The 57671-nt window shown below is 37.8% G+C and carries 48 protein-coding genes (1 of these 48 running past the window's edge); 30 read left to right on the forward strand and 18 right to left on the reverse strand.

Going from position 1 to position 57671, the window contains the following annotated elements; translation table 11 throughout:
- The 4 genes from CRS_RS24805 to CRS_RS07220 all read right to left on the reverse strand — a co-directional run.
- Window positions 1-190, reverse strand: a 190-nt coding sequence (locus CRS_RS24805) for a helix-turn-helix domain-containing protein (RefSeq protein ID WP_142722049.1), incomplete at its 3' end; no start/stop codon positions are given.
- 84 nt (window positions 191-274) lie between these two features.
- The gene (locus tag CRS_RS07210) at window positions 275-2113 is read right to left on the reverse strand and encodes a M1 family metallopeptidase (RefSeq protein ID WP_142723394.1); all 1839 of its coding nucleotides are present in this window, start codon (window positions 2111-2113) and stop codon (window positions 275-277) included.
- A gap of 213 nt (window positions 2114-2326) precedes the next feature.
- Window positions 2327-2797, reverse strand: coding sequence for a DinB family protein (locus tag CRS_RS07215; RefSeq protein ID WP_142723395.1), 471 nt, complete (start codon window positions 2795-2797; stop codon window positions 2327-2329).
- Between the two features lie 88 nt (window positions 2798-2885).
- Window positions 2886-4577, reverse strand: coding sequence for a hypothetical protein (locus CRS_RS07220; RefSeq protein WP_142723396.1), 1692 nt, complete (start codon window positions 4575-4577; stop codon window positions 2886-2888).
- A 305-nt stretch (window positions 4578-4882) separates the two neighbouring features.
- On the opposite strand from CRS_RS07220, the gene CRS_RS07225 reads away from it, so the two are divergent.
- The 7 genes from CRS_RS07225 (at window position 4883) to CRS_RS07255 (ending at window position 16180) form a co-directional block, all read left to right on the forward strand.
- Entirely contained in the window at window positions 4883-7078 is a 2196-nt protein-coding gene (locus tag CRS_RS07225) for a glutamine synthetase III (RefSeq protein ID WP_142723397.1), read from the forward strand.
- Window positions 7079-7212: 134 nt separating this feature from the next.
- Complete coding sequence (locus CRS_RS07230) at window positions 7213-7905, forward strand: response regulator transcription factor (protein WP_142723398.1); 693 nt, start codon at window positions 7213-7215, stop codon at window positions 7903-7905.
- Window positions 7902-9254, forward strand: coding sequence for a HAMP domain-containing sensor histidine kinase (locus CRS_RS07235; RefSeq protein WP_142723399.1), 1353 nt, complete (start codon window positions 7902-7904; stop codon window positions 9252-9254). Before CRS_RS07230 ends, CRS_RS07235 begins: the two co-directional genes overlap by 4 nt.
- An 80-nt stretch (window positions 9255-9334) precedes the next feature.
- Window positions 9335-10726 carry a TolC family protein gene (locus CRS_RS07240; RefSeq protein WP_142723400.1) on the forward strand — a complete coding sequence of 464 codons (1392 nt, stop codon included), beginning with the start codon at window positions 9335-9337 and terminating at the stop codon, window positions 10724-10726.
- A gap of 32 nt (window positions 10727-10758) precedes the next feature.
- Window positions 10759-14028, forward strand: a complete 3270-nt coding sequence (locus CRS_RS07245; protein ID WP_142723401.1) for an efflux RND transporter permease subunit — start codon at window positions 10759-10761, stop codon at window positions 14026-14028.
- Between the two features lie 27 nt (window positions 14029-14055).
- Entirely contained in the window at window positions 14056-15162 is a 1107-nt protein-coding gene (locus CRS_RS07250) for an efflux RND transporter periplasmic adaptor subunit (protein WP_142723402.1), read from the forward strand.
- A 307-nt stretch (window positions 15163-15469) separates the two neighbouring features.
- Complete coding sequence (locus tag CRS_RS07255; protein ID WP_142723403.1) at window positions 15470-16180, forward strand: C40 family peptidase; 711 nt, start codon at window positions 15470-15472, stop codon at window positions 16178-16180.
- A gap of 185 nt (window positions 16181-16365) precedes the next feature.
- On the opposite strand, the gene CRS_RS07260 is transcribed toward CRS_RS07255, so the two are convergent.
- The 6 genes from CRS_RS07260 to CRS_RS07285 all read right to left on the reverse strand — a co-directional run bounded on the left by CRS_RS07260 (window position 16366) and on the right by CRS_RS07285 (window position 22711).
- The gene (locus tag CRS_RS07260) at window positions 16366-16947 is read right to left on the reverse strand and encodes a pentapeptide repeat-containing protein (RefSeq protein ID WP_142723404.1); all 582 of its coding nucleotides are present in this window, start codon (window positions 16945-16947) and stop codon (window positions 16366-16368) included.
- Window positions 16948-17036: 89 nt separating this feature from the next.
- Window positions 17037-18266: a rod shape-determining protein RodA gene (gene rodA, locus CRS_RS07265; RefSeq protein WP_142723405.1), complete on the reverse strand. Its 1230-nt coding sequence runs from the start codon at window positions 18264-18266 to the stop codon at window positions 17037-17039.
- Window positions 18263-20308 (reverse strand): penicillin-binding protein 2, encoded by a 2046-nt coding sequence (locus tag CRS_RS07270; protein ID WP_142723406.1) that lies wholly within the window; start codon window positions 20306-20308, stop codon window positions 18263-18265. Before CRS_RS07270 ends, rodA begins: the two co-directional genes overlap by 4 nt.
- Window positions 20305-20811, reverse strand: a complete 507-nt coding sequence (locus tag CRS_RS07275) for a rod shape-determining protein MreD (RefSeq protein ID WP_142723407.1) — start codon at window positions 20809-20811, stop codon at window positions 20305-20307. Before CRS_RS07275 ends, CRS_RS07270 begins: the two co-directional genes overlap by 4 nt.
- A complete protein-coding gene (mreC, locus tag CRS_RS07280) occupies window positions 20804-21658 on the reverse strand; it encodes a rod shape-determining protein MreC (protein ID WP_142723408.1) in 855 nt (284 codons plus the stop codon). The genes CRS_RS07275 and mreC overlap by 8 nt, the downstream gene beginning before the upstream one ends.
- A 27-nt stretch (window positions 21659-21685) precedes the next feature.
- On the reverse strand, window positions 21686-22711 hold the full coding sequence (locus CRS_RS07285) for a rod shape-determining protein (protein ID WP_002982450.1): 1026 nt from the start codon (window positions 22709-22711) through the stop codon (window positions 21686-21688).
- Window positions 22712-23100: 389 nt separating this feature from the next.
- On the opposite strand from CRS_RS07285, the gene hemA reads away from it, so the two are divergent.
- The 4 genes from hemA to hemE are packed head-to-tail and all read left to right on the forward strand — an operon-like array spanning window position 23101 to window position 27073.
- Entirely contained in the window at window positions 23101-24375 is a 1275-nt protein-coding gene (gene hemA, locus CRS_RS07290) for a glutamyl-tRNA reductase (RefSeq protein ID WP_142723409.1), read from the forward strand.
- Window positions 24362-25270 carry a hydroxymethylbilane synthase gene (gene hemC / locus CRS_RS07295; RefSeq protein WP_142723410.1) on the forward strand — a complete coding sequence of 303 codons (909 nt, stop codon included), beginning with the start codon at window positions 24362-24364 and terminating at the stop codon, window positions 25268-25270. Before hemA ends, hemC begins: the two co-directional genes overlap by 14 nt.
- Before the next feature lie 56 nt (window positions 25271-25326).
- Window positions 25327-26010, forward strand: a complete 684-nt coding sequence (locus tag CRS_RS07300; RefSeq protein ID WP_142723411.1) for a uroporphyrinogen-III synthase — start codon at window positions 25327-25329, stop codon at window positions 26008-26010.
- Window positions 26011-26041: 31 nt separating this feature from the next.
- Complete coding sequence (gene hemE, locus CRS_RS07305) at window positions 26042-27073, forward strand: uroporphyrinogen decarboxylase (protein ID WP_142723412.1); 1032 nt, start codon at window positions 26042-26044, stop codon at window positions 27071-27073.
- 63 nt (window positions 27074-27136) lie between these two features.
- On the opposite strand, the gene CRS_RS07310 is transcribed toward hemE, so the two are convergent.
- The gene (locus tag CRS_RS07310) at window positions 27137-27958 is read right to left on the reverse strand and encodes a T9SS-dependent choice-of-anchor J family protein (RefSeq protein ID WP_142723413.1); all 822 of its coding nucleotides are present in this window, start codon (window positions 27956-27958) and stop codon (window positions 27137-27139) included.
- Window positions 27959-28111: 153 nt separating this feature from the next.
- Between CRS_RS07310 and CRS_RS07315 the strand changes: the two genes are divergently transcribed.
- Window positions 28112-28234, forward strand: a complete 123-nt coding sequence (locus CRS_RS07315; protein WP_142723414.1) for a GNAT family acetyltransferase — start codon at window positions 28112-28114, stop codon at window positions 28232-28234.
- A gap of 54 nt (window positions 28235-28288) precedes the next feature.
- On the opposite strand, the gene CRS_RS07320 is transcribed toward CRS_RS07315, so the two are convergent.
- The 6 genes from CRS_RS07320 to CRS_RS07345 all read right to left on the reverse strand — a co-directional run bounded on the left by CRS_RS07320 (window position 28289) and on the right by CRS_RS07345 (window position 34499).
- Window positions 28289-29509 carry a cysteine desulfurase gene (locus CRS_RS07320; protein WP_142723415.1) on the reverse strand — a complete coding sequence of 407 codons (1221 nt, stop codon included), beginning with the start codon at window positions 29507-29509 and terminating at the stop codon, window positions 28289-28291.
- Between the two features lie 114 nt (window positions 29510-29623).
- A complete protein-coding gene (locus tag CRS_RS07325; protein WP_142723416.1) occupies window positions 29624-29851 on the reverse strand; it encodes a DUF5808 domain-containing protein in 228 nt (75 codons plus the stop codon).
- Between the two features lie 100 nt (window positions 29852-29951).
- Window positions 29952-30605, reverse strand: coding sequence for a 50S ribosomal protein L25/general stress protein Ctc (locus tag CRS_RS07330; RefSeq protein ID WP_142723417.1), 654 nt, complete (start codon window positions 30603-30605; stop codon window positions 29952-29954).
- Window positions 30606-30661: 56 nt separating this feature from the next.
- Window positions 30662-31600 carry a ribose-phosphate pyrophosphokinase gene (locus CRS_RS07335; RefSeq protein WP_110009120.1) on the reverse strand — a complete coding sequence of 313 codons (939 nt, stop codon included), beginning with the start codon at window positions 31598-31600 and terminating at the stop codon, window positions 30662-30664.
- 85 nt (window positions 31601-31685) lie between these two features.
- Window positions 31686-33248, reverse strand: a complete 1563-nt coding sequence (locus CRS_RS07340; RefSeq protein ID WP_142723418.1) for a G-D-S-L family lipolytic protein — start codon at window positions 33246-33248, stop codon at window positions 31686-31688.
- A gap of 12 nt (window positions 33249-33260) precedes the next feature.
- On the reverse strand, window positions 33261-34499 hold the full coding sequence (locus CRS_RS07345; protein ID WP_142723419.1) for an OmpP1/FadL family transporter: 1239 nt from the start codon (window positions 34497-34499) through the stop codon (window positions 33261-33263).
- A 459-nt stretch (window positions 34500-34958) separates the two neighbouring features.
- On the opposite strand from CRS_RS07345, the gene CRS_RS07350 reads away from it, so the two are divergent.
- The 6 genes from CRS_RS07350 to CRS_RS07375 all read left to right on the forward strand — a co-directional run bounded on the left by CRS_RS07350 (window position 34959) and on the right by CRS_RS07375 (window position 43089).
- Window positions 34959-36335, forward strand: coding sequence for a regulatory iron-sulfur-containing complex subunit RicT (locus CRS_RS07350; RefSeq protein ID WP_142723420.1), 1377 nt, complete (start codon window positions 34959-34961; stop codon window positions 36333-36335).
- Window positions 36328-36792, forward strand: a complete 465-nt coding sequence (locus tag CRS_RS07355; protein ID WP_142723421.1) for a gliding motility lipoprotein GldH — start codon at window positions 36328-36330, stop codon at window positions 36790-36792. Before CRS_RS07350 ends, CRS_RS07355 begins: the two co-directional genes overlap by 8 nt.
- Window positions 36793-36798: 6 nt before the next feature.
- Window positions 36799-39177, forward strand: a complete 2379-nt coding sequence (locus CRS_RS07360) for a transglycosylase domain-containing protein (protein ID WP_142723422.1) — start codon at window positions 36799-36801, stop codon at window positions 39175-39177.
- Window positions 39178-39252: 75 nt separating this feature from the next.
- On the forward strand, window positions 39253-40794 hold the full coding sequence (locus CRS_RS07365) for a YdiU family protein (protein ID WP_142723423.1): 1542 nt from the start codon (window positions 39253-39255) through the stop codon (window positions 40792-40794).
- A gap of 82 nt (window positions 40795-40876) precedes the next feature.
- Window positions 40877-41737, forward strand: coding sequence for a T9SS type A sorting domain-containing protein (locus tag CRS_RS07370; protein WP_142723424.1), 861 nt, complete (start codon window positions 40877-40879; stop codon window positions 41735-41737).
- 74 nt (window positions 41738-41811) lie between these two features.
- Window positions 41812-43089, forward strand: a complete 1278-nt coding sequence (locus CRS_RS07375) for a DUF6080 domain-containing protein (RefSeq protein ID WP_228451201.1) — start codon at window positions 41812-41814, stop codon at window positions 43087-43089.
- Between the two features lie 55 nt (window positions 43090-43144).
- On the opposite strand, the gene CRS_RS07380 is transcribed toward CRS_RS07375, so the two are convergent.
- The gene (locus CRS_RS07380; protein WP_142723425.1) at window positions 43145-43702 is read right to left on the reverse strand and encodes an SPOR domain-containing protein; all 558 of its coding nucleotides are present in this window, start codon (window positions 43700-43702) and stop codon (window positions 43145-43147) included.
- A gap of 184 nt (window positions 43703-43886) precedes the next feature.
- Between CRS_RS07380 and CRS_RS07385 the strand changes: the two genes are divergently transcribed.
- The 12 genes from CRS_RS07385 to CRS_RS07440 all read left to right on the forward strand — a co-directional run.
- A complete protein-coding gene (locus CRS_RS07385; protein ID WP_142723426.1) occupies window positions 43887-45245 on the forward strand; it encodes a c-type cytochrome in 1359 nt (452 codons plus the stop codon).
- Window positions 45246-45268: 23 nt separating this feature from the next.
- Complete coding sequence (locus CRS_RS07390) at window positions 45269-48331, forward strand: TAT-variant-translocated molybdopterin oxidoreductase (RefSeq protein ID WP_142723427.1); 3063 nt, start codon at window positions 45269-45271, stop codon at window positions 48329-48331.
- A gap of 25 nt (window positions 48332-48356) precedes the next feature.
- Window positions 48357-49754 (forward strand): NrfD/PsrC family molybdoenzyme membrane anchor subunit, encoded by a 1398-nt coding sequence (gene nrfD / locus CRS_RS07395; RefSeq protein WP_002982402.1) that lies wholly within the window; start codon window positions 48357-48359, stop codon window positions 49752-49754.
- Window positions 49741-50262, forward strand: a complete 522-nt coding sequence (locus CRS_RS07400) for a DUF3341 domain-containing protein (RefSeq protein WP_027371993.1) — start codon at window positions 49741-49743, stop codon at window positions 50260-50262. The genes nrfD and CRS_RS07400 overlap by 14 nt, the downstream gene beginning before the upstream one ends.
- Window position 50263: 1 nt before the next feature.
- Entirely contained in the window at window positions 50264-50953 is a 690-nt protein-coding gene (locus CRS_RS07405) for a cytochrome c (RefSeq protein ID WP_142723428.1), read from the forward strand.
- Between the two features lie 8 nt (window positions 50954-50961).
- Window positions 50962-52293: a quinol:cytochrome C oxidoreductase gene (locus CRS_RS07410; RefSeq protein WP_142723429.1), complete on the forward strand. Its 1332-nt coding sequence runs from the start codon at window positions 50962-50964 to the stop codon at window positions 52291-52293.
- Window positions 52294-52430: 137 nt separating this feature from the next.
- Window positions 52431-53447, forward strand: a complete 1017-nt coding sequence (locus CRS_RS07415; RefSeq protein ID WP_142723430.1) for a hypothetical protein — start codon at window positions 52431-52433, stop codon at window positions 53445-53447.
- 11 nt (window positions 53448-53458) lie between these two features.
- Window positions 53459-54331, forward strand: coding sequence for a GLPGLI family protein (locus CRS_RS07420; RefSeq protein WP_142723431.1), 873 nt, complete (start codon window positions 53459-53461; stop codon window positions 54329-54331).
- 83 nt (window positions 54332-54414) lie between these two features.
- Window positions 54415-55617, forward strand: a complete 1203-nt coding sequence (locus CRS_RS07425) for a hypothetical protein (RefSeq protein ID WP_142723432.1) — start codon at window positions 54415-54417, stop codon at window positions 55615-55617.
- A complete protein-coding gene (locus CRS_RS07430; RefSeq protein WP_142723433.1) occupies window positions 55618-56154 on the forward strand; it encodes an adenine phosphoribosyltransferase in 537 nt (178 codons plus the stop codon).
- A 30-nt stretch (window positions 56155-56184) separates the two neighbouring features.
- A complete protein-coding gene (locus CRS_RS07435; protein WP_142723434.1) occupies window positions 56185-56748 on the forward strand; it encodes a Crp/Fnr family transcriptional regulator in 564 nt (187 codons plus the stop codon).
- A gap of 130 nt (window positions 56749-56878) precedes the next feature.
- Window positions 56879-57671, forward strand: the 5' portion of a protein-coding gene (locus CRS_RS07440; RefSeq protein ID WP_172617020.1) for an SMP-30/gluconolactonase/LRE family protein. The gene runs 218 nt beyond the window's last position; only the first 793 of its 1011 coding nucleotides appear in the window; it begins with the start codon at window positions 56879-56881; the stop codon falls past the right edge of the window.

A 57671-nucleotide genomic window follows, 5' to 3' on the forward strand; every position in this document is an offset into this window, starting at 1 on the left:
AATAACTCATGTTTTTTCGAGGGTATAGTCCCGAGATTCCGTACTTGTTATAAAAACCAATCCACTTGCGCAGATTGCTTTCATTAAATCCTTTCTCTGTTGCTATAGATTTAATTGAACAATGAGAATTTTTGTGAAGATTAATACATTCTAGCTTGAAAGCAACGCTAAATTTTTCTTTTCTATACATAAAAAAATGCCCCTAAAAAGTGTCTAACTTTTTGGGGGCAGTCCACAATCTGTGGGATTTTTTATATTTTATGCATTATGCGGCTTATTTCACCTCAACAAAATTGTCTGTCATATTTATATCTGCAATTCTCTGGCTGAAATCTATTCCCAGAACAGATAGCTGAGATTTTGTGTAAGGAATGGTAAGTGTGTATTCTTTCTGAGTCCATGGCCAGTAAGGCATTGTTTTGAAATCACCGTAAATATCCTTTTCTTTCCATGTATGAGTCATATTCAATGGGATCTGATACGTAACAATTTTCTTATCTGCTGTCATCACTCCAAAATCAATTGGCATTGGCACCTGACCATTATTAACTAAGGTAATGGTTGTAGACTTGGCATCATATTTTACATCCTTAATACCGTAATCGATGGTTTTTGTCGTATTGATCCAGTAATTGTGGAACCATTTCAGATCCATCCCGGAAACTTTCTGTGCAATATGAAGAAAATCTCTGTCTGAAGGATGTTTCATACTCCACTGGTCATAATATTGCTTTAGGGTTTCTGCAAGATTCTGCTCTCCCATAATATATCCAAGCTGCACCAGGTATAACTCTCCTTTCACATATGATGCATACGTATAGGATGTACCGTTATCGTGGTGATCTCCCAACCAGACAGCCGGCTCTTCAATTCCTTTTTTGACAAATTTTCTGTAGGCATCTAATCTTTCAACAAAAGGATTCGGCAGATCTTCCGGGAATAACTGATACATGGTATATCCTTCTGCATAGCTTGTAAAACCTTCATCCATCCATGGGCGTACAGATTCGTTAGTAGCAAGCATCTGCTGATACCATGAGTGGGATCCTTCATGAGCCATCAAGCCCATTAAATCCTTAACGTTTTTAGCTTCCCCTAAAATCATGGTACACATTCCGTACTCCATGCCGCCGTCTCCTCCCTGAATAAATGCGTAGGTTGGATATACATATTTTCCAAAGTGAGCATTCATGATCTGGAAATACTTCGTGATATAAGGCTGCGCCTCACCCCAGGCTTTCGTTTTATCATTTTTCTGATAAACGAGATATACTTTTGGACCTTCCGGAACATTGAAGCTTTCCACAGAATAATCTCTGTCTGCACTCCATGCAAAATCAAGAATGTTTTTTGCCGTCCATTTCCAGACTGCCTTTTTGTCTTTTTCTGTTTTTATCTTAGCATTAGCATCATAGCCTTTTACTTCTTCCGGATTCTCAAGAATACCTCCTGCACCCACTACATAATCCTTATTGATTTTAATGGTAACATCAAAATCTGAGAATGGTGCATGAAATTCTCTCCCGATATAATCAAAAGTGGCCCAGCCGTCATAATCGTATTCTGCAATTTTCGGATACCATTGCGTCATCGTCATATCCACTCCTTCCTTATTATTTCTTCCGCTTCTTCTGATCTGCTGAGGAATCACCGAATCCCAATCCATTGTAAACGTAGTCGTAGAATTCGGTTTGATAGGTTCAGCCAGATACACTTTCATAATGGTTTCCTGAACTTCAAATTTCAGATCTTTCCCATTCTGTTTAATCCAGTGGATATTCTGAGCGCCTTCCTGATCTTTTGGAATAGAAGCAAGTCTTGAAATACCATCTTTCTGCAGTCTTGAGTCTCCATTTTTCCCCTGGGAAGCCACTCTCTGATCCATCATGGAATTAGGTTTGTAAGCATTCCAGTATAGGTGAAAATAAACCACATTCAGCTCATCCGGTGAGTTGTTGGTATATTCTATTGTTTGTTTTCCCTGATAGGTAAATTTTTCAGCATTGACATCAATATCCATCTTGTACTTCGCAGCCTGCTGATAATAAGCTCCTTGCTGAGCCTGAAATTGTGAAATGATAAACGCAAAAATGATTGCAGCCGATTTTCTCATTTAAAATTTTATTTTTTCTAAAGGTAGGTAATTTAAATAAGAACCTCAAATAGGAGTTATTTTGAGATTTCATTCTGTTTATAATGGTTTTAGATAGATTTTAACCTGGATTGTTAAATTCTTTTTTGAGTTTTCTTGAAATATCCTTGTCAAGGTTTTGAACCTTGACAAGGATAAACGATTCCCTGCTTTTCAAAGATGTTATACCTATTTTCAGCCATTTTTTAACAGCTTTTTGATCAGAGTAATCTGCCCCAGGTGATAATAGCTGTGTTCGATCATTCCATCAATATTTCTCCGGTAGGTTCCATACTTTTCATCAACAAAAACCTCATCGAGTTTAGAATCAGGTATCTGTTCCAGCAATGTTGCAAATTTTTCGGAATCTGTCCAGAGTTTATTCAACAGACCCTCCCATTGTTCCTGTGATTCTATGGGTGGAAGATCAAAACTGAATTTATCTTTAATCTCAAGAGCTCCTCCTTCAAAGACATTAATAATCCCTGCAATATAATAATCAATATGAAAAGTAAGCATTGCGATCGTATTCAGAGAATCAATTTTTGCTACTGCCTGTTCCCAGCTTACATCTGAAAGCTGATCTTTAAAATTGGTATTGGCGATCCAGAGACCATCCAGCAGAACTTCTCTGAATCTTTTTGATAATTGTGATACTGAACTCATAAGTTAATATTTTTATTTTCTAAGATACACAATAAAAAGCCTCAGGTACAAAATGTACTGAGGCTGATATTATACTATTGAATTACAATTATTTTTTAGTCGAAGCTTCTTTTTTTCCGCTTCTTAAAATCTTCTCAAGGATTCTTAAAGTAATCAGATAGGTTGGTTTCACACCTGTAAGACCCAAACCGCCTGAAGATAATGTACTTCCTGTTTCCAGCGGGTTATCTGATGCATAATAAGCATAACATACGAACAGATCCGGTGAAATATGATGCCTGATCTTGGAAGCTACCTGAATGGCTTTCTGATAATGCGCTCCTTCCATTTCAAGACCGATTGCCTTCCAAGAAGTGTTCATAAAGTAAGAAAGAATGTCCTTGTTCTGAAGGGAAGTTCCCAGAACCGTAATCATTGGTCCTTCGAAAGCTTTCAGTTCATCATCGATGAAATCTTCCAGCTTTAATGCATTTTCAAAAGGATAGTTGTCTGCAGTTCCTTCAAAAATATGAGAAGTAGGGATCATGATATCTCCTTTCGCTCCGGTAAGAATACCTGCTTTTCCCATGATGGAAACGGATTTTACATGCATCATGTATACTTCACCTTTGTGTTCAAAAGGTCTCAGCAGTTCATCCATCACCTCGAAAGCCTGTTCTCCGAAAGCATAATCAAAAACCATGACCACATCATCTCCTGAGAACTTGATATCTGCAAACGGAGTATTCTTCAGATCTGTTTTGCTGAGGTCTATGATCTGAACGTCAATATTACTTCCACTCTTGTCCGCAATATGGATCATTCCTTCATCCAAAGCATATTTTAAAACTTTATCACGAAGTTCTTTCTTGTTTGAAATCTCTTCATACAGTTTATAATCAACTTCATGATGCTGTTTCTTTTTAAGTGCATGATTCGCATACAGCATATTTTTCACTGAATGCATATTGGCAGAAATAATATGCAGGGGACGCATGTGAAGGTTATTTTCAAACAAAACCTCTTTCACTTTGTTGGCCCATTTCTCACCAAAATAATGGTGACCCACTCTCTCTTTCAATATAGAGCTGAAATAAATTTCTCTTTCTCTGCTTCCTTTTGCATCTTCAAGACTTACTTTTCCAAGATTGTAAATGATTTTAAACAGACGGTCAGGATTATGGTCATCACCGAAAGTATTATAAGCTCTTAAAGTTTCATCAAAAGATCTTCCTATTAAAGAAGAAAGATGAATAAGTGCCACCTCTTTTTCCTTTCTGCTGAATTTCTTTTCACCCTTCACCACTTCTTCAATTATTTTGAAAGCACGGGTCGGTTTCCAGTTTTCATCCTGGATGAATGCCAGGTTACGGATTTTATCAGCTTCTATAAACAGGAATGTCAGGTGGGTAAGAATGTCATAAATTTCAGAACGGCCCAAAAGAACCTCAATATTCATCTGGTGTTCGTCTATTCTATAACAGTTTCTTCTTCTTTTCTTTGGAACAATAGGTTCGAAACTTCCTTTATCAAACCCTTCATCAGATGTAAGATGAATAAAAGCACATTCCTCAATCCCTTCCGGAAGCCTGTCCAAAACATACATCAAACCGTCCAATTCCAATTTGCTTGGGATATTCATGGTTCCATAAATCTCCGGATTGATGGTTTTCAACAAACTTCTGATACTCTCTCCTGAAACTCCTCCCGGCTTGAAAAACCCTCTATAAAATAAATGTCTCATAGAAATGTATAGTCTTTCAATAGCCTCTGTTGTTTCTCTTGCTCTAGAATTTGTCATAAAATAAATTTCACACAAATATACAAAATCTTTGCCCACTTTATTTTAACTGTCTTTTAATAAGTAGCTTAATGCATCAGCATTATTGTTAATGGTACAGTAAGACGTATTTTTACTTTACACCGTATAAAAACAGGCTGGGGATCTCATGTCTCAAACATTAAATCACAAAATACCCCTGTTAAAAAACACCAAACAATTGTTTAAATTGTATAAAATTTCAAACCACCCCTTAAATTTTTAGGGTTAAAATATTTTGAATTCATTTTTTTTGTAAATTTGCCCTGTAAAAAATCAACCCATTTATGTCAACCTTAAGATTCAAAGCGTTAGAAACCCTACCATTTAAGGATTTCAGAAGAGATAACTCTATTGAAGTTCCTGTAAAGTTATCAGAATTATTCTGCCAAAATGTTTTCTCAGAAGAAACAATGAGAGAATATTTAACGAAAGAAGCATTCCAGTCTATTATGGATGCGGTAAAAAAAGGGACTAAAATCCAGAGACACATTGCAGACCAGGTAGCTGTAGCAATGAAAGACTGGGCAATGAGCAAAGGAGTAACTCATTATACACACTGGTTTCAGCCTTTGACAGGGACAACTGCAGAAAAGCACGATTCTTTCTTCACTCCTATCGAAGGAGGCAGAGCTATTGAAAGATTCAGCGGAAACTTATTGATTCAGCAGGAACCGGATGCATCTTCTTTCCCGAACGGAGGAATCAGAAACACTTTCGAAGCCAGAGGTTATACCGCATGGGATCCTACATCTCCGGCTTTCATCATGGGAACTACATTATGTATCCCATCTATCTTCATCTCTTATACCGGAGAAACTTTAGATTATAAAGCTCCTCTTTTAAGAGCTTTGAATGCTGTAGATGAAGCGGCGACCAATGTAATGCAGTATTTTGACAAAAACGTAACAAAAGTAACTCCTACTTTAGGTTGGGAGCAAGAATATTTCCTGGTAGATTCAGCATTATACCAGTCTCGTCCGGATCTTGTATTAACAGGTAAAACTTTGCTTGGACATTCTCCTGCAAAAGGACAGCAGCTGGATGACCACTATTTCGGTTCAATTCCTACAAGAGTAATGAACTTTATGAAAGAGTTGGAAATAGAATGTATGAAATTGGGTATTCCTGTAACCACAAGACACAACGAGGTAGCTCCAAACCAATTTGAGCTGGCTCCAATGTTCGAGGAAGTAAACGTTGCTGTAGACCACAACTCTTTGTTGATGGACATCATGGCAAGAATTGCTCACAGACACCATTTCCACATTTTGTTCCACGAAAAACCATTCGCAGGAGTAAACGGAAGCGGAAAACACAACAACTGGTCTCTAGCTACTGATACTGGTGAAAACCTTTTAAGCCCAGGAAAAAATCCTAAGAAAAACCTACAGTTCTTAACATTCTTCGTGAATACAATTAAGGCTGTTCATGAATATGCTGATCTTTTAAGAGCAAGTATCGCTTCTGCAAGCAATGACCACAGATTGGGTGCCAACGAAGCTCCACCGGCAATTATTTCCGTATTCATCGGAAGCCAGCTGTTCAGCGTGTTGGAAGAACTTGAAAAAGTAACTGAAGGGAAACTTTCACCGGACGAAAAAACAGATTTAAAATTAAATGTTGTTGGAAAAATCCCTGAAATCCTGTTGGATAATACTGACAGAAACAGGACTTCTCCATTTGCATTTACAGGAAATAAATTCGAGATCAGAGCGGTAGGTTCTGCTGCGAACTGTGCAGAATCTATGACGGTAATGAATACGATCGCAGCAAAACAATTAAATGATTTCAAAAAAGAAGTAGATGCTTTAATTGAAACGGGGCTTAAGAAAGACGAAGCTATCTTTAATGTATTGAGAGAATACATCAAGCAGTGTAAAAACATTATGTTTGAAGGAGACGGATATTCTGATGACTGGGCGAAAGAGGCTAAGAAAAGAGGATTGAACAACCTTAAAACAACTCCTGAAGCATTAAAGCAGGAAATGGACAAAAAATTCCTTGCCCTTTATGAAGAAATGGGAATTTTCAACCACAGAGAAGTAGAGGCAAGAAACGAAATCAAATTAGAAAAATATTCTACTGTTATTGATATTGAAGCAAGAGTTTTAAGTGATATTGCAAGAAACCATATCATTCCATCTGCTTTAAACTATCAGAACAGATTAATTGAAAACGTAAAAGGCCTTAAAGATATCTTTGGCGATAAAGAATTCAAACCATTGGCAAAAGAGCAGATGAGTTTAATTACAAGCATTTCTGAAAATGTTTCTAAAATTAAGCTTGGTGTTGAAGATCTTATCAAAGCCAGAGAAGCAGCAAAAGGTATAACCAACAGCCAAAAACAGGCAGAAAGCTACTGCAATAAAGTAAAGCCATTATTTGATCCGATCAGAGAAGCTTCTGATGCGTTGGAAATGATGGTTGACGATGAGCTTTGGCCAATGACAAAATACAGAGAAATGTTGTTCACAAAATAACACCTGTAAAGTTCCATATTAGTTTAAATTCCCCGTAAATCGGGGAATTTTTTATTTAGATTAAAATACTAATAGACAAAGACTTCCAGAACTTCAAAATTCATACAGAATTTAATTTTACCTTTGCTTTCATTATGAAAATCCTGATCATAGAAGACAACAAAGAACTTGCCCAAAGTATGAGATATTATCTTGAAGGCGAGAACTACATCTGTGAATGCGCTTACCACTACCACGAAGCCCTGGAAAAACTCAGCTTCAATTCGTATGACTGTATTCTATTGGATATCATGTTGCCCGACGGAAACGGATTAAACATTTTGAATTATATTAAAACCGAAAAAATCGGCAGTGGAATTCTCATTATTTCTGCAAAAAATGCCTTAGATGATAAAATCAACGGGCTGGAACGCGGCGCAGACGATTATATCACAAAACCCTTCCATTTACCGGAATTACACGCCAGATTAAGAGCCGTCTACCGAAGGAAAAAAATGGATGGCTATAGTGAAGTCAAATTCAATGAAATCATTTTAAACACTGATACCTACGAAGTTGTTATTAACGAAACAAGGTTAGAAGTCACCCAAAAAGAATTTGAACTGTTGCTGTATTTTCTCGTCAACAAAAACCGTGTATTATCAAAACAGTCTATTGCCAATCATCTCTGGGGTGATTATACTGATAATTTAGCTAATTTTGACTTTGTTTATCAGCATGTTAAAAATCTCAGAAAAAAAATTGGCGCTGCTCAGGGAAAAGACTATATCGAAACCATTTACGGGTTAGGCTACAAGTTTAATGCTTTAAAATATAACGGTTCATGAATTTATTGAATAAAATATCTGTCTGGTTTATCGCCATTGTATTGCTGGTCACCCCCGTAAGCATGTATATATCATATACCGGCATCAAAAAAAGACTTGATAATGTTGAGATAGAAAGACTGAAATCCGTTAACAGTTATGTTATCAGCCAGCTCCGGAAAGGAGAAACTCCGGCAAAAACCTCACAGGGACTGCCTATTACCATAAGCCCCTTTCAAGGAAAAAATATTCCTTCAGAACCGCAAATTATTCACACATGTCTTGAAGATCAGGGAGTTTCCAGAAATGAATGTAAAATCCAGATCAACTCTTTCGCAGACATTGACAGCAAAATCTATAAAATTTCTTCATACGCCTACATCACAGCCACAAAAGAAATCATGGGAGGCATGCTGATTGCCCTTTTCTGGAAACTTTTATTAATCACAGCCGTTGTTTTTATTACCGCTCGTATTTTGTCTAAATTTATATTAAAACCTTTTCATCACGCAATTGACCGACTTCAGAAATTCAGCATCCAGAAAAAAGAAAGGCTTGACCTTTTACCCACAAGCACAAAAGAGTTTAAAAAATTAAATGAATTTCTGAAAACAATGACAGACAAAGCCCTGGAGGACTATGCTTCTGTGAAAGAATTTTCCGAAAATGCCTCGCATGAAGTCCAGACGCCTTTGGCCATCATCCAAAGTAAAATTGAGTTACTGGCAGAAACAGAGATCAATGAAAACCAAGCAGTTTTATTAACCGACATTCAAAACTCCATCGATAAATTAAGCAGAATAAACCGCTCATTAATCCTGCTGACAAAACTCAACAACAACGAATTCCCCACCCATGAGGAACTAAAATTCTGCCGTGTGGAAAGAGAAGCTTTATGCATGTATTCCGATCATTTAGCCTTAAAGAACATTACTTTAAACAGAAATTGCGAAAAGAATGTTTACATTAAAATCCACCCTACTTTAGCAGAAATTCTATTGAGCAATCTTCTCTCCAATGCCATTCGCCACAATCTTGAGGGTGGAAAAATTGAAATTAATTTAACCCGGAATTATTTTCAGATCAACAACACCGGTCTGCCTCCCCACGTTCCCACCCAGGAACTATTTAAAAGATTCAAGAAAAGCAATCAGGCACAGGAAAGCATTGGGCTCGGACTTTCCATTGTCAAACAGATCTGCGAGGTAAATGATTTTGCAGTTCATTATGATTTTGCAGATGGATGGCACAGTATCACGGTATATTTTGACGGCAACAATATGCATGCAGCTTCAATTTCTGAAAAAACATCAGCCGAAAATACCACCGCTTTTGAACCCATAGAACAGATGGTAAATTTTGCTAAATAATTAGGTATCGATATCAATTTTTCAACTTCAAATTTGCTTCAAAATGTATTTTTTACTTTGAAAAAAGAAAAATACGTTAGATGCTTTCAAGAATTTTTATTCTCGCCTTATCATCCGTTTTTTTTGTCAACACAGCAAAAGCACAGGAAGTCCTCACATTGCAATCTGCACTGGAAACTGCTGTTCAAAATTACGGAACCATCAAAGCCAAAGAATCTTACCGGCTGTCATCACAGGAATCGATAGAACTGGCAAAACGGCAATATTTGCCTAATCTTAACATCAGTCTGCAGCAGGATTACGGAACCGTCAACGGACAAAACGGTCCTTTGTATGGATTCGGAGGATATGGAGTCGCTTCATCCGGACTCCCGCTTCCGGATCAAAACTGGAACGCTTCTTTTGGAGCTTTATATTTAGCGAATATCAATTGGGAATTTTTCTCTTTCGGAAAAGCAAAACAAAGAGTAAAAGTCGCAGAATCCAAGAATCAGAGAGATACCCGGGACTTATCCGATGAAATCTTTCAGCATAAAGTCAAAGTTGCTGCCGCATACCTGAATGTTTTAGCGGCAAAAAAATTGAAGCAGTCTTATGCCCGCAATCTCGGAAGGACCGATACCATCAGAAGAATTGTTGAAGTAAAAGAAAGAAACGGTCTCGTTGCCGGGGTTGATCTATCCCTAGCAAAGGCAGATTATGCCAATGCTATGATTACGTATACCAAAGCAAAAGACAACGAACAGGAACAGGAAAATAAACTGGCTCAGCTGCTGGGAATCCCGGCACAGGAATTCGTTTTGGACAGTACCTTACTGAAAAGGATTCCGACCGATTTTCCCAATCAAAATATTTCTTCTTTGGAAAGCCATCCATTGCTGGCTTTATATAAAAGCAGAATCAACGTAAGCGAACAGGAAAAGCAATTTCTGAAAACACAGTACTATCCGTCATTTTCCATGGTGGGCATTTTCCAGACAAGAGGTTCCGGGTTTGGAAGCGGCTATGCTCAAAATCAAAGTGATTATTCCACCTCGTACTGGGACGGAATTCATCCTACAAGAAGCAATTACCTGTTGGGGCTAGGCGTTTCATGGAATTTTACCCAGACATACAGGTTGTCAAAGGAAATCAGTGCTCAGGATTATATAAGCCAGGGGCTGAAACACGAATATGATCTTGCTGAGCAGCAATTAAAAGCCCAATTGGATTTATCTGAAAACAAATGGAAAAACGCCATAACGGTCTATGATCAGGTTCCCATTCAGCTTAAATCCGCAAATGACGCATACATCCAAAGGTCTGTTTTATATAAAAACGGACTGACTGATCTTGTGGATCTGTCTCAGGCCATTTATGCTTTGGTAAGAGCAGAAACCGACAGAGATATTGCCATCAGTAATGTATGGAATGCTTTATTATTGAAAGCAGCAGCACTCGGTGATTTCACTGTTTTTGAAAACGAACTGTAAGGTTAACATCAATTAAAATCAATAGTATTTCAATGAACTTAATAAGATTTGCATTAAGAAAACCCATTACGATTTTAGTGATCGTTGCCGGATTGTTTTTCTTCGGAATACGGTCTGTAAACTCCATTAAAGTCGACATTTTCCCCAAACTGGATCTACCGGTAATCTATGTTTCTCACCCTTTCAGCGGCTATACTCCGCAGCAGATGGAAGCATTCTTTGCCAAACAATACATCAATATTTTCCTTTTTGTAAATGGAATTAAAAGTATTGAAACCAAAAACATTCAGGGACTGACTTTAATGAAAATTAATTTCTATCCCGGAACCAACATGGCCCAGGCCGCAGCTGAGCTAAACTCATTCTCCACCAGGATTCAGGCAGCTTTCCCCCCGGGTTCCAACCCTCCTTTTATCATACGTTTTGATGCCTCCACACTTCCGGTCGGGCAGCTTGTTTTAAGCAGTGATAAAAGATCAAACAATGAACTGCTCGATCTTGCTAACGTATATGTCCGTTCTACATTTACTTCAATTCCGGGAATTGTTTCTTCACCCCCTTTTGGAGGAAATATCCGTACAGTTGTCATTAATGCCAATCCGGAATTACTTCGCCAGCATAATATGACACCGGATCAGCTTGTGGAAGCGTTGCGGCTGAACAACCAAACTGCACCTTCCGGAAATGTAAGAATAGGAGACAAATACTATATTACTCCTACCAACACGATGATTAAAAATGTAAAAGATTTCGAAAACATTCCTCTCTACAAAGGCAGTGTTCAGAATCTTTATTTAAAAGATGTTGCGACAGTAACAGATGGAGCAGACATGACCTCGGGTTATGCCTTGGTAAATGGCAGACGTTCAGTTTACCTGAGTATTGCCAAAAGCGCTGATGCTTCTACCTGGGACGTGGTTCAGAATCTTAAAAAACAATTGCCACAAATTCAGTCTAATCTTCCGGATGATGTGAAAGTAAGTTTTGAATTTGACCAATCCACTTATGTTATCAATTCCGTTAAAAGTTTATTGAGTGAAGGAACCATTGGAGCTGTTCTTACCGGATTGATGGTCATTTTATTCCTTGGGGATATCCGGGGGGCACTGATTGTGATTCTCACCATTCCCACATCCATCATTTCAGCGGTTTTATTTTTAAATCTTTTTGGGCAGACCATTAATATTATGACCTTAAGCGGACTTGCCCTCGCCATTGGAATTCTTGTCGATGAAAGTACCGTTACCATAGAAAACATTCACCAGCATCTGGATATGGGAAAACCAAAGTCCCTCGCCATCTGGGATGCGTGTAAAGAAATTGCCTTTCCCAAATTATTGATCTTATTCTGTATTCTTGCTGTTTTTGCACCTGCATTTACAATGGGAGGAATTCCCGGATCATTATTTCTACCTCTTGCCCTGGCGATTGGTTTCAGTATGATTGTTTCTTATTTTCTTGCCCAGACATTTGTTCCCATCATGGCCAACTGGATCATGAAAGTAAAGCATCATAAAGCAAAAGACGGCCATATTCTGACAGACTCTGAAGAGCTTCAGAAAGCAGAATTGAGTGATGAAAGTGATACTTGGAGTCAGAAAGAAATTCTATTGCAAAATGAAGACAGCAACCGCGACGGAAAAGTAAGTATGTTTGAAAAAATCAGGTTCCGTTACCTGAAGTTCTTAGACAGGATCATGCCCTACCGAAAAATATTAGTCTCAGCTTATATTATATTAATGATGGGAATGGTGGCTTTATTTTTAAACAGTATCGGACGGGATGTTTTACCTCAGGTGAACGGAAGCCAGTTTCAGGTAAGAATGCGTATTCCTGATGGAACAAGGATTGAAAAAACTGAGCTGCAGACATTGAAACTACTGGATGGCATTAAGGAAATTGTCGGAAAAGATAATGTTTCTATCACCTCTGCGTATGTAGGGACCCATCCCACTCTTTTCTCGGTAAGCCCTATTTACCTATGGATGGCAGGTTCACATGAAACCGTTTTACAGGTTGGTTTAAATGAAGAGTATCATACCAATATGGATGACCTGAAAGATAAAATCCGAGAGAAGGCTAAAAGCATTAATCCTGATATGAAATTATCTTTCGAACCGATTGAATTGACAGAAAAAATTCTAAGCCAGGGATCCCCTACTCCCATTGAAGTAAGACTATCAGGAAGGGATAAAAGTGTCAATGAAGCGTATGCAAAGAAAATCGAGGCTGAGCTTAAAAAAATCCCCTATCTGAGAGACGTTCAGATCGGGCAGTCCATAAAATACCCGGCGTTGGATATAACCGTTGATCGTATTCGCGCAGCTCAGCTGGGAATCGATATGTCTGATATTTCCCGCTCACTGGTAGCTTCCACCTCATCATCCCGATTTACTGAAAAAAATATCTGGACAGATGAAAAAGCAGGTTACAGCTACAATGTTCAGGTTCAGATCCCTGAAAACAAAATGAACAGCAAAGAAGAGATTGCAGGGATTCCTTTACAGAAAAACTCCAACAGACCTAACCTGGGTGATGTTGCAACGATTAAAAACAGTTATACATATGGAGAAACTGATAATCTGGGCGCAATGCCAACCCTTACTGTGACAGCAAATCTTAATCACACTGACTTAGGAACAGCTTCGGGAGATGTGCAAAAAGTCATTGATAATATGGGAGAACTTCCAAGAGGTCTTAACATTCAGCTGATAGGCTTAAGCCAGACTTTACATGAAACCTTAAGCAGCCTACAAAGCAGCCTGATTATAGCCATTGTAGTCATTTTTCTAATGCTGGCAGCCAACTTCCAGTCCTTCAAGGTATCAGGAGTGGTTTTGGTAACAGCTCCGGCAGTCTTGGTTGGATCTCTTGCTTTATTGATCATCAGCGGATCAACACTTAATCTTCAATCTTATATGGGAATTATTATGTCCGTCGGAGTTTCAATATCCAATGCGGTTTTATTAATTACCAATGCAGAGCAATTAAGAAAACACAACGGAGATGCTCTCCTGTCTGCAAGAGAAGCCGCTGCCCTGAGACTAAGACCAATCGTAATGACAGCCTTGGCCATGGTGGTGGGAATGATCCCAATGGCATTAGGACTGGGAGAAGCCGGAGATCAGGTTTCACCGTTGGGCAGAGCTGTAATCGGCGGTTTGGTTGCCTCTACATTTGCTGCTCTTTTCATCCTTCCACTAGCCTTTGCATGGGGACAGGGAAAAGCAACAACGCAAAGCGTTTCTCTTGATCCTGAAGATGAAGAAAGCATTCACTTTATGCCTGAAATTGTAAAATAAATTACCTTAAGCTATTAAAAATAAAATATGAACCCATTATATAAATATTTAATTCCGGCAATACTGATTTTCAGTCTTCACAGTTGTGGCCATGAGGAGAAAAAAGAAACTAAAAAATCTGCAGAACCTTCTTCACCAGATATTGAATCCGTACATCCTACACAAGCAGATTTTTCATCTTCAACGACAATTCCGGGAGAATTACAACCCTATCAGAAAGTGGATATCTATGCCAAGATAAGCAGCTTTGTTAAAAAACTGTATGTAGATGTAGGAAACGAGGTAAAAGCAGGTCAGTTGCTGGCGACCTTAGAAGCTCCCGAAATTAATTCTCAGCAAAGTGCTGCATCATCAGCTTTAAAATCAAAAGAAGCCCTGTATATTGCCAGCAAAGCAAAGTATGACCGTCTAAAAGAGACAAGCAGGACTCCAGGTACAATTTCAGCGCTGGATCTGGAACAGGCTTTAGCTGCCCAAAAATCAGATCTGGCACAGCTTGAAGCCGCACGGGCTTCATACCGTGAAGTTGCAGATGTTAAAAATTACCTACAGATAAGAGCTCCTTTCAGTGGAAATATTGCAATGAGAAATGTGAGTGCCGGAGCTTATGTAGGACCATCAGGAAAAGGTTCGGATCTGCCGATGTTCAGTCTTGTACAACAGGACAGACTGCGTTTGGTCGTAAATGTTCCGGAATCTTACACCGGGTTGTTAAACAGAAACGGAGAAATTAAATTTTCAATTCAGTCAATTCCCGGAGAAACATTCACAGCCAGGGTATCAAGATTTGCCGGAGCTCTCGATAACAAACTACGCTCCCAATGGGTAGAGATGGACGTTTACAATAAAGAAAAAAGACTGCTTCCCGGAATGGTAGCCAATGTAATTCTCCCTTTAAATGAAAATAATAAATCGTTATCTGTTCCCTCTTCCGCTGTATTGAATTCAACCCTAGGAGTATTCGTCATCAGAGTAGATAAAAATAAAGCCCACTGGATACCGGTTACTTCGGGAATTGCTAATGGAGAAATGACAACAATCATTGGCCAGATATCTCCAAAAGATATAATTGTTAAGAATGCATCAGAAGAAATTCGTGATGGGCAGAATATTAGAGTTAAACTGCCAAAATAAGCTTATAATCATTGATTTATTAACAAAAATTATAATCCTTCCTTTTGATACAAAAATTAAAAAAATACCGTTACTCAGGATAAAATGAAATGATTTTGTTAAAGAGTCTTAATAAAAAAAACCGCACACTGACCAAAAATAGGCTGTTGCGGTTTATTTTTCTTTAACATATGTAAATAATATGTTAAATAGTGTTAAAATAAGATCCTGATAATTATCATAACAGGGGTCTTTTGCTCGGAATCTCTACTTTTGTAATGCTTTTGAAAATAAATATTCCTTTTTTAACACGGTTAATCAAATATATATGAAGAAAAGAGTTTTGTTTTATTTAGTTGCTATAGTTACTACAGTTTCAATGCAATCGTGTGCTACTAATTATGTGGTTTCAAAACCAGCAACTTACACAAAAGAATACAAAACAGATGCCAAACTAGCTTCTATAGATAACAAAAAAATGGAGCAGGATAAGCAGAGACTTATTGACTCTTTCCTTGCAGAAAAGGCAGCATCTATAGCCAATGCTAAAAAAGCAATTAAGAATTCTGAGATTGCCAAAGCAATCAAACATAATAAAACCATTGATGGTATCCTTGAAGAAGCTGAAACATACCTTGGAACTCCTTACAGATATGGAGGGACTACAAGAAACGGTATAGATTGTTCAGCTTTTGTTCTTTCTGTATTCGGAGCAGCAGCAGGTCTTAGCTTACCAAGAGTAGCCGCATCTCAGGCTCAGGAAGGAGAAAGAGTAGAAAGAGGAGAACTACAGAAGGGAGATCTTATTTTCTTTTCTCATGGAAGAAGAATTTCTCACGTAGGTATTGTAGAAAGTGTTTCTGAAGATGGTGAGATCAAATTTATTCACGCAGCAACATCAAAAGGAGTAATGATTTCTTCACTGAATGATTCTTATTGGGGACCTAAATTCAGATTTGCCAAAAGAGTAATCAACGAAGAAGGAGAAGCTTACAATAACTTAGCCGCTGTTACTCCAGCTACACCAGCAAATTTTTAATTTTATAAATAATTGATTTAAATAATGAAGCCATCAGAATTCCTGATGGCTTTTTTATGTGATATTTACGATAAATGCAGACTAAAGCCAATGGAATATGCATTTAAAAGAAAACACGTGAAAACTCCGCTCCTATTGATTCAATATTATATTTGTATATCAACGCACCGAATAGCCATTAGTTCTCAACTGTTCTTATCAATTTCAATATCCAGTTTATACAAGAGTCCATAGATTTCGGAAAGCGAAAATTTAGCTTTTTTAAGCCTGTTTAAAGCCGGATCTATTGAATAGTTAACAGAAGTCCTGAAATCTGTTTTTTCAAGGTTTGTACCCTCGAAAACAGCACCCGACAGATCACAGTTACTGAAGACAGCACTTGATACATCACATTCAGTGAAATCCACTTCAATTAATTTAGAATCTTTGAAAACCGTTTTCTTAATGGATGTCTGGTAGAAAACGGAATTATTTAAAGCACTTCCTTCAAATCTGAAGGATAATCCAAACGCATTACAGTCACTGAACTGAAGCCCGAACATTTTACATTCTCTGAAAATCACCTCACGAAAAGCAGTTTTTACAATTTTTGCCATGCTGAGGTTACAGCCAATAAATTCACAATCTGTAAAGCTAAAGCCAGACAGGTCTGCATACTCAAAATTACAGTTACTGAACGTACAGTTTTCGTATTCACTTTTTTCTAAAGAATGCTGTGCAAAATCTTTGTTCTCGAAATTTTCGTCTGAGAAATAGAATTGTTTCATAAAAAATGTGTTGATGAAGTCGATTTAGAAAACGAATGATCAGCAGAACAATGATAAACTTCCATCATCCAGCTTCCAACCTCCCTCTTTTACACCAAACTATTCTTATCCGAATAATTAAGCTTAAAGAAGATAAAAGTCATCATCGAGAAAGCCAGTAAAGAACTTCCACCATAACTGAAATATGGAAGCGGGATTCCAACCGTAGGGAAAAGCCCCATAACCATCCCTAAATTGATCGAAAAGTGCATCAGCAGGATCGAGGCAAAGCAATAGCCGAATACCCGGTTAAATGTGGACTTCTGCTTCTCTGCCAGATAATATATCCTCCCGATATAAACCATATAGCATAAGATAAGAATTGCACTTCCTAAAAAGCCCCACTCTTCTCCTACTGTGCAGAAAATATAATCCGTTTCCTGTTCCGGCACGAATTTACCCTGGGTAACTGATCCCTCACGGTATCCTTTTCCCCAAAGTCCTCCTGATCCGATGGCTGTTTTAGAATATAGCAGGTTATATCCTGAAGTATCTCTGAACGCCTTCTCACCCTTGTAAAGGACCTCAATTCTTTCTCTCTGGTGTTTAGGCAGCTTTTCTAAAATATAAGGAGACCCGAAAGCTAATCCGCATAGCAAAAGAACAGATCCGGCGATTCCTGAAATAGAAATCACATCCCAGGACATTCTATGATAATTCATAGCAATCAGAATACCGGCAATGACTAAAACCGCTACCGCTACGTAAACCGGAGGGATAGCCAATGAAATCAGAAAAACGCCTGCAAAAATAAATCCTATCCCAAACAAAAGTCCGCTTAGTCCCTCCCTGTATAAAGCAATAAAGAATGCGATAAATACAAGCATGGAACCTACATCCGGAATAGCGAGAACAACCGCTGCAGGAATTCCTATAATTGCAAGGGCCGTCCACAGAGACTTTTTATTTTTAAGATTAAAATCCGGACTTGAAACATAATTAGCCACCATTAACGCTGTTCCGATTTTGGCAAACTCAACAGGCTGCATGGTAAAACTACCAAACTTATACCAGTTCTTTTGTCCGAGGATTTCTTTTCCAAAGGGGAAAAGACCTACCAGCAGCAAAACACCCCCGATATAAATAATCCCCGCCATATTTTCAAAGAACTTACTTCTCCCTACAAATATAACAAGACCTACAAATAAAGAAATACAGAAGAAAACCAACTGTTTCTCTCCCAGTTTCTGGTCAACACTGTAGATATTTGCAATCGCAAAAATGCAAAGCAGGAAATACAGCCCAAGACCCAGTTTATCTATTCCTTCTGTCCATTTCATGGCTTCACCGTTTTTTTTGCAGTATTATTCTTTTTAGCTTCCTCGTCTATTTTCTTTTGCAGTTTTGCCTTTTGTTGTTTTACCAGCTCCAGGCTATCCTTAATCCTTTTTTGTTTAATGGAATCAGGTTTAGGATCTACATACAGTCCTTTACGTTTCAAATCTGCAATCCATTGCCTTTTATATTCAGGCATGAAACTGGAGGTGATCATTTTTTTATAAAGATTTTCTCTTTTCAAATCACCGGTAATATATTTTTCAGCAATCACTGTACAGGCCGGGCCTGCCCAGGTAGCACCAAATCCTGCGTGTTCCATCACTGCCACTACAACAATTTTAGGTTTTTCTGCAGGAGCAATCAGTACAAAAATTGAGTTATCTTTTCCTTGCGGCACCTGTGCAGTACCAGTTTTAGCCAACTGTGTAAAGTCGTTGGATTTCAAACCCCGGGCCGTACCTCTCAAAACCACAGCCTCCATTCCTTTCAGAACAGGTTCAAAATGTTTAGGGTCAACCAAGGTTTTATGTTTTACTTTGAATCTTGGATCAGGATTAGGCTTTCCATCAATTGCTTTTACGATATGAGGAGTGTAATACCATCCTCGGTTAGCAATAGCTGCTACATAATTGGCCAACTGAATAGGAGTTACCAATACATCTCCCTGTCCCATTCCATTATAAATAGCACCGGTTGACATCTCATCCCAGTTTTTGAAATCGGTTCTCTGAGAACCGCTTGCTTTCATGATGGCTTTAAATCTTCTTTCGTAAAAATCTCCTGATGGGATTCTTCCCCTTGCTCCAACAGCAAAATCATTATTCAAAAACTCTCCGACTCCAAAACTGCTCATGATCTTTTTCCATTCATCAACACCTTTTGAAGGGTTTCCAGGGTATTTTTTGATAATCGCAATAAAAGCATAGGTAAAGAAGCAGTTACTTGAAACCTGAATAGAAGGAATCAACGGATCTGCTCCACCATGGCCTTTAATTCTTTTACCTTTATAGAAAAACCCTCCTCCACAGGGGAAAATAGTCTTTTCATCCATTACTCCCATCTGCATTGCCGCTAAGGCAGTCAACAGTTTAAAAGTTGATCCAGGAGGATATCCTGCCTGTAATGCACGGTCAAAAGTGGGTTTATTTTCGTAAAGCGTATCTTTTGACAGGGCATATAAATTTTTAGATTTATTGGGTCCGGTGAAAAGGTGCGGATCAATATCCGGCCCGGTGGCAGAAACCAATACTTCTCCGTTATTCGGATCCAAAGCTACAATTGCTCCGTGTTTGTTGACAAGCATTTCTTCAGCGGTTCTCTGAAGATCGTAATCAATCGTTAATGTAATATCTTTACCTGTAATAACATCCTTATCCAAGGCGCCATTCTTATAGGAACCAATATTTCGGAGCCTGATATCTTTCTGGATATATTTTACTCCTTTTATTCCGCGAAGTTCTTTTTCGTAAGATTTTTCAACACCTGTTTTTCCGATGAAATCACCAGGTAAATAATAAGTAGAATCTTTTTTAATATCTCTTTCGTTCACCTCACTGGTATATCCCAAAAGATTTCCGGATGTGGAAACTTCATACTGACGCTGAGGTCTTGATACAATGTTGAATGCGGGATACTTAAAAATAATCTCCTGTACCCTTGCAATATCCTCCCTGCTGAGATCTTTGATAAAAGTCATCGGGGTCAGCTTAGAATAATACTTCTCTTTTTTGATAACATTGATTCTATTGATAAAATCCTGTTTTGTAATTTTCATTAAGCTGCAAAAAGCAAGGGTATCAAAGTCAGGCTTCATCAAAGCCTGGGTAAACGAAATTTCATAGGCAGGCTGGTTACCTACCATGATTTTACCGTTTCTGTCAAAAATCACCCCACGCTGAGGAATGATATACTCTGTCTTAATGGAAGTATTGGCAGCATTCAAGGCATAACGGTCTGTGAACAGCTGCAAATAGGCAAGCCTCGCCACAAAAATAAGGGCGATGGTAACGAGAATGGAAAAAATTTTTAAATAACGTGTGTTCAAACTTTTTGTTTGATTTTAAATATTAATGCGTAGATGACTATAAAGATAAATGAAATTACACTTGTTACCAACACATTAAATAATATTTCAAAAAATCTGCTGAACTTAAAGAATTCAATATATTGAACTAAAAGCTGATGCAGAAAAATACTTGAAAATAAAAACAGTAAAAACTGTGCCCACTGAAGGGACTGAAAAGAGAAAAAGTCTGTAGATGTATCTGTGGACGTCCTGAAGATCAACGTTCTGAAATAAGCAATTAAAGTTGTTGCAAATGCATTGATTCCCCACGAATAAAGAAAACCATCAACAGATAATCCTATTAAAAAGCTCAATGCCAGGAACTGAAATTTATTTCTGAAAAATGGATAGAACATGACAAACACAGGATATAATACCGGAGTATATTTCCCGAAAAGTGTAATCCTGTTCAGTACAAAAATCTGTAATGCAACAAGAAAGATCATGATCAATATATCGGTAAATAAAGTTCTGCTAATCATTTTCTTTTTTTATTACAGCCTGCATAGTGTCCTGAATCTTCTGTACTTCTGCTTTCTTAAGATTCTTCACTACATACACTTTATTCAACGCTCCCATTTTTTCACTCAGCTCAACGGAAATATCCCAGAAGCCGGTTTTGTTATCTACAGAGTAACCTGCAATGGTACCAATGGTCACTCCTTTAGGGAAAATAGCAGACTTACCATCTGTCACTACCGTATCCCCTATTTTTAATGCAACATATTTCGGAATATCTGCCAGGTGCATCACCCTTGAGTTATCCCCGTTCCATGTTAAAGTACCAAAATACCCTGAATTTTTTAGTGCCGCATTAATTCTGATCTTATTGACACTCAATACGGACTGAACTAATGCATAACTGTCTGTAGAATTGATTACAATTCCCGCAATACCTCTCGGCGCCATGACTCCCATCTGAGGAAAGACTCCGTCTCTGCGGCCACGGTTGATTGTAAAATAGTTGTTTCTTCTGTTGATGCTGTTGAAGACAATCTCTCCATCAACAAAAGTATAGATCTGCCCACCACCAATGGTATCATGAACTCTTTTGAAGACAGGATTCTTAGTCCCGTCTTTTCCATAGAGATCAGTCATAAGGGCTTTATTCTGAGCCACAAGATCCTCATTGATCTGTTTTAGCTTCAGATAGGAAACTCCTTCATCAATATATCCGGACACCCAGGAATTGAATGCAGCCGTTTGGCCTGCAATCCAGGATCTCTGCATGGCATTTCTGGAGAATATCAAAACCAGAGCAATAATTTGCAGGAATATAAAGAAGACGAAAAGAGTATTCTTCGAAAATAATCTCAGCAAAAATCCCATTCAGATATACAGTCGTAAAAGTTAAAATTATTTAATTAAGAAATTGAACTTATCCATATTCTTAAGTGCAATACCTGTTCCGCGAACTACAGCTCTCAACGGATCTTCAGCAACGAATACCGGAAGACCTGTTTTTTTGTGAATTCTGTCCGCAAGACCTCTTAATAAAGCACCTCCTCCGGCAAGATAAATACCTGTTTTGTAAATATCAGCTGCTAATTCCGGTGGCGTAAGAGAAAGGGTTTCCATTACAGCATCTTCGATTCTGATGATCGATTTGTCTAATGCACGTGCAATCTCTTTGTATCCAACCATAATTTCTTTAGGCTTACCCGTGATAAGGTCTCTACCTTGTACCGGGATGTCCTCGATATCTACGTCAAGATCCTCTACAGCAGAACCTACTTCAATCTTGATTCTTTCTGCTGTTCTTTCTCCGATATAAAGGTTATGGTGAGTTCTTAAGTAATATGCAATATCATTGGTAAACACGTCTCCGGCAATCTTTACAGATTTATCGCATACGATACCTCCCAGAGCTACCACAGCAATCTCAGTAGTACCTCCACCTATATCGATGATCATATTTCCTTCAGGTTTTTGTACGTCAATTCCTACCCCGATAGCAGCTGCCATTGGTTCATAGATCAATCTTACTTCTTTCGCGTTTACTTTCTGAGCAGAGTCTCTTACCGCTCTTTTTTCAACTTCAGTAATACCAGAAGGGATACAGATTACAATTCGTAATGCCGGCTGAATGAATTTACCTTTGATTCCGGGAATTTTTTTAATAAATTCCTTGATCATGTGCTCAGAAGCATGGAAATCAGCAATAACCCCGTCTTTCAAAGGACGGATGGTCTTGATATCCTCGTGAGTTTTACCCTGCATATGCTTGGCCTGCTCTCCCACGGCAATCGGCTTACCCGATGAACGTTCAATTGCAACAATTGAAGGTTGATCTATAACAATTTTATTATTATGGATGATTAGGGTATTAGCAGTTCCAAGGTCTATCGCAATTTCTTGCGTAAACATATCAAATAAACTCATATTTTTCTTCTGATTTTAAGTTTACAAAGATATAAATTTAACACTACTAAAGAAATTTCCCACCAACTTAATTTGGTTAAAATTTTATTAAAATTTATAATTCTTTATTAACTTTCAGTCTAGATATTTACAGACTTTGATTTCAACTAAAATTCATGGAGTGTTAAAAGGGTTAAAAAGCGAAATAGCAAAAGGGTAAAAGACTAAGAAAGCACAACAATGAAGACAAAATAAAACTTGAAAACAGTAAAAACTTTTTATACAATATGCAATTTGCTGTTTTACAGTTTTTCCTTTTGCGGCATTCACTTTTATAGTTTTTTACGATAATTATCATATACACTATCAGAGAATGATTAATTAAAAAAATCGTAAATTTGCGACTGCTTATGTTACAGTATTCCAACATCCATCAAACATCGAATTTTGCCGTGCTTTCCATAAGCTACGAGAAAGCCGATGTAGAAACGAGAGGAAAGTTTGCATTCTTTGATGAAAACATCAAAAACTTTGTTTCCAGAGTCCATCAGGAAGATCTTGGAGATGCATTTGTGGTTTCCACCTGTAACAGGACCGAAATCTACACCACTTCGCCCAATTATCTTTTGGTAGCTGAAGAGTATTGCAAAACCATTGGAGTACACCTTACGGATTTTCTTCAGTTTGCCAATATCCTTACCAAAGAGGAAGCGCTGATTCATCTTTTCAGGGTAGCAGCCGGACTTGAGAGTCAGATTATCGGGGATTTTGAAATCATCGGGCAGATCAAAAAAGCATACAGCCGTTTCAAAAAAGAGAGACAAAACTCTAATCCTTATCTGGAAAGAGCCATCAATGCTGCTATTCAGATTTCAAAAAGAATAAAAAACGAAACCGGCATTTCCAATGGAGCAGCATCTGTTTCTTATGCAGCGGTTCATTATATTTTAAACAGCCAGAAAAGAATTGCAGAAAAAAACATTCTTCTTTTGGGAGTGGGTGAAATCGGGCAGAATACGGTTGAAAATCTGGTAAAGCATGTTTATCAGCCAAAAATTAAAATTGCCAACAGAACTCAGGAGAAAGCTGAAAAGATTTCCCAAAAGTATAATATTCCTCACGTTGATTATTCTGATTTTGACCAGGAACTGAGAAACACTGATATTCTGATTGTTGCAACAGGCGCCAAGCATCCTATTGTCAACCAGTCACATTTCCCGAATGGCAAAGAAACACTGGTAATTGACCTTTCCATTCCGCATAATGTTGAAAAAAATGTTACCGAAAATAAAAATGTAACACTGATTGATGTAGATGAACTTTCAAAACAGATCCAGGAAACGATTCAACAGCGCGAAAAAGAAATTCCGAAAGCTGAAAAAATCATCAAGGAACTGATGAAAGATTTTATCGAATGGGAAAAAAAGAGAAAGCTGGCTCCCAATATCCATCATTTCAAAGCGGTTTTAAAAAATATGGAACGTAATGAAATGCATAATTTTTACAAAAAAAACAAATACATCAACATCACGGACATGGAACTTTCTGACAAAATGATTCAGAAAATCACCAACCGTTTTGCAAAATATATCATTGATAATCCTTTAAAAGCCGAAGAAATTAGTAAATTAATGCACGAAATATTAGTTGAACAACCAAACAACGAATTCAATGAAAAGCATTAGAATCGGAACGAGAAATTCCGCACTTGCACTTTGGCAGGCTAGAGAGGTTGCGAGGCACCTTCAGAACAACAATTATTTAACGGAAATTGTTCCTATCGTTTCTTCTGGCGATAAGAATCTTAATCAGCCTTTATATTCTTTAGGAATTACCGGGGTTTTCACAAGAGATCTTGATATTGCCCTATTGAATGACGAAATTGATATTGCCGTACATTCTTTAAAAGATGTTCCTACGCAATTGCCTCAGCATATTGAAATGATCGCTTATCTGGAAAGAGATTATCCGCAGGATATCCTGATCAGAAAAGAATCTTCAAAAAATAAAGAGTTTCATGAACTTAAACTGGCAACCAGCAGTTTGAGAAGAAGGGCTTTCTGGCTGAGAAACTATCCTACTGCTGAGTTTTCAGATATCCGTGGAAACATTCAGACCAGACTTCAAAAACTGGAAGACGGAGATTTCGATGCAACGATACTGTCTTTGGCCGGAATCAAAAGAATGAAAATGGAAATTGATTATGAAATGCTTCCATTAATGATTTCTGCTCCATCACAAGGGGTAATTTCCGTAGCCGGACATACTGATAAACCTGAGATCAACGAAATTGTACGTCAGATCAATCATAAGCAGACCCAGGTCTGTGTAGAAATTGAAAGAAACTTCCTGAGCACTTTAGAAGGAGGCTGTACTGCACCTATCGGAGCTTTTGCAGAAATCATTGGCGATCAGATCCGATTCAAAGCTGCACTTTGCTCTTTGGATGGAAAAAACTGTATTGCTGTGGATGAGAACTTTGTCTATACTCCAGCAGAAAATTTCGGAGAAAAATTTGCAAAAGCAGTTCTTGAAAACGGAGGAAAAGAATTAATGGCAGAAATCAAAAGCCAGATCTGATATTTCAGATTGTACATTCTTCAACTGTTCTTTTTCATCTTCTTAATTTTACAGACATGAAAATCTTATTTACCAAAAATATAGACCCATCTATTATATCCAAAGAATTAGGAGAGGATATTTCAGTAGACTGTATTGAGGTAATTAAGACCAATCCTATTATGATCAGTCCTTTCGATCTGAAAAACTATTCTCTGATTTTCACCAGTGTCAACGGAGTGATGTCTTTTTTTAAAAATGGTTTTAAGCCCAATGAGGATTTTACTGCAAAAAACTACAATAAGATCTATTGTGTAGGCGAAAAGACAAAAAGAGAGTTAAGAAAACATGGCTTTGGTACATTTAAAGTACTGAAAAACGCTGAGACACTTTCCAGGTTTATCATTGGAAAATGCCAGCATGAACAGTTTCTTCATTTCTGCGGCAATCTTGCCATCAACGTTCTGGACAAGGATCTTCCACTGCAAAATATTAAATACAAAAAAGTTACGGTTTACAATACTCAGGAACTGAATCCTATAATAACTGAAAAATATCATGCTGCGGTATTTTTTAGTCCGAGCGGAGTTCGTAGTTTTGCAAAGCGAAATTCTCTGGAAGGCTTAACGTTATTTTCAATAGGGGAAACCACTTCCGTAGAGTTGAGAAATTATACGCAAGACAGAATCTATACTTCTGAAGGCAATACTCTGATATCAGTTTTTGAATTGATCAGAAAAGAAATACGAAGTAGAATTTAGATTTTTTTGCGGTAATATTAGTTAAAAGATTATGATAAAAAACGACCTATATTTAAAAGCACTTCGCGGAGAAACCGTTGAAAGACCTCCTGTCTGGATGATGAGGCAGGCTGGAAGATATCTGCCGGAATTCATTGCTTTAAGAGACCAATATGATTTCTTTACCAGATGCCAGACTCCTGAGCTTGCGGCTGAGATCACTTTACAGCCTATCCGCAGATTTCCTTTGGATGCAGCGATTCTGTTTTCCGATATTCTGGTAGTTCCACAGGCAATGGGTATTGATTTCAAAATGAAAGAATCTGTTGGTCCTTGGTTAGATACTCCTATCAGAACAATGGAACAGGTTCAGAACATTGAAACTCCGGATGTGAATGATACCTTAGGTTACGTTTTTGATGCTATTGAACTTACACTTCAGAAATTGGACAATCAGATTCCACTGATCGGTTTTGCCGGTTCACCATGGACCATTCTTTGTTATTGCGTGGAAGGAAAAGGAAGCAAAGCATTTGATATTGCAAAATCTTTCTGTTTCCAGCAGCCTGAAGCAGCTCACCTTTTATTGCAAAAGATTACAGATACTACCATTGCTTATTTAAAGAGAAAAGTAGAAAAAGGAGTTTCTGCTGTACAGATTTTCGATTCCTGGGGTGGAATGCTTTCTCCTACAGATTATCAGGAGTTCTCATGGCAGTACATCAATCAGATCGTTGAAGCATTAAGTCCGCTTACCCATGTGGTAGTATTTGGAAAAGGATGCTGGTTTGCTCTGGAAGACATGACGATGTCAAAGGCTTCTGCTCTTGGTGTGGACTGGACCATTAAACCGGAATTCGCAAGAACACTGACCAACCATACAATGACGTTACAGGGGAACTTTGACCCTGCAAGACTTCATTCAACACCTGAAACCATTAAGAAAATGGTCAAAGAGATGATCAACCGCTTTGGAAAAGACAGATATATTGCCAACCTTGGACATGGCATCTTACCTAATGTACCGGTAGAAAATGCTGAGGCATTTATCAGAGCAGTTGTTGACTGGAAACCCAATTTATAAGATTACTTCTTTTAAAATAGATAAAACCTTATAGAATGCTCTATAAGGTTTTATATTGTAAGCCTATTTTTTGATAATTTTCTTCTTCAGAACTTCATTCTTATTATCCGTAATCACAACAATATAAGTTCCCTTAGGAATATCTGACACGTCATACGAATCAGATTCCTTATCAAACGTTTTTATGCGTTTTCCAGACATATCCATAACATTGATCATTTTAACCTTATTTTGGGCAGCCATTTTAATATGAATATTATCCCTTACCGGATTTGGATATATATTTATATGATCAGCATATGAAACTTCCCCCGTTGCCAAAGCTCCACTTGTGATCATTACATTATCTACTACAACGCCGTAGGAATAATCCCCAGCGTCGTCATAAACAAATCTAAGCTTAAAAGCAGCATTAGCGTATGGAGTCAAATCTATATTGGCCGCTGTATCGTAAGCTGTTACCACATATGAAAAGGTATTAAAATCAAGATCCCAGACACCTGCATCGCCTGAAAAGGTAAAAACCTGAACCCACGAAGTTCCGTTAAAAACTTCAACTTTTAAAGTAGAGTCCAGATCATAAATCATATTGGCATAATTAAACGAAAGTTTTGGATTTGCAACTCCGTTAAGGTTAATCACCGGAGAAACCAATCTTGCATTTGCGTTAATTGCAGTTGGGCCAGCAGCATCATCGTCAAAAAAAGCTGCACCATCTGGAAAGCTGGCAAAGCCATTCTGAGTACCCACGTCCCAGTTATAAGATGTATCCGGATTTTCTACCGTCCATCCGGCTGGTAAAGAATTACTATTGAAACTTTCAGAGAAAACCTGTGCATCACATATTCCCCAGGTGGATAAAAATAAAATAAATAGTTTTTTCATAATAAAAATATTTGATGTTTATATAAAATTAACAAATTATACCTTACAAAACATAATCATACACAAAATCAATACATTACTATTCATTGTAAAAAGAAACAGAATTTTTATCTATTATTTATACCTTTATGTCTAACCTTTAAATCACATCGCATGAAAAAACTAAACAAACAAAAAATGAAAAAAATTATGGCAGGAGGAGATATCTGCCTTGAATGTGCTGAAGGATACCATCAGGTAATTATTGAAGGGCGCTGTTCATGCATTCCGGACTAATAAAAAAAGCAGCCCAACCGGCTGCTTTTCTATTTATATCAGTATCGTTATTAATTAACTCAACATTCTCTGAGCTTTTTTAACTCCCTCTACCAAAATATCAATTTCTTCAAAAGTATTGTAAACCGCAAAACTTGCCCTTACCGTTCCTGCAATATTAAAGAAGTTCATGATAGGCTGTGTACAATGATGTCCTGTTCTTACAGCAACACCCATTTTATCAAGGATCATCCCTACATCAGAGGCAATCCCCACTCCTTCCAGATTAAAGGAAACCACTCCGGTTCTTTTCGCTTTTTCACCATAGATTTTAATACCTTCCATTTCCAAAAGCTGTCTCTGAGCATATTCCAATAAAGCATTCTCATGATTCTGAATGTGAGAATGACCTATTCTGTTCATAAAATCAACAGCTGCACCTAATGCAATATTTCCTCCTACATTGGGGGTTCCTGCTTCATATTTAAACGGAAGACCTGCATAAGTTGTTTCTTCAAAAGAACAGGTTGCAATCATTTCTCCTCCTCCATGAAATGGCGGCAAAGCTTCTAATACTTCTTGTTTTCCATATAAAATACCTGTTCCCATTGGAGCATACATTTTATGACCTGAAAACACAAAGAAATCACAATCCAGCTTCTGAACATCAATATTGAAATGTGGAGCGGACTGAGCTCCGTCAATAACAATATAAGCATCAGTATTCTTTCTTGTTTTTGCAATGATCTCCTCAACAGGATTGACAATTCCCAACGCATTGGAAACCTGGTTTACAGAAACAACTTTTGTTTTTTCACTTAAAAACTGATCAAAATAATCCATCTGAAGGATTCCGTTTTCATCAATAGGAATCACGCGAAGCTTTGCTCCCGTTCTTTCGCAAAGCATCTGCCATGGAACAATATTAGAATGGTGTTCAAGATATGAAATAATAATCTCATCATCTTTCTTCAGTTTCTGCGTTAAAATATAAGCGATAAGGTTCAGCCCTTCTGTTGTACCTTTTGTAAAGATAACTTCAAAATCATGTTCAGCATTGATGAATTTCTGGATCTTTCTTCTTGAAAGCTCCATTTCTTCAGTAGCCAGCTGACTTAGCGTATGAATTCCCCTATGAACATTGGCATTAATTTCGGTATAATATGCGTGACAAACTTCCAAAACCGAATTTGGCTTTTGAGATGTAGCTGCATTGTCCAGATAAACCAGTGGCTTACCATTCACTTCTCTATCCAATATAGAAAACTGGCTTCTTATTTCCTGAATGTCAAACATTTATTTATTTTTTATAAAATTAAGACGTTCTTATTTAGAACTCTTCAAATTTACATAAAATCATTTAAATTATTAATTTAAAATACAATCAAAAAGAGTCGATTATTTTTAAATTTATAATTTTTCATCAAAACAGGTTCCCAATATAATGATGATAATGACTATGCCTAACCCTGCAATAATTGAATAAGGATTTGCAAAATTAATCGTCCATCCTAAAAATTTTGTTTGTTTTGGAGGAAACAATCTTTTATCTTCTTTATTATAGTAAAACAGCCCGAATTTCCAATAACCTGGATCAGTAAAATCTTTTTTACTATTATTTATATCCGTTTTTTTCATTTTAATACACTGCTTTTAAATCGCACTGAAATAATTTTTTACAAAAAAAAATCTACCAATAAATTGATAGATTTTATGTTGTGTATTAAATAAGCAATTCTTATTCTGCAGATTTTTCTTCTGTTGTTGGAACGTCAGGAGACTGAGTTGCAACTTCTTCTGCTTCCTCTTCATCTTCATCATCCATTGCTGCTGCACCTCCTTTCATTGCATTTCTAGACATCTTAACAGCAACTACTACTGCGTTGTCAGGGTGCATGAAAGAATATCCTTCTGTTTTGATACCACCGATGTAAAGTTTGTTACCAATTCTTAATGGAGTAACATCTACAACGATTTCGTCAGGTAGGTTAGCAGGAATAGCTTTTACTTTCAGTTTTCTGAAAGACTGACGCAAAACACCACCAGCTACAACACCTTTAGAACGTCCTGTAATTCTTACCGGAACTTCCATGATAACCGGCTTGTCATCAGATAACTGATAGAAGTCAGCGTGAAGAATTTTATCAGTGATTGGGTGAAACTGAATATCCTGAAGAACAGCTGGAATTGTTTTTCCGTCAACTTCAATAGATACCGTGTGTGCTTCAGGAGTGTATACTAATCCTTTGAAAGCTTTCTCTTCAGCAGAGAAGTTTAAAGGTGCTTCACCTCCATAAACAACACAAGGAACTAATTCAGCATCACGTAAAGCTTTTGTAGACTTTTTGCCCACGCTTTCTCTTTTTGTACCTTGAATTGTAATAGATTTCATTTATAAAAATTTAAAAAATTGTTTTTAATTTCAATTTGCAAACCACTTAAAATCAATTAAATAACAAACTTACTGCTAATTGATTTATGCTCATGAACCATAGTCATAACATCCGCAAATAATGGGGCGCAAGATAGCACTTTTATTTTAGATGACAAATTATTTTTAACAGGAATTGAGTCAGTTACAATAACTTCCAAAAGTTTTGAGTTCTCAATATTCTCGTAAGCCTTACCTGAAAGCACTCCATGAGTAGCCATAGCTCTTACAGTTTTTGCTCCTTTTTCAATTAAGATATCTGCTGCTTTGCAAAGTGTACCAGCAGTATCAATCATATCATCAATAAGGATTACGTTTTTACCTGTTACATCCCCGATAAGGAACATTTCTTCCACAACATTTGCTTTTTTTCTTTCCTTATAAGCAATTACTACTTCAGCGCCTAAGTGGCCTGCATAGTTTTTAGCTCTTTTTGCACCACCCATATCCGGAGAAGCAATGGTAAGATTATCAAGGTTCAAAGATCTGATGTGGTCTACGAAAATAGTTGAAGCATACAGATGATCTACCGGAATTTCGAAGAATCCCTGAATCTGATCTGCATGCAGGTCCATTGTCATGATTCTTGTAGCTCCCGCTGCTGTTAGAAGGTTCGCAACTAGTTTTGCACCGATCGGCGCTCTTGGTTTGTCTTTTCTGTCCTGTCTGGCAAGTCCGAAGTAAGGAATTACCACGGTGATGCTCTTTGCAGAAGCTCTTTTTGCTGCATCAATCATTAGAAGAAGCTCCAAAAGATTGTCTGCAGGAGGGAATGTAGATCCAATCAGGAAAACTCTTCCTCCTCTTACAGATTCATCCAAAACAGGTTCAAATTCCCCGTCACTGAATTCCTGAAAGTTGATTTTTCCTAATTCTTTCCCATAATTCTGGGCAATTTTCTCTGCCAAGTCCCTGCTGGTTCTTGTACAAAATAGATAACTTAACTGATCGGCCATTTTTACTTTTTAAAAGATTTTGCAAATTTAAAAAAAAACCACAAGATTTACTCCTGTGGTTTCTAAGTTTTTATTTTATCAATTATTAAGGGAATTTAACTCCTGAATATTTGTTCGGGTCTACCTGCGGAAGTGTAGATCTGTATTTTGCATTAATAGATTTAATAAATTCATTAGCAACAATACCATATCCACGTCCTGTCAGGTGAACACCGTCTAAAGAGAAAGCTCCCCCTGTAACGAATTTGGCAGAGTATTTCACTCCATTAAATATAATTCCGGACTGTCCGTTAAGCTCCACCATTTTAGCATTAGCATCTACAAATGCCAATCCGTATGAATCTGCAAGTGATTTTATAGAACCGTTGTAAGCATCTGTTGCAGTTTTCACATAACCGGCTTCAGTTTTTGTCAATACATGCTGGTTCTGCAATGGATAAGAAATTCCATAAACATTTACCGGAGCTGGTACATTCGGCGCATTAGTTCCGATTAAAGAACTTGTAGTAAGAAGAATATAATCATCTTTTGTAGCCTGTCTTGCCTGTCCGAAAATCTGCCCGAAAACGGTTGCAGTAGGTAGCCCTAAAGAAGGAGTAAGAGCTGCAGTAAGCTGAGCTGATAAATCTGTAAGGGCAACATCTTTAATCAATACCGGGTTAGGATCTGTTGTGGAAAGCAAATTAATTCTATCTCCGGCACCAAAAGCAGTAAGTGCCTGCTTCAAAGGACCATAAAGACTGGTATTAAGAGCTGTTAAGTTAGCTCCTAAAACAGCAGGTGTCAATGGATTATATGGCACTGTTGTAAAGAAAGGAACCGATGTAACATAAGGAATATTTGCCACCACTCCTTTTGTTGTCCCAACGCTCTTAAGTCCGTCAAGAACCGCTTTTATAGAACCGGCTACTACCGCCGGATCAGAAATATCATTTGATTTATACGTTGCTGGATTGGTATTTCCGGTCTGAACTGTAGCAGCAGTATATGTTGTAACTCCAGCTACCGTCTGAGAATTTGTCCCTCCATTGGTAGCATATGATAATACATCATTATTCCCAATCCAAAGTGAGAAGAAAGTAGCTTTTTGGGCCATAGCATCCGCAAGAACACTGGTTGTTGCAGAAGAAGCGAATCTTACAAAATAAGGATTAGCCGTTCCTGTTGCCAGACCCGCCTGGCTGCCATATCCAGGGGCAATCAGATGGAAAGATTTTGCTCCCGGAACTCCCATATTCTGATAAGGCCCCCCAGAAGTTACATTATCCAAGGCTCCCGCCGGCGCACTTGGCACAGGTGCTAAAGATCCGTTAACCACCTGTAATGTCAGTTTTCCTGAAAATCCGGGAAGGTTATTAAATCCACCGATATCATTAGGCATCAAAGGCTGTTTAAAATCTCCTCCACCCGCAAGTTTCATCTGTGCAGCAATCATACTTGGATAAGATTCATTCTGACCACTGTTGTACAATGCACCATCACGATATCCTGAAGTAAGTGAATTTCCTAAAGAGATATATTTTGAAAAGTCTGCATCACCTTTTGTTACCGGAATATCTTTCACATCCGTATCGAAATCCGTATTACAGCTTGTTACCGTAAAAAGAAGTGCAGAAACTGCAATTGTCGATATTATAATTTTTTTCATAGTCTTCTAAAATTAAAAAGGATTATAAGATAAACCTAGACCCAGATAGAAAGCAGTTGCTTTTGACTGGCCTTCAAGTCCTATATTAACATTGTTTACCTTTCTGTACTGAGGCATTGCATATCCTCCTGCAACATCAATTCCGAACTGCTTAAACTTGAAACCTACCCCACCTGTAACAACATACGTGTCATATGAAGGAGTTTCCGGAATAAAATTATCAGTAGTGTAAGGTGCTTCATCATAATAAGCTCCCAAACGTCCATAGATCATATTGGTGAAAGCATATTGAGTCCCCAGTCTGAATGTCTTAGAGTTTTTGAAGTTCTTAGGATTGGTAAGAATAGTAGGATCTGATGGATTGTTTCCAATAGGTGCATTTTCGAAATCCAGGGTCAGCTTACTGTATCTCTCCCATCCATGATAGTTAAAGTCTGCAGAAACCTGCCATTTCGGTGTCACTTTATAGGTTAAACCAATAGTATATTCTTCAACCAGTGGCAGCATTGCTGAGAATCCGTCCTGTCCGGCCGCATTCAATTTCAGCTGATTATAAACAGACTGTGATGGGAACTGGAAGGTAGCTGTTCCATTTTTAGCTTTCATATCTACCGGTGAACGGTAAGCAATACTTACATCTAATTTAGGATCAGGTCTGAAATAGAAACCGAATCCATATCCGTGTCCGCTTGCTTTTTTATCATTGATGTTAACTTTTCCGTCAAATTGGGTAACAGCTTTATCCCAATCCACTACTCCTCGTGCATAAATATAGCTCGCTCCGAAAGCAAGCCATGGAGCCAGCTTCACAGAAATCATAGGCTGGAAGTAGAAACTTTTCAGCTCCAGCTTCTGTACCAATTCTTTACCTTCCCAGTTATCAGGCCATTTGATGGTACTTCCAAAAGGAGTGGTAACACTAAGACCTACGGTAAGTTTTTCTATGGGTCTATAAGTAATCGCTGCATAAAAAGGAGTTCCTACAGGGTTATCTGTTTCCGCACTTTGTAAAGTATTGAAATTCTGAAAAGTAACCTTATTACTTGCAGCAAACCCTCCTGCCACTACACTCAGTTTGGAAGGGATAAATGACATACCCGCCGGGTTGAAGAATGTCACACTCGCATCTTCGGCATGAGCACTAGTATGCGCCATTGCCAATTGTTTTACCCCCTGCAGGGAAACTCTGAAGCCTCCTGCGTAAGATAGAACGCCCGCCAATAAAGCAGTTGATACTAATATTTTTTTCATAGACTATTATTATATAAGCCAAATATAAAATTATTTTGAATACGTCTGTTAATATTTCCTAATATTTTAAACAATATACCAAAAGAAAACTATGTTTAAAATAATATTTCAAAAAAATCAAAACACAAACCAATCATTATGAAATAATTATGAAAAATAAGAAAAGATATGTATTACACTGTTTAATTTCAAACAAGTGTTTAACTTAAAGTATATTCACCACCAAAAGGGATTATAGAAATATAAAATAATAAGAAATGTTAATTTTTAGAAGAGCTCTGTTAAAATAAAAAAAATATATGCACTACGATTCCTTCTACAGCACTTCTTATCCCGCATCTCTCTTCCATTCTCTCTTAAAATATAGAAATGTTTTCTTCTGAATTCAGCTTATTTAAGTATTTTAGAATCACATAAAGATAAAAATACATAAATTTGCAGATTATAAATAATAGTAATATGAGTTGTGGATGTAAAACATCCGGCGATTCTGCACATTCTTGCGGACCTAAAAAAACCGCAAATGGCTGTGAAAATGTAAATACCTGCGGGAATAGTTATAAATTAAGTGTTTTTGACTGGCTTTCTAACATCAACAATCCAGCACCAAACAGGTGTGATTTTGTAGAAGTTAGATTTAAAAATGACAGAAAATCGTTTTATAAGAATGTAAACAATATTCCTTTACATATCGGCAGTGTAGTTACAGTAGAATCAAGTCCGGGACACGATGTAGGCGTTGTAAGCCTTACGGGAGAATTAGTAAAGATTCAGATGAAAAAGAAAAAGTTTTCTGAAGAATCAGCACTCAAAATATACAGACAGGCCAACCAAAAAGATCTTGAGGTATGGCAGGAAGCAAGAAAAAAAGAAGACGGCGTAAAGCTTGAGGCAAGAAAAATCGCTCAAAGGCTCAGCCTTGAAATGAAAGTAACTGATGTTGAATATCAGGGTGATGCTTCAAAGATTACGTTTTATTACACCGCCGACACCCGGGTGGATTTCAGGCAGTTAATTAAAGATTATGCCGGAGCTTTCCGTACTAAGATCGACATGAAACAGATTGGTTTCAGACAGGAAGCAGCCAAAGTAGGCGGAATAGGATCTTGCGGACGTGAGCTTTGCTGTTCTACATGGCTTACAGATTTCAGATCCGTAAATACCAATGTTGCCAGATATCAGCAGCTGAGCATTAACCCTCAGAAACTGGCAGGACAATGTGGTAAGCTTAAATGTTGTCTTAACTATGAGCTAGACAGCTACCTGGACGCATTAAGTGACTTCCCTTCTTCTTCGACGACCCTGGAAACTGAAAAAGGAAAAGCTTTTTGTATCAAAATTGATGTTTTCAAAAAGAAAATGTGGTTTGCTTACGTGGAAAGTTCCATTGCATGGTATGATTTTGATATTGATCTGGTTAAAAAATTGATTTCAAAAAATAAAAGAGGAGAAAAAACACTTCCTCTTGAAGAACTGAAGCAGCCTGAAACTTCTATACACACTATCGATCTGATCCAGGAAAACAATGTAGATCGTTTTGAAAAGAAAAACAGAGGAAACAGAAATAGAAACAATCAGAATAAACAACACAACGGGAACCAACAGGGACAGGGTCAAAAAAGAAACAAACCGGAAAGAACGGAAAGATCTGAAAAAACAGAAAACCTGAATGCTCATTCCGGAAATCAGCCTAAAGCACAAAAACAGCATCCACAGCAAAAAGCAGCTGTAGAGAAAGTAGCGGGCAGTACTGACGCTGATAAAAAACCACAAAACAACCCGAACAAGAAAAAATTTAAAAAGAAATATCCTCCAAAAAAAGATAAAAATGCGTAAAATTTTAGGATTATTTTCCCTTATCCTTTTCTTTAGCTGTACCTCTTCCTCAGGAGAAGACATCATTATGAATTCCGTTGATAACAAGTGGAATAAGAAAAGTGAGCAAAAATTTAATCTTGAGATTTCAGATCCGCAGAATCCTAAAAATATTATATTTGTTGTAAGAAATAATAACAGTTATCCATACAGCAACATAAGGTTTATTGTAAATTTCACCAATCTCCAGAACAAAAAAAAGGAGACAGACACCTTAAATTATGTATTGGCAAAGCCAAACGGAGAATGGCTTGGTACAGGCTTTGGTGATACGAAAGAAACTTTGTTTCAGTATAGAGTTAATTACAGATTTCCAGGAAAGGGAAAATATGAAATTGGACTGATCCAGGCGATGAGAAACGATAACCTTCCGGGAATTGAGGATATTGGGATAAAAATAGAAACGGCTAAACCGTAACCATAAATGGAAGAGAACAAAAAAAATGCAGGAAACAAGGGGAAAACATTTCCTCTGCCTCCCAAGAAAAAGAAAGATACCTCCTGGAAAAAATGGGTCTCATTTATTTGGATCGGACTCATTGCAGTAGTTTTGGGGATTTCAGGACTTTTCTTTGCGGTTTCCCAAGGTTTCCTTGGAGAAATGCCTGATGTAAAAGAGCTTGAAAATCCGGACATCTTTGTCGCTTCTGAGATTATTTCTTCAGATGGAGTCACTCTGGGTAAATTCGAAAAAGAAAAAACACAGCCTATCGTTTACAAGGATCTTCCTCCTTTTCTTATTTATGCACTTCAGGCTAAAGAAGACGAGCGTTTTAAAGAACACTCAGGAATCGACTTATATTCCGTAGCCAGAGCCGTAGCTTATGGCGGTGGACGTGGAGGTGGTTCTACCATCACTCAACAGCTTGCCAAGCTTCTCTTTACTGGAAACGCCTCTCAAAATAAGTTTCAGAGAGCATTCCAGAAGCTAAAGGAGTGGGTTGTAGCAGTAAGTTTAGAAAAAAGATATACCAAAGAAGAAATTATTACTCTTTACTTCAATAAATTCGATTTCCTTTTCAATGCCAATGGTATTGAAATGGCTTCAAGAGTTTACTTCAACAAAAAGACTTCTGAACTTACACTGCCTGAAGCCGCTACATTTGTGGCAATGCTTGAAAATCCAAGAAAAAATAACCCTTACAGATATCCTGAGAAGGCCAAGGAAAGAAGGAATGTAGTATTAGACCAGATGCAGAAAACCGGATATATTGATGCCGCAACATATGAAAAAGCAGCCAATACTCCAATAGAAGTAGATTTCCACCCTATCAAGACCATCACTGACGGATATTCTGCCTATTATAAGTTTTATCTGAGAAAAGAGATTGATAAATATCTTGAGACTCACGAAAAAGAAACCGGTAAAAAGCTTAATCTTTATAAAGATGGCTTAAAAATATATGTTACCCTTGATTCTAAAATGCAGAAATATGCAGAAGATGCAATCAGGGAGCACCTGACTGACCTGCAGAAAAGATTTGATGCAGAACAGAGAGGAAGAAAGAACAGACCTTTCTATTACCTTAATGATAAACAAATCAATGATGTGATGGTTCAGGCTATGAAAAGAACCGGCCGTTACAAGCTTCTGAAAGCGGATGGAATGCCTGAAGACTCTATCATGATGGAATTCAAGAAACCAATTAAAACTTCACGATTTACGTGGAATGGAGAGGAAGAAGTTGAAATGTCCCCTTGGGATTCTATCAGATACCACAAACAAATTGCACAGGCAGGCTTAATGTCTATGGTTCCGGGAACCGGAGAGATTAAAGCCTGGGTAGGAGGTATTGACTGGCAGCACTTCCAATATGACCATATCAAACAAGGTAAGAGACAGGTAGGATCCACATTCAAGCCTTTCGTATACGCAACAGCGATTATGAAACTTGGAATGACACCTTGCTCCACTGTTTCCAACGGAACTTATGATCATAACGGATGGCATGTACCAGGAAGAGGAGGAATGCTTACCTTAAAGGACGCATTAGCTCACTCACAAAACCCTGTTGCAGCTAGACTTATTGAAATGACAGGAGTAGACGCTGTTATCCAGACAGCAAGAGATCTGGGCGTAACAGAAGATATCCCAAGAAACAATACAATTGCTCTGGGTTCATCCGATATTACCATCTACGAAATGCTAGGGGCTTACAGTACATTTGCCAACTATGGGAACTACATTAAACCAGAAATGATCTGGAGAATTGAAGATGCCAACGGCAGAGTAATCAAAGAAGTAAACGTAGAGCCGAAAGAAGTAATGAACCCAATGTATGCTTACACCATGATTGAGCTCATGAAGGGAGTAGCACAATTTGGAACTGCTTCCGGGGAGCTGGGAAGAAAAGGTATATCTAAGGCAGTGGAAATTGCAGGTAAAACCGGAACAACTCAGAACAACTCTGATGGATGGTTTATGGGAATTACTCCTAAATTAGCAACCGGAGCATGGGTTGGATGGGAAGACAGAGCAACTCACTTCTTTGGAACGGGTGAAGGTCAGGGAGCGAAGATGGCTTTACCGATCTGGGCTATCTTTATGAAGAAAGTATGGGCAGATAAGAGTTTAGGAATCACTCCTGATGATAAGTTTGTAAAACCTTCAGACTGGAAAGACGGATGTTCAAACCTTAAAGGTCTGAGTGGAGGATATGGAGATGATGGAAGTCTTCAGACTATCGATGAGATTAAGAATCCAAGGCCAGCAGATCCGACCCCGAAAAAAACGACAGAAAAGAAAGAGGATAATATCAATGAAAACCTTCATTCTAATGATGAAGTAGATTTCAATAAATAAATTCTCTTTTAGAAATATACAAGACCTTTCAGATTATTGAAAGGTCTTTTCTTTTATATTTAATACCTTTGAAGCATGAATATTGAACATATCAGACAACCCTTTATCGAACATTTTCCGGGAGATTTTTCCAACAACCCCATGCAGAGAAATACTCCAAAGGTTTTATTTTCCACCATTAAACCGGCCGGCTTTGAAAAACCTGAACTGATCGCTTTTAACGAAGTCTTATCAGAAGAAATAGGCCTGGGAACATATGACGATAAAGACCTTGATTTTCTGGTGGGAAACAATCTTCCTGAAAATATTCAGACCTACTCCACAGCATACGCAGGGCATCAGTTTGGAAACTGGGCGGGACAGCTTGGGGATGGAAGAGCTATTCTTGCCGGTGAAATCACAAACGATGCCGGCAAAAAAACAGAAATTCAATGGAAAGGTGCTGGAGCTACCCCATACTCCAGACATGCTGACGGAAGAGCCGTGCTAAGGTCTTCCCTGCGCGAATACCTGATGAGTGAGGCTATGTATCACCTGGGAGTTCCTACGACAAGAGCATTAAGTCTCGCCTTTACAGGAGAAGATGTAATGCGTGATATAATGTACAATGGAAATCCAAAGCTGGAAAAAGGAGCTGTGGTTATCAGAACAGCAGAAAGCTTTCTTCGTTTCGGACATTTCGAGCTGATGTCCGCTCAAAGAGAATACAACAGCCTGCAGGAACTTGCTGATTTTACGATCGAAAACTACTTTCCTGAAATCACATCATCAGACCACCGAAAATACAGAGATTTTTTTGAAAATATCTGTACCCGTACGGCAGACCTGATGGTTGAATGGTTCAGGGTCGGCTTTGTACATGGAGTCATGAATACGGATAACATGTCTGTTTTAGGATTAACCATTGATTACGGACCTTATTCTATGATGGATGAATATGATTTGAATTTCACACCCAATACGACAGACCTTCCTGGAAGAAGATACGCCTTCGGAAAGCAGGGCCAAATTGCCCAGTGGAATCTCTGGCAGCTTGCCAATGCCCTTCATCCCTTAATCAAAGATGAAAAATTTTTAGAAGACACCCTAAATCATTTCGGAACCTATTTTTGGGAAGCCCACGATAAAATGCTTTGTAAAAAGTTTGGTTTCGACCAAATTCAGAAAGATGATGAGGAGTTTTTCACCAACTGGCAGGGATTAATGCAGGAGCTCCAGTTGGATTACACCCTGTTTTTCAACAAATTGGAGACCGTAACTCTTTATACCGATGTAAAGGAGCATTTTAAAGATATATCCTATACTTTTTTAAATGAAGAGATGATAAAAAAACTCAGCAATTTTATTGCCGGTTATGAAAAAAGATTGACTTCAAACTCAATTTCCAAAGAAGATTCAATAGCAATCATGAAAGAAACAAACCCAAAATTCATCCTAAGAAACTACCTTCTTTATGAATGCATAGAAGAGATCAGTAATGGTAAAAAAGAAATGCTGGAAAAACTAACCAAAGCATTAGAATCTCCTTATCTGGAACTCTATCCTGAGTTTTCAATCAAAAGACCATCCGGGTATGATGACACTGCAGGATGCTCTACACTTTCATGCAGCTCATAGGAATTTAACAACAAATACCATATATAACTAATACATTTTCATAACATTGATATTTTTACTATATTTAGAGAAATTTTTAATTATGAAAAAAATTGTATTTTCTTTAGCATTAGCATCATGCTTTTACAGTAATGCCCAAACCCTTCTTTCAGAAAGTTTCGAAGGAGCGACATTCCCCCCAACAGGTTGGACCAAGTCCAATACAAACACGTCAAGAGCCTGGGACCTAACCAGTACTGTTTTTTCCGGCACTTCCGCTTCCTCTATTGAATTAAAAACAAGATTTACTATTGCTGGAACGAATTCCGCTACCATTGACTGGATTTCAGGAGCCAATACAGCAAATCTGGTAAGTCCTACATTTAGTTTAGTGGGAGCAACAAGCCCAGTCTTCAGCTTCAAGGTAAAAGTAGGATGGGGCTATATGATCAGCCTGAACAAGGGTAATCTTCTGGCACAGATCTCAACAGATGGCGGAACCAGCTGGACCACTCTTTGGAATGAAGACACTGAAGCAGGATTTACTGATGATGGTGATGGCAATGTAGATACTGATTTGTATAATACTGTAACTGTACAAAGAAGTCTCTCCTCTTATATTGGACAAGCCAATGTAAAAGTAAGATTCCAGTATGTTGCAAATGATGCTGACGCAGTTTCAATTGACGATGTACAGGTTACAGCCAATGGAACACTTGCTACCAATGAAATTTCAAGATCAAATAATAATCTTTCTATTTATCCTAATCCTACAAAAGGAGAAATAAATATCAAAACAGATAATAAAATCAAATCTGCAGCAGTATTTGATATGAGCGGAAAATCTCTGCTTAACAAAGGTTCTGAAGGATTAAATATTTCTTCACTTCCAAAAGGAACTTACTTACTAAAAGTAGACTTCTCAGACGGAACTTCCAAAACCGAAAAAGTAATCAAACAATAACAAACCTTTATACAAACTTTTATAACCACCTACTTTGGTGGTTTTTTTATTTTACTTTTGCAAAAAAATCGCACGTGTCTTTTATTAAAACAAAAATCATCAATTTTTTTAAACTGATTTTCCCTTCCACCTATACTGAATTGGCGGTTTTTCTGTTCTTTATTATCTGCTATGGGATTTTAGGTTCCTATATTGCGGTTCATTATAGAATAATTTTTGACAGCAGGATTCCATGGGACGCTTACTTCAGTTTTGATAACAAGTCTATTCTCATGACGGGAGGGAGCTTCGAAAGACATCCTCTATCCTATTATTTTTTCAATTGGGTAAGAGAGTTTTCGTTATATATTTCAGGCGGAAAAATGGATACAAATTTCAGACTCACACTGGCATGGCTCAGCAATATTATCATCACCCTAAATATTGTCCAGGTTTTTAAATATTTAAAAAACATTATCAGCCTGCCTTTGTGGTTAAGCATATTCATTATTATTTTTTTTGGAACGTTTTCAACCAACATTATTTTATCATTTACTCCTGAGAATTTCACATACACTCTATTCTTACTGTCATTATACAACTACTATGCAGCCATAAAACTCAGAAAAGAAGAAAGAACACCGGCAATTGCTCTTTCCCTGGCAGGAATCACCATTGGCGGGCTTACTGTTACCAATTTTGTAAAAGTTTTTATCCCTTTACTTTTTGAGAAAAATCTGTTCAGCAACTGGAAAAAATTCGGAAACGCAGTCTTCAGAGTAATTGTTGCTGCCATTTGTTTTATACTCCTTTATTTGAATAGAATTGATTTTAAATATCAGAATATTTTTTCGAAGACTAACCAGCAGTATGAAAAATTTTCGAACGTAGAATCCATGCCTACATGGGATATGATCATTTCATTCTTTTTTGGAGGTAATATCCTTTTCCCGGGATTTATTATGTCAGACAAGCATAATATGAAAGGGTTCAATTTCAAAGGGCTTTATATGGATCTTTATTCATCCACCTTTCCTTACCTTTTTATAACAATTTTACTACTACTGATATGTTGGAGTTATCTTAAAAATTTCAAAAACAAATGGGTCCAGGTGATTGCCATTTCATTTTTGGTTGATATCATCATCCACTGTGTGATGAGGTTTGGACTTCATACTTCCTATATTTATGGAGGACATTTTGTTTTTGTATATCCACTATTGTTGGGATGGTTATTTTACGCTTACAGATCATCACCAAAAATAATATCATTTTTAACATTAATCCTGGTTGTATTATTCACTTATCTGCTTTTTAATAACATCTTTAGAATGACCGAATTCTTTTGGTTTATGGAAAATTATTACCAATAAAAAGAGCGGAGAAAGTTTTTCTCCGCTCTTTTGTTGTATGTCGTATGGATCATTCCTATTTGGCTTCTGCACAGAAAATTCTGTACTGTACGGCTACTGCAGACTTGAAATATTCTCTGATCTTAGAAAGATCACTGGCTGCACTTTGTTTGGTGAAATAACTTCCTGCTAAAATTTTATAATTCGGCCTTAAAGATGCATCCGTTTCCACTTTAAGATTAGGGAATCTTTTTCTGAAATATGACTTCACCTCATTGGCTTCTTCATTACTTTTCACTGTTGTAATCTGAATTTTGAAACCTAAAATTCTAGGATTTTTCTTACAAATTTCTGCATTGGTAAGTTCTCTGCTAGGCACAAAGATTTTAGGTGGTTTTGTATTTATTCCTGTAGAAATTCCACTGTCATTATTACTGAAATCTTTAGAAGAATTAGTTGTGACAACTTTAGCACATTTCCCTTCAATTCCTTCCAAAGCAGCATTTATTCTGGAATCCATTGTCATGACAAGCCCCGTTCCAGAAAGGGTATCTTTTTTAACAACCTGCTGTGCTTCAATACTATAAAATCCAAATAATGATAATATCGAAAATATTTTGATTAGATTTCTCATTTAAACTTGTTTCCGCAAATTTATACAAATTAAAAAACTATACCAAACTGGTTATTTAGAATCAATACAAATTAAACGTAAATGATATTTTCCCTTTTCGATATACCGTTAAATTCCTGTTAAAAATATTATTTTTGCGGAATTGATTGAATGTTCAATAATTTACTAACATAAGATAATTTAAATGATTAGTTGGAGAAAGCATTATAAAAAAACGTTGATCGCGATAGGCTTATTGCTATCAACCAGTGCTTCATTTTACGGGCAAGACGGCGATCCTAAAAACGGAGAGAAACTTTTCAAAGCGAATTGTACTGCATGTCACGCGCTGGACAAACAAGTTGTAGGACCACCATTGAAAGGGGTTGTAGAACGAGTAAAGACAGAAGGTGGTGTAGACAAAGACTGGCTTCACAAGTGGATCAAGGATAACAAAGCTCTTAGAGCTTCGGGAGACAAATACGCCAATGAGATTTTTGAAAAGTTTAATAAGACTGAAATGCAGGTCTTTCCAAATCTTACAGATAAGGATATTGACGACATTTTAGCTTTCACAACTAACCCACCTGCTCCGGAGGAGAAAAAGCCGGAAGCAACTCCTGCAACTGACGCTACTGCGGCAGCTCCTGCAGACAAAACTACTACAAACGTTGTCATTATTTCACTTTTAGCGATTGCAGGTTTACTGGTTTGGATCTTGGTAAAACTAAGACAGTTGGTAAAACTAGGCCAATCTGAAGATTTAGCCGGGCTTAACGAGACCAGAGTTCGTTCTTTCAGTGAAATGTATGAGAAGTTCCATTACATTGGCAAAGGGTTATTGGCAATTCTTGCTATTCTGGCCGCTTACGGAGTTTGGAACTGGTTGATGTGGATCGGGGTTTACAAAGGTTACAAGCCTGAACAGCCTATCTACTTCTCTCACAAAATCCACGCTGGGGAACAGAAAATTGACTGTCAGTTATGTCACTCAAGTGCTAAATACGGAAAAGTATCTGAGATCCCTTCTATGAATGTTTGTATGAACTGTCACAGAACAATCTCTGAATACAACAAAGATCACTACATGGAGCCAGGAAAAGATAAGGCGTTCTATGATGGTGAAATCCAGAAGATCTATGCAGCAACAGGCTGGGATCCTGCAAAACAACAGTACACAGGAAAAACACAGCCGGTTGAATGGACAAGAATCCACAACATGCCAGACTTCGTTTACTTCAACCACTCTCAGCACGTAATTGCTGGAGAACAGGCTATCATCAATTCTTTCAACAAAAAGAATCCTAACAACAAAATTGATGTTGTATGTAAAGCTTGTCACGGTAAAATTGATACAATGAATGTTGTTCAGATGGCTAACGACTTTACTATGGGATGGTGTATCGAGTGCCACAGAACGACTGAAGTTGATATGAACAACGGTTATAATAAAGAGTACTTCAAAAATCTACATGACAAGTTGAAAAAACAATATCCACAAGATGGAGGTAAGATCACTGTAGATGCCATTGGAGGTCTTGAGTGTGGTAAATGTCATTATTAATAACTAAAAAATTAGAAGTATAAATGGCTTCAAACAAAATACAATTCAGAAGTATTCATGAACTTAAAGATCCGGCTTTGAATAATAAGCTGGCTCAGAAAGAGTTTCAGGAAGAAATTCCGGTAGAAGATTTCCTTGGAGATGCTGAGAAAAACGGATCAAGTACTTCAAGAAGAGATTTCCTTAAATTATTAGGGTTCTCTACAGCAGCAGTTACATTAGCTGCCTGCGAAGCTCCGGTAATCAAAACGATTCCTTACGTGGTAAAACCACATGATATTATTCCGGGAATCCCTAACTATTACGCTTCAACTTATTTTGACGGTTTCGACTTTGCTAGTGTTTTAGTAAAAACCCGTGAAGGTAGACCTATCAAAATTGAACCCAACCCAGCTGGTGGTGACTTAGGTAAAACTAACGCAAGAGCTCAGGCAAGTGTACTTTCTCTTTATGATAACGATAAAGTAAAGCAGCCTAAACTGGATGGTAAAGACGAAACGTTCGATAAAGTAGACAGTTTTGTTATAAAAGGGTTAGAGGAAGCTAAAGCTTCAGGCAAAAAGATTGTGGTTTTATCACACTCTTTTGCTTCACCAACTTTCAAAAAGTTATTTGGTGAATTCAAAGCTAAATATCCTACAGCAGAACTGGTAACTTATGATGCTTTCCCTTATTCTGCACAATTAGACGCAGCTCAGGAAGTATTCGGACAGAGAGCATTACCTGTTTACGATCTTAAAGGATCTGAATTGGTAGTTTCTTTCCAGGCTGATTTCTTAGGGGACTATAACGCTTCAAGCTTAGAAACGTCTTATGCAGCGGCAAGAAAACCAGGAGCAAACATGTTGAGACACATTCAGGTGGAATCTAACATGTCATTAACGGGTGCTAATGCCGATTCAAGATATAGATTAAAACCAAGTGCTGTAAACAAAACTTTAGTTGAAGTTTACAATGCAATCGTAGGTGGTGGTACTTCTGATAAGACTGCAACTGAAATTGCTAACGAATTGAAGGCAAAAGGAAACAAAGCCGTTGTTTTTGCTGACGGTTCTAAAGGAGCACAGGTTTTAGCACACTTAATCAACCAAAAATTAGGTTCAGTAGCTTTCACAGGTAAAGCAAACTTCCTGAAAGAGTTCGATGGAGCAAAATACCAGGAATTCTTAGGATGGGTAAACGGTGGACAAGTAGGTGTGTTGATTACAAACAATGTAGATCCTATCTACTCTCATCCAAAAGGAGAAGATTTCAAAAAATCTTTATCAAAAGTTCCTTACGTAGTTGCTGTAGCAGATAAGAAAAATGAAATGTACAAAGCAGCGAAAGCTGTAATTCCGGTAGCTAACTGGTTAGAGTCCTGGGGAGATATCGAACCACAGACAGGAGTATATTCATTAATGCAGCCTACCATCCAGAAAATCTACAAATCAAGACAGATCGAAGAATCTTTACTGGTTTGGAAGAATGGTAAAAACAATGCAGCAAACAATTACTACGATTATTTAAAAGCAAGCTCTGCTTCTCTTTTAGGTGGTACTTCTTTCAACAAAGCATTGTATAACGGTATCAACGCTTCTACTAACTCAACAACATTATCTTACGCAGGTGGAAACGCTGCTCAGGCTGTTGCTGAACTAGGAAACTTCAAAGCTTCTGAATTAGAATTAGTACTATATACTAAGACTTCAATGGGAGACGGTACTCAGGCTAATAACCCTTGGTTGCAAGAATTACCTGACCCAATCACAAGAATGTCTTGGGATAACTATTTGACAATTTCTCCAAAAGACGCAGAAAAGTTCGGAATCGATAACGATCTCAATGCAAGAATGCAGCTAGACGGTTCTATTGTAAACCTTACTGTAAACGGAGTAACAATAAAAGATGTTCCTGTATTTGTACAACCAGGACAGGCTGAAGGATCTGTAGGTCTTGCGCTTGGTTATGGTAAGAAAAACTCAGGAGCAACTGCTGATACCGGGGTAAATGCTTATCCTTTATTTGACGGTTCTAACCTTGTTCTTTCAGGTGTTAAAATTGAAAAAACAGGAGAAGATCACGAATTTGCAGGGATCCAGCTTCAAAATACATTGATGGGTCGTTATGAGATCGCTAAAGAAGTTCCTTTAGCAGATTTCATCAACGTTGCTTTCGATGATGAGCACAAAGGATGGAACAAACCTTTGGAATACCACACTATCAGCGGAGCGCTTCCGGCAAGAAAAATTGACCTTTGGGATGCATTTGATGATACGGACGGTCCTCACTTCAACTTATCTATTGACCTGAACTCTTGTACCGGTTGTGGAGCATGTATTATTGCTTGTCAGGCAGAAAACAACGTTCCTGTAGTAGGAAAAGCAGAAGTAAGAATGTCCAGAGATATGTACTGGTTAAGAATTGACCGTTACTATTCTTCAAGACAGACAGTAGAAGTATACGAAGGATTAAAAGACGGAATGGCTGTACCAGAATTATACGGTACTGCTTTCAATAAAGAAGGAGGGGCATTAAACCACCCTGCTGATAATCCGGATGTAATCTTCCAGCCTGTAATGTGTCAGCACTGTAACCATGCTCCATGTGAAACAGTATGTCCGGTAGCGGCTACTTCACACGGTAAGCAAGGTCAAAACCATATGGCTTACAACAGATGTATCGGTACAAGATATTGTGCAAACAACTGTCCGTACAAAGTAAGACGTTTCAACTGGTTTACTTATAACCTAAATGACAAGTTCGATTTCAATATGAACAACGATTTAGGAAGAATGGTACTTAACCCGGATGTAGTTGTAAGAACTAGAGGGGTAATGGAGAAATGTTCAATGTGTATCCAAATGACTCAGAATACTATTCTTGAGGCTAAGAAAGAAGGAAGAAGAGTGAAGGATGGAGAATTCCAGACTGCTTGTTCTAAAGCTTGTTCTACCGGAGCAATGACATTTGGAGACATGAATGATAAAGATTCTGAAATTAGAAAGGTATATGCCTCTAACAGAAGATATTATTTACTGGAGGAGATCGGAACAAAACCAAACGTGTTCTATCATACTAAAGTAAGAAACAGAGTAGAAAAATAAAGTTTAAATAATAAATAGGTAAAAAATGTCAGGACATTACGAAGCTCCGATAAGGGAACCTCTAATTATTGGTCACAAAACTTATCACGATATTACAGAAGATATCGCACGACCTATCGAAGAAAGAGCAGGTAAATTATGGTGGATCTCATTATATGCTGCACTAGTTCTATTCCTCTATGGATTCGGCTGTATCGCTTACACTATCGGGACAGGTATTGGAGCATGGGGGCTTAACAGAACTATTAACTGGGGTTGGGATATTACCAACTTCGTATGGTGGGTAGGTATCGGTCACGCCGGGACCCTAATCTCAGCGGTATTATTATTATTTAGACAGAGATGGAGAATGTCTGTAAACAGATCTGCAGAGGCGATGACGATCTTTGCGGTTGTACAGGCAGCAATCTTCCCTGTAATTCACATGGGTAGAGTTTGGGTTGGATACTGGGTATTCCCATTACCAAACCAATTCGGTTCTCTTTGGGGGAACTTCAACTCTCCTCTACTTTGGGACGTATTTGCGATCTCTACGTATTTCTCAGTATCTACTGTATTCTGGTTCATGGGACTAATCCCTGACTTTGCAATGATAAGAGATAGAGCCAAGACTCCTTGGACTAAGAAGATTTATACATTCCTTGCATTCGGTTGGGGTGGTAAAGCAAAACACTGGCAAAGATTCGAAGAACTTTCTTTGGTTCTTGCAGGGTTGGCAACTCCACTTGTATTCTCAGTACACACTACCGTATCTTTTGACTTCGCTACTTCAGTAATTAAAGGATGGCACTCAACAATCTACCCTCCTTACTTCGTTGCTGGTGCGATCTTCTCAGGATTTGCAATGGTACAGACACTATTGTTGGTTGCAAGAAAGGTGTGTCACTTAGAAGAGTATATTACAATGTATCATATCGAAATTATGAACATCGTAATTATCTTAACTGGTGGTATGGTAACGGTAGCTTACGCCACTGAATATTTCATCGGATGGTACTCAGGTTCAAGATTCGAAGATTTCACATATCTTTCTCCAGGTGCTGCTGTAGGACCTTACTGGTGGGCATTCTGGTCATTGATCATCTGTAACCTGGTTGTTCCTGCTTCTTTCTGGTTCAAGAGACTAAGAACGAACATTATCTGGACATTCATCGTTGCATTGATCATCAACATCGGTATGTGGTTCGAGCGTTTTGATATCATCGTTATCAACCTTTCAAGAGACTACTTACCAGGATCATGGACTATGTTTAAACCAACGATCATTGATGTGGGTGTATATTTAGGAACTATCGGATTCTTCTCTGTATTATTCTTACTATACGCAAGAACATTCCCTGTAATTGCACAGGCTGAATTAAAATCGATTTTGAAAATCTCAGGTGAAACTTATAAAGCAAAAGAAGGAGATGAGCACCACTAAAATTGTATACGGACTTTATGCTGACGACGACGATTTGATGAACGGCGTTAAAGCATTCAACGATAAAGGAATCGCAATCAACGAAGTTTATACTCCGTTTCCGGTTCACGGACTAGACAAAGCTTTAGGTTTAAAGAAAACCAGAATTTCTGATGCTGCTTTCATCTATGCTTGTTATGGAGTTACTATCGGTGCTACTTTAACCTGGTATGTAATGAACCACGACTGGCCTCAGAATATCGGTGGTAAACCAGCTTTTGACTGGGGACACAACATGCCTGCATTCGTAGTTCCAATGTTCGAATTAATGGTATTCTGTGCAGCTCACATGATGTCTTTAACTTTCTTGGTTAGAAACAAAATGTACCCAGGAGCTCCTGCTCAGAATCCTGACCCAAGAACTACTGATGATAAATTCATGATGGAATTTGTAACTGAAGATGTAGAATCTGTAAAGCAGTTGCTTATTGAAACTGGAGTTGAAGAAATAACTGTTAAAGACGCTTAAAATGAAAAAGAATGTATTAAAGATTACAGCAGTTTTAGGTTTAACAACAGTTTTACTTAACTCTTGCGGACCAAAGGAGAATACTCCGTTGGTATATTTCCCGGACATGTATTTTCCGGTAGCTTATGATCCATTGATGAAAGCTCAGGATGCTTACTCAGATCATGAAAATGAAATTCCTGCTTTTGTTAAAAATAATGGTGCAACGGGTCTTTCTCCGGTAGAAGGATCAGTTCCTCAGAATAAAGACGGTGTTTTTGAAGAAAGCTTATTACCTAAGAACGTTGACGAGTACAACGCTGGGTATGATGCTTCCAAAAAACTTACCGTATCTCCTTTGAATCCGGCTAATGCAGCTAAGGATCTTGAAAGAGGGAAAATATTGTTTGATCACACTTGTGCTGCATGTCACGGAACAGGAGGTGATGGACAAGGACCTATCGTACAAAGTGGAGCATTCTCAGGAGTACCTAACTATGCTGACAGAGAAATTACTGTAGGATCTGTTCATTATGTATTAACAAACGGTAGAAATGCCATGGGATCTTATGCGGGACAACTGAACGCTGGAGACAGATGGAGAGTAGCCATGTATGTGATGAGTGCTTTCAAAAAAGGAGCAGCAGCACCGGCAGCAGCTACAGCGGCGGCACCAGCAAAAACTGAAACGACTACCGAAACTAAAAAATAAGAAAAGAAATGTATAGTTTTTCACCAAAATTAAAATCAACTTCTATAATACTTCTTGTTGTAGGTTTAGTTCTTTTCGGTATTGGTTTCTTTATGAACAAAGGAATTTCTACTGAGAAAATAGAACAAATGATGGAAGCTGTTCATGCTTCTGGTCATACAGCTCCTACACATTCAAGTGAAATGGTTGGACCTCAGGATCACGCAGCTCACCTTGAGCATGCTACATTGCAGGTACACAACCAGCCTTTAGCAGCAATACATTTTGTAGCTGTATTTTTCTTTGGAGTAAGCTGCTGCGTATTGTTCTTCTATTCTATTCAGCACGCTGCACACGCAGGATGGCCAATCATCATTACAAGAGTAATGGAAGCTATTGCTTCTTATATCCCTTACGGTGGTGCAATCCTGGTAATCCTGATGATCTTGAACATCACTCATAATGGTCATTTATTCCACTGGATGGACCCTGAATTGACAAACCCGGATTCTCCGCATTTTGATGTGATCTTATTTGAAAAGAAAAAATTCTTAAATATTCCTTTCTATGCAGTAAGAACTTTAATCTATGTGATTGGTGCTTCTTTCTTTGCTTGGAAATTAAAAGCTCAGTCTAAGAAAGTAGACGAAACTAAATCTAAAGTTGAGTATCAGATGCTGTACAGATGGGCAGTAGGATATATCGCATTCTTTGGATTTGCTTCTGCAGCTTGGGCTTGGGACTGGTTGATGTCTATTGACCCTCACTGGTATTCTACAATGTATATCTGGTATTCAATGGTTAGCTGCCTTTCAAGTGGTATCGCTGTAATTATCTTATTAAGTGTTTATCTTAAGAAAAACGGTTTCTTACCACAGTTCAACGACAACCACTTACACGATTTAGGAGTATTCCTTTTCGCGACAAGTATGCTTTGGACGTATACATGGTTCGCACAGTTCATGCTTTACTGGTATGCAAACGTTCCGGAAGAGGTTAACTACTTCTTCGGTAGATTCCAGCACTACTCTCCTACTTTCTTGCCGATGTTGATCATCAACTTCTTATTACCATTATTGGTATTGGTAAGCAGCAGCATCAAGAGAAACTACAAAGTAGTTACAACTATGGCTGTAGTAGTTCTTTTAGGACACATCTTAGACTACTTCAACATGGTAATGCCGGGAACAGTAGGACCATACTGGAACACTCCTGAAGTATTCTTGTTAATCCTTGGAGCAATCCTGTTCGTAGCTGGGTTATTTATGTTCACTGTACTTTCAGCTTTATCTAAACTGAAACTGATTCCTACAGGAAACCCATTCTTACACGAATCTGAAATTTATGAGTATCCTTTCTAAGGACTTGTAACAAAATAAAATTATAAAAGACTGATCGTTAAACGATCAGTCTTTTTTTATGCAGATAACCGTCAGGCAACTATTCTGAACGTTATGCGTCTCTATAATGAGATCAATCACTAAAAACAAATCTTATTATGAAAACAAAACTTTTCCTTTACTCATTCTGCCTTTTCATCTATAGTTTTATTCAGGCCCAGACCATTACTTTTGTTTCTGAAAAAAGTAATCATCCTCTTCCAAGGGTTTCAGTATTTGGAAAAGATGGAACTATTCTGGCTTATTCTGATATTGAAGGTAAGATTGATAAAAAATCATTGTCTCCTTCTCAGGAGAAGTTTCAGCTGGTCTATAATAATTTTCCGGTAGCTACCCTATCTTATACTGATTTTGATCAGCCCATTATTAAAATTAATGATCAGGTAAAGGAAATCGAAACAGTAGTTATCAAAAACAGCAAACCTGCCAAGTACATTTTCATCAAAGGAAATTTTAATGCCTACGTAACGGTGAATAATAAGTTGAACAGTTATGCAGATGGAATTGTAACTTATATCTTCGACAACAAAACAAAAAAACTGAAGAGCACCAATGTGGAGCAGTACAGGATATTCAGGCTTACAGAAGCCAAAAACGAAAAGAAAGAGACTTCTTCATGGGATTATGGAAATTCCCTGAATATTCCAAAACTTAAAAATGTGGGAAACCCTGAAGAATATAAAACTAACAAAAATGTAATCCGTGAATTGAAAGGTGATCGCAAAGATCAGATAGAAGTTACAGGCGGAATTCTCCGGGAAAAAGAATTTTCATTCTTCGGCTACAGATTTTATGATATCAGAACCATTTTAAATATGTCCTTCGAAAAGGGATCAGAAAAAACCTTAAAAGACTTCCTCGAATACAACGAACTGTTTTTTGTGAAACTTAAACATAAAAGTGAACCGGATTATAATCAGATTGCCGGCTATACTAATTTCTATCCCACAGAATTAAGCTTTAATAATGACAACGACATTGAAAAAGTAAAATTCAATAAAGAAAACAGTAACTATCAGATTCCCTATTGGCAGGATGCTTCGTTTCCGAATATGCAGACAATTTTTAGCAGCTTCTTTAAAGGAGACCTTAAAGAGATGCCTAATAAACAATAACACTTCACAATATGAAAAAAGTATTATCTCTTATTTTCATGACCATGCTATGTATTGGAAATGCTCAGAACTCAGCCCATCGCTTTTTTTATGAATTATCTTACAGACCCAATAAAGACTCCCTGCAATATGAAAAGGAGATCATGATTCTGGATATTGATAAAGAGCAATCTGTATATCAATCTTATGAACTTACTGTTTTAGATTCACTTTCTAATGACATCATCTCTAAAAGTGAAAAAAATGGAACTATGCCGGATTTAGCCAATATGCCGGATCGTAAACCAATACCATTTTCGCACAGAATTTTCAAAAAATATCCGATACAGAATGTGCTCTATACGGACATTATTTTCAATGATGATTACTCCTATATCGAAACACCTCCCATCACATGGACAATAAGCAATGAAAAAGGAAAAATGGGAAATTACACTGTCCAAAAAGCAGAAACAGCTTATGGAGGAAGACTGTGGACTGCCTGGTTTACAACCGACCTTCCATTTCAGGATGGCCCCTATAAATTTTATGGGCTTCCGGGTTTAATCATTCAGATAGAAGATTCAGAGAAAAATTACTCCTGGGAACTAAAGGGAAACAGAAAAATAGACCAAATTAAAAATATACTTCTTCTTGAAAAATTTAACAAAAAAAATTCAAACCCAGGAATACGCCAGCTCTCCAAAGAAAAATTTGAAGAAAAATACAATGAGTATAAAAAAGATCCATTCGCTCAAATAAGGCAGATGGCTTCACAGCTTCCTTCCAATATGAGACTGCCAGATGGTTCCTCTATTACAGATGGAATGCGGGAGGCAGATAAAAAGGCAAAAGAAATGGCAAAAAAGAATAATAACAGCATTGAAATTTCCCGGAAAAAGTAACAAAATAGGCTGGAAAGATAAAATAAAAAATAAAATCCTGTATTAATAAAGGTTTTATTAAATTTGCAACAAACCAAATAAAAATGAAAAAGTTTTCTTTTCTACTTGTTTTCAGCCTGTTGCTTTTTACAGCATGCAAGAAAGACCATGTAGATGCTACGAATACTAAAACACTGCAGTCAAGTATCAACGATATGACTTCCAGTTTACCTACCATTAAGCAGATTAAGTTTAATGAGGCCCTTTATATCCTTAAAACATTTGGTGTAGAAGCCGATGGTGATATCAATGAGCTAAAGGCACTGGGAAAACTCATCAACGGAAAAAAAGTTCCTGAGATCATGGCACTTGCTGACGAGGTTGCACAGAAAAATGGAATAGAATGGGCCAGTACGGCTCCTCCATCACTGGGAGAAATGAATATCTTCGGGGATGATAAAGCTAAAGAGAGTGACCCTAACGATGTAAAAGCAGGAGCATTAAGCCTTGTGACAAGACCTACAGGAGATGATGGAACAGGAGCTCCTACAGCCATTCAGGTTGTTCCAAGACTTGTAGATGCTGCCGGAAACCCGGTATCATTCACAGGAGCCGGTCTCGAAGCTACATTGGAAGTTTTCAGTAATGGTGTAAGATTGGCAACAGCCAAAAACCTGATGCAGGATAATAATTTCAAAGGATTCAACCTTAAGTTCTCCTCTATTCCTGCTGCAAAAGTAGTAGATAACAAAATAGACATCACTGTTTCTGTAAAAACCACTGCAAAGACCTTCAAAATGTCAAAAATAGGTCTTGATGTAAATGCCGCAGCCCTAAAAGTTCCAGCCATCCCAAAAACAGACTCTACCGCTGTACCGGAACAACCAAGTGCTGTAATAGATCCAAACAATCCGGCAGCTGCTTCCGGAACTACTACGGACCCTTCTGCAGTTGCTCCAGCAACACCAGTCACTCCAAAGCAACCGACCACAGACCCTAAAAATACAGTAAGTAAATTTTTGAATAGCGTAAGCTCTCAGAATTTAAAAGCAGCTTACGAAACATCCAGCAATCCAAGCTGGGGAAGCTATGAATCGTTCTCAAATCCCACCTCAGGTTTCGGATCGGTAAAAAATGTAAGCGTAAAAAATATTACAACCAGTGGCGCTACGCCTAACAGCGCCAGTGTAAACGCAACTTATGATGTAACGGATAAAAGTGGTAAGACTACTTCTTTAAAAGTAACTTTCGGACTTAAAAATGTAAATGGAGACTGGAAAATTTCCAGCTATAAAATCAATCAATAAATGGCTTCAGCAGAACTGATCAAGAAATTAGAGGAGACAATTGAAAATATTCCTGATTTTCCCATTCCGGGGATTCAATTCAAGGATATTTCTCCAATCTTTTTAAATCCGAAGCTTTACGAAGATGTAATCGCAGATCTTGCAGCCTTCAGTAAAGGGAAAATAGATGCAGTCTGCGGAATAGAGAGCCGGGGTTATCTTTTCGGAATTGCCATTGCAGTAGCATTGGAAGTTCCGTTTATCTTAATCAGAAAAGCAGGAAAACTACCCCCTCCCATTATTTCAGAGAAATACGATCTTGAATATGGAAGCGCTGTTATTGAAACCAGAGACGGGCAGATAAAGCCGGGACAAAGGGTTTTGATTCACGATGACCTTTTAGCGACCGGGGGAACAACTGAAGCAGCGGCAAAGCTTGTTGAGAAACAAGGAGCAACCGTTTCACAATTCAGCTTTCTGATCGGGTTAAAAGGATTGGGTGGTGATGAGAAATTGAAAAAATTTGGTGCTGAAGTCTACCATATTTTAGAATACTAGATACTGCACAGTCAGCATTAAAGATCAGAAATGGAAAATCTGAGAGCTCATTTCGAAGAAATAATTGAATTGACTGATGATGAATTTGCTTACATCCTTTCTCACTTCACTCCAAAAAAACTAAAAAAACACCAGTACCTCATTCAAAAAGATGATAATGTTCATCATACCTATTGGGTACGGAAAGGGTTATTGAAGGCGTCCTATACTGATGAAAAAGAAAAGGAACACATTATACAGTTTGCGATGCAAAATTGGTGGATTACAGATTATCAGGCCTATTTTACCCATACAAAAGCCATATTTAATGTAGACTGCCTCGAAAATACAGAGCTTCTCTGTTTATCTTATGAAAACCGGGAAAAACTGTGCAGGGAAATGCAAAAGGTAGAGCACTTTTTCAGAAAAAAAGCCAACAGTGGATTTGTTGCACTGCAAAAAAGAATGCTTTCCCTTTTATCCGATAATATAAAAGAACGCTATGAAGTTCTTCTTGCCCAATATCCTGACCTTTTTCAAAGAGTTTCAAAAACCGTAATTGCATCTTATCTTGGCGTTTCAAGAGAATCCCTGAGCCGCCTGCATTCAAAATAGTGAGATTCGTCACAAAATATTTGTGAGATTCGTCCTTTTACATTCCATCATATACATCCATTTTTGTAGTAAAATTTCACTAAAAATAGATGTAGATATGTACACCCTGAAAAAAATGATTCTCCTATGTTTGTTTATAATAAACATCACGGCTTATACTCAGAAAACAAGCCGCAAAGTTCAGATGAGCCCCTTTGCGGAAAGCCAGCAGCAATGGACTGGTATTGCTATTTCAAAAAAAGATCGCGTTTTTGTTAATTTTCCGAGGTGGTCTCAGGAAACACCCGTTTCTGTAGCAGAAATTATTGATGGGAAAGCCATTCCTTTTCCTGATCTGCGCTGGAATAGCTGGACTCAAAACACGGCAGGTAACAATCAGTTTATTTGTGTTCAAAGTATATATGCAGATCATACAAACTTACTTTGGGTGTTGGATACGGGTTACGAACTTTCCACCGATACAACGAAAGGTGCCCGTTTATACTGTTTTGATCTCAGTAATAATACTCTCACGCATGAATACTTTTTACCTGCAGAAAAAATAACAGAAAAAGCATATTTAAATGATTTCAGGATAGACCATAAAAATCATGCTGTTTACTTTACAGATTCTCAGGTAGGCGGCATTGTAATCTTAGACTTAAATACGAATGAAGTAAGAAGGGTTCTTGCCCATCATTATTCTACCTTGACCGAAGTAGACCAAATTGTAATAGAAGGCTATGAAAGAAAGCATCCTGTACATTCAGACGGAATAGAGCTTGATGCCACAGGAAACTATTTATATTATTGTTCACTGATGGGTAAAAACGTTTACAGAATCCCTGTTGCGTCATTATTGGACAAAAAGATTTCAGAAGCCATGCTGGAAACAAAAGTGGAGAAGTATGCACAGACCGGAGCCAATGATGGAATTATCTTCA

It is taken from the genome of Chryseobacterium sp. ON_d1 (assembly GCF_006829085.1).
In the GTDB taxonomy this organism is placed as follows: domain Bacteria; phylum Bacteroidota; class Bacteroidia; order Flavobacteriales; family Weeksellaceae; genus Chryseobacterium.

Bases quoted from the DNA above. Each gene is read 5' to 3' on its own strand.
- CRS_RS07210 (WP_142723394.1), bottom strand. From the start codon at position 2,113: ATGAGAAAATCGGCTGCAATCATTTTTGCGTTTATCATTTCACAATTT.
- CRS_RS07400 (WP_027371993.1), top strand. From the start codon at position 49,741: ATGAGCACCACTAAAATTGTATACGGACTTTATGCTGACGACGACGAT.
- CRS_RS07430 (WP_142723433.1), top strand. From the start codon at position 55,618: ATGGCTTCAGCAGAACTGATCAAGAAATTAGAGGAGACAATTGAAAAT.
- CRS_RS07390 (WP_142723427.1), top strand. From the start codon at position 45,269: ATGGCTTCAAACAAAATACAATTCAGAAGTATTCATGAACTTAAAGAT.
- CRS_RS07385 (WP_142723426.1), top strand. From the start codon at position 43,887: ATGATTAGTTGGAGAAAGCATTATAAAAAAACGTTGATCGCGATAGGC.
- hemE (WP_142723412.1), top strand. From the start codon at position 26,042: ATGATAAAAAACGACCTATATTTAAAAGCACTTCGCGGAGAAACCGTT.
- mreC (WP_142723408.1), bottom strand. From the start codon at position 21,658: ATGGGATTTTTGCTGAGATTATTTTCGAAGAATACTCTTTTCGTCTTC.
- CRS_RS07405 (WP_142723428.1), top strand. From the start codon at position 50,264: ATGAAAAAGAATGTATTAAAGATTACAGCAGTTTTAGGTTTAACAACA.
- CRS_RS07380 (WP_142723425.1), bottom strand. From the start codon at position 43,702: ATGAGAAATCTAATCAAAATATTTTCGATATTATCATTATTTGGATTT.
- CRS_RS07225 (WP_142723397.1), top strand. From the start codon at position 4,883: ATGTCAACCTTAAGATTCAAAGCGTTAGAAACCCTACCATTTAAGGAT.
- CRS_RS07320 (WP_142723415.1), bottom strand. From the start codon at position 29,509: ATGTTTGACATTCAGGAAATAAGAAGCCAGTTTTCTATATTGGATAGA.
- CRS_RS07330 (WP_142723417.1), bottom strand. From the start codon at position 30,605: ATGAAATCTATTACAATTCAAGGTACAAAAAGAGAAAGCGTGGGCAAA.
- CRS_RS07325 (WP_142723416.1), bottom strand. From the start codon at position 29,851: ATGAAAAAAACGGATATAAATAATAGTAAAAAAGATTTTACTGATCCA.
- CRS_RS07365 (WP_142723423.1), top strand. From the start codon at position 39,253: ATGAATATTGAACATATCAGACAACCCTTTATCGAACATTTTCCGGGA.
- CRS_RS07255 (WP_142723403.1), top strand. From the start codon at position 15,470: ATGAAGAAAAGAGTTTTGTTTTATTTAGTTGCTATAGTTACTACAGTT.
- CRS_RS07420 (WP_142723431.1), top strand. From the start codon at position 53,459: ATGAAAAAAGTATTATCTCTTATTTTCATGACCATGCTATGTATTGGA.
- CRS_RS07340 (WP_142723418.1), bottom strand. From the start codon at position 33,248: ATGAAAAAAATTATAATATCGACAATTGCAGTTTCTGCACTTCTTTTT.
- CRS_RS07350 (WP_142723420.1), top strand. From the start codon at position 34,959: ATGAGTTGTGGATGTAAAACATCCGGCGATTCTGCACATTCTTGCGGA.
- CRS_RS07260 (WP_142723404.1), bottom strand. From the start codon at position 16,947: ATGAAACAATTCTATTTCTCAGACGAAAATTTCGAGAACAAAGATTTT.
- CRS_RS07275 (WP_142723407.1), bottom strand. From the start codon at position 20,811: ATGATTAGCAGAACTTTATTTACCGATATATTGATCATGATCTTTCTT.
- CRS_RS07250 (WP_142723402.1), top strand. From the start codon at position 14,056: ATGAACCCATTATATAAATATTTAATTCCGGCAATACTGATTTTCAGT.
- CRS_RS07435 (WP_142723434.1), top strand. From the start codon at position 56,185: ATGGAAAATCTGAGAGCTCATTTCGAAGAAATAATTGAATTGACTGAT.
- CRS_RS07425 (WP_142723432.1), top strand. From the start codon at position 54,415: ATGAAAAAGTTTTCTTTTCTACTTGTTTTCAGCCTGTTGCTTTTTACA.
- CRS_RS07300 (WP_142723411.1), top strand. From the start codon at position 25,327: ATGAAAATCTTATTTACCAAAAATATAGACCCATCTATTATATCCAAA.
- hemC (WP_142723410.1), top strand. From the start codon at position 24,362: ATGAAAAGCATTAGAATCGGAACGAGAAATTCCGCACTTGCACTTTGG.
- CRS_RS07360 (WP_142723422.1), top strand. From the start codon at position 36,799: ATGGAAGAGAACAAAAAAAATGCAGGAAACAAGGGGAAAACATTTCCT.
- CRS_RS07335 (WP_110009120.1), bottom strand. From the start codon at position 31,600: ATGGCCGATCAGTTAAGTTATCTATTTTGTACAAGAACCAGCAGGGAC.
- CRS_RS07285 (WP_002982450.1), bottom strand. From the start codon at position 22,711: ATGAGTTTATTTGATATGTTTACGCAAGAAATTGCGATAGACCTTGGA.
- CRS_RS07245 (WP_142723401.1), top strand. From the start codon at position 10,759: ATGAACTTAATAAGATTTGCATTAAGAAAACCCATTACGATTTTAGTG.
- CRS_RS07410 (WP_142723429.1), top strand. From the start codon at position 50,962: ATGTATAGTTTTTCACCAAAATTAAAATCAACTTCTATAATACTTCTT.
- rodA (WP_142723405.1), bottom strand. From the start codon at position 18,266: ATGAAATGGACAGAAGGAATAGATAAACTGGGTCTTGGGCTGTATTTC.
- CRS_RS07220 (WP_142723396.1), bottom strand. From the start codon at position 4,577: ATGACAAATTCTAGAGCAAGAGAAACAACAGAGGCTATTGAAAGACTA.
- CRS_RS07345 (WP_142723419.1), bottom strand. From the start codon at position 34,499: ATGAAAAAAATATTAGTATCAACTGCTTTATTGGCGGGCGTTCTATCT.
- CRS_RS07355 (WP_142723421.1), top strand. From the start codon at position 36,328: ATGCGTAAAATTTTAGGATTATTTTCCCTTATCCTTTTCTTTAGCTGT.
- CRS_RS07315 (WP_142723414.1), top strand. From the start codon at position 28,112: ATGAAAAAACTAAACAAACAAAAAATGAAAAAAATTATGGCAGGAGGA.
- CRS_RS07230 (WP_142723398.1), top strand. From the start codon at position 7,213: ATGAAAATCCTGATCATAGAAGACAACAAAGAACTTGCCCAAAGTATG.
- hemA (WP_142723409.1), top strand. From the start codon at position 23,101: ATGTTACAGTATTCCAACATCCATCAAACATCGAATTTTGCCGTGCTT.
- CRS_RS07240 (WP_142723400.1), top strand. From the start codon at position 9,335: ATGCTTTCAAGAATTTTTATTCTCGCCTTATCATCCGTTTTTTTTGTC.
- CRS_RS07310 (WP_142723413.1), bottom strand. From the start codon at position 27,958: ATGAAAAAACTATTTATTTTATTTTTATCCACCTGGGGAATATGTGAT.
- nrfD (WP_002982402.1), top strand. From the start codon at position 48,357: ATGTCAGGACATTACGAAGCTCCGATAAGGGAACCTCTAATTATTGGT.
- CRS_RS07235 (WP_142723399.1), top strand. From the start codon at position 7,902: ATGAATTTATTGAATAAAATATCTGTCTGGTTTATCGCCATTGTATTG.
- CRS_RS07415 (WP_142723430.1), top strand. From the start codon at position 52,431: ATGAAAACAAAACTTTTCCTTTACTCATTCTGCCTTTTCATCTATAGT.
- CRS_RS07370 (WP_142723424.1), top strand. From the start codon at position 40,877: ATGAAAAAAATTGTATTTTCTTTAGCATTAGCATCATGCTTTTACAGT.
- CRS_RS07215 (WP_142723395.1), bottom strand. From the start codon at position 2,797: ATGAGTTCAGTATCACAATTATCAAAAAGATTCAGAGAAGTTCTGCTG.